The 55895-nt window shown below is 72.1% G+C and carries 51 protein-coding genes, 1 tRNA gene, 3 pseudogenes and 1 riboswitch (2 of these 56 only partly in view); of the genes and pseudogenes, 21 read left to right on the forward strand and 34 right to left on the reverse strand.

The window, feature by feature from the left end; translation table 11 throughout:
* A protein-coding gene (locus tag ACE1OC_RS06940; protein WP_407836240.1) for a copper resistance CopC/CopD family protein crosses the window boundary here: on the reverse strand, window positions 1-1361 show its 5' portion. The gene continues 520 nt to the left of window position 1, outside the view; the window shows 1361 of its 1881 coding nt (coding positions 1-1361); the start codon lies at window positions 1359-1361; its stop codon lies beyond the left edge, outside the window.
* 235 nt (window positions 1362-1596) lie between these two features.
* Here ACE1OC_RS06940 and ACE1OC_RS06945 point away from each other — a divergent pair.
* The 3 genes and pseudogenes from ACE1OC_RS06945 to ACE1OC_RS06955 all read left to right on the forward strand — a co-directional run.
* Window positions 1597-1923 (forward strand): annotated as a pseudogene (locus ACE1OC_RS06945) (NAD(P)/FAD-dependent oxidoreductase); the annotation flags it as partial.
* 244 nt (window positions 1924-2167) lie between these two features.
* Window positions 2168-3382, forward strand: coding sequence for an IS110 family transposase (locus tag ACE1OC_RS06950; RefSeq protein ID WP_407836241.1), 1215 nt, complete (start codon window positions 2168-2170; stop codon window positions 3380-3382).
* 59 nt (window positions 3383-3441) lie between these two features.
* Window positions 3442-3687, forward strand: a pseudogene (locus ACE1OC_RS06955) (NAD(P)/FAD-dependent oxidoreductase); the annotation flags it as partial.
* Between the two features lie 62 nt (window positions 3688-3749).
* Here the strand turns inward: ACE1OC_RS06955 and ACE1OC_RS06960 are convergent.
* From ACE1OC_RS06960 to ACE1OC_RS06970, 3 genes are read right to left on the reverse strand one after another with little or no spacing between them, the layout of a single operon-like run.
* Window positions 3750-5684, reverse strand: coding sequence for a hypothetical protein (locus tag ACE1OC_RS06960; RefSeq protein WP_407836242.1), 1935 nt, complete (start codon window positions 5682-5684; stop codon window positions 3750-3752).
* Between the two features lies 1 nt (window position 5685).
* Window positions 5686-6258: a hypothetical protein gene (locus tag ACE1OC_RS06965; protein WP_407836243.1), complete on the reverse strand. Its 573-nt coding sequence runs from the start codon at window positions 6256-6258 to the stop codon at window positions 5686-5688.
* On the reverse strand, window positions 6255-7610 hold the full coding sequence (locus ACE1OC_RS06970; protein WP_407836244.1) for a dsDNA nuclease domain-containing protein: 1356 nt from the start codon (window positions 7608-7610) through the stop codon (window positions 6255-6257). The genes ACE1OC_RS06965 and ACE1OC_RS06970 overlap by 4 nt, the downstream gene beginning before the upstream one ends.
* Before the next feature lie 974 nt (window positions 7611-8584).
* On the opposite strand from ACE1OC_RS06970, the gene ACE1OC_RS06975 reads away from it, so the two are divergent.
* Complete coding sequence (locus ACE1OC_RS06975; protein ID WP_407836245.1) at window positions 8585-8899, forward strand: helix-turn-helix transcriptional regulator; 315 nt, start codon at window positions 8585-8587, stop codon at window positions 8897-8899.
* 1 nt (window position 8900) lies between these two features.
* Window positions 8901-10136, forward strand: a complete 1236-nt coding sequence (locus ACE1OC_RS06980) for a tyrosine-type recombinase/integrase (RefSeq protein ID WP_407836246.1) — start codon at window positions 8901-8903, stop codon at window positions 10134-10136.
* A 108-nt stretch (window positions 10137-10244) separates the two neighbouring features.
* Here ACE1OC_RS06980 and ACE1OC_RS06985 read toward each other — a convergent pair.
* A tRNA-Pro gene (locus ACE1OC_RS06985) sits at window positions 10245-10318 on the reverse strand.
* A 118-nt stretch (window positions 10319-10436) separates the two neighbouring features.
* Here ACE1OC_RS06985 and ACE1OC_RS06990 point away from each other — a divergent pair.
* On the forward strand, window positions 10437-10964 hold the full coding sequence (locus ACE1OC_RS06990) for a DUF309 domain-containing protein (protein WP_407836247.1): 528 nt from the start codon (window positions 10437-10439) through the stop codon (window positions 10962-10964).
* 75 nt (window positions 10965-11039) lie between these two features.
* Here the strand turns inward: ACE1OC_RS06990 and ACE1OC_RS06995 are convergent, their stop codons facing one another.
* Genes ACE1OC_RS06995 through ACE1OC_RS07010 form a run of 4 tightly spaced genes read right to left on the reverse strand, consistent with a single transcriptional unit; the run spans window position 11040 to window position 14347 of the window.
* On the reverse strand, window positions 11040-11429 hold the full coding sequence (locus ACE1OC_RS06995) for a VOC family protein (protein ID WP_250741971.1): 390 nt from the start codon (window positions 11427-11429) through the stop codon (window positions 11040-11042).
* 4 nt (window positions 11430-11433) lie between these two features.
* Complete coding sequence (locus tag ACE1OC_RS07000) at window positions 11434-12066, reverse strand: LutC/YkgG family protein (RefSeq protein WP_407836248.1); 633 nt, start codon at window positions 12064-12066, stop codon at window positions 11434-11436.
* Window positions 12063-13595: a lactate utilization protein B gene (locus tag ACE1OC_RS07005; protein ID WP_407836249.1), complete on the reverse strand. Its 1533-nt coding sequence runs from the start codon at window positions 13593-13595 to the stop codon at window positions 12063-12065. Before ACE1OC_RS07005 ends, ACE1OC_RS07000 begins: the two co-directional genes overlap by 4 nt.
* On the reverse strand, window positions 13592-14347 hold the full coding sequence (locus ACE1OC_RS07010; protein ID WP_407836250.1) for a (Fe-S)-binding protein: 756 nt from the start codon (window positions 14345-14347) through the stop codon (window positions 13592-13594). The genes ACE1OC_RS07005 and ACE1OC_RS07010 overlap by 4 nt, the downstream gene beginning before the upstream one ends.
* 18 nt (window positions 14348-14365) lie before the next feature.
* Between ACE1OC_RS07010 and cobF the strand changes: the two genes are divergently transcribed.
* Complete coding sequence (cobF, locus tag ACE1OC_RS07015; RefSeq protein ID WP_250741975.1) at window positions 14366-15118, forward strand: precorrin-6A synthase (deacetylating); 753 nt, start codon at window positions 14366-14368, stop codon at window positions 15116-15118.
* Between the two features lie 102 nt (window positions 15119-15220).
* Here cobF and ACE1OC_RS07020 read toward each other — a convergent pair whose 3' ends face one another.
* The gene (locus ACE1OC_RS07020) at window positions 15221-16360 is read right to left on the reverse strand and encodes a PucR family transcriptional regulator (RefSeq protein ID WP_407836251.1); all 1140 of its coding nucleotides are present in this window, start codon (window positions 16358-16360) and stop codon (window positions 15221-15223) included.
* Window positions 16361-16446: 86 nt separating this feature from the next.
* On the opposite strand from ACE1OC_RS07020, the gene ACE1OC_RS07025 reads away from it, so the two are divergent.
* Together ACE1OC_RS07025 and ACE1OC_RS07030 are read left to right on the forward strand one after the other, a co-directional pair.
* Window positions 16447-17520, forward strand: a complete 1074-nt coding sequence (locus ACE1OC_RS07025; protein ID WP_407836252.1) for a ferredoxin reductase — start codon at window positions 16447-16449, stop codon at window positions 17518-17520.
* A 7-nt stretch (window positions 17521-17527) separates the two neighbouring features.
* Window positions 17528-18646, forward strand: coding sequence for a fatty acid desaturase family protein (locus ACE1OC_RS07030; protein ID WP_407836253.1), 1119 nt, complete (start codon window positions 17528-17530; stop codon window positions 18644-18646).
* A gap of 48 nt (window positions 18647-18694) precedes the next feature.
* Here ACE1OC_RS07030 and ACE1OC_RS07035 read toward each other — a convergent pair whose 3' ends face one another.
* Window positions 18695-19612 (reverse strand): alpha/beta hydrolase, encoded by a 918-nt coding sequence (locus ACE1OC_RS07035; RefSeq protein ID WP_407836254.1) that lies wholly within the window; start codon window positions 19610-19612, stop codon window positions 18695-18697.
* An 80-nt stretch (window positions 19613-19692) separates the two neighbouring features.
* Between ACE1OC_RS07035 and ACE1OC_RS07040 the strand changes: the two genes are divergently transcribed.
* Window positions 19693-20139, forward strand: a complete 447-nt coding sequence (locus tag ACE1OC_RS07040; protein WP_407836255.1) for a MarR family winged helix-turn-helix transcriptional regulator — start codon at window positions 19693-19695, stop codon at window positions 20137-20139.
* 54 nt (window positions 20140-20193) lie between these two features.
* Here ACE1OC_RS07040 and ACE1OC_RS07045 read toward each other — a convergent pair whose 3' ends face one another.
* The 3 genes and pseudogenes from ACE1OC_RS07045 to ACE1OC_RS07055 form a co-directional block, all read right to left on the reverse strand.
* Window positions 20194-21423 carry an aminotransferase class V-fold PLP-dependent enzyme gene (locus ACE1OC_RS07045; protein WP_407841493.1) on the reverse strand — a complete coding sequence of 410 codons (1230 nt, stop codon included), beginning with the start codon at window positions 21421-21423 and terminating at the stop codon, window positions 20194-20196.
* 38 nt (window positions 21424-21461) lie between these two features.
* On the reverse strand, window positions 21462-21776 hold the full coding sequence (locus ACE1OC_RS07050) for a LysR substrate-binding domain-containing protein (RefSeq protein ID WP_407841494.1): 315 nt from the start codon (window positions 21774-21776) through the stop codon (window positions 21462-21464).
* Between the two features lie 130 nt (window positions 21777-21906).
* Window positions 21907-22026: pseudogene (locus tag ACE1OC_RS07055) on the reverse strand (LysR family transcriptional regulator); the annotation flags it as partial.
* Between ACE1OC_RS07055 and ACE1OC_RS07060 the strand changes: the two are divergent.
* The gene (locus ACE1OC_RS07060) at window positions 21982-22341 is read left to right on the forward strand and encodes a YybH family protein (RefSeq protein ID WP_407841495.1); all 360 of its coding nucleotides are present in this window, start codon (window positions 21982-21984) and stop codon (window positions 22339-22341) included. The pseudogene ACE1OC_RS07055 and the gene ACE1OC_RS07060 overlap by 45 nt on opposite strands.
* A gap of 13 nt (window positions 22342-22354) precedes the next feature.
* On the opposite strand, the gene ACE1OC_RS07065 is transcribed toward ACE1OC_RS07060, so the two are convergent.
* From ACE1OC_RS07065 to ACE1OC_RS07075, 3 genes are all read right to left on the reverse strand, one after another.
* A complete protein-coding gene (locus ACE1OC_RS07065) occupies window positions 22355-22975 on the reverse strand; it encodes an anaerobic ribonucleoside-triphosphate reductase activating protein (RefSeq protein ID WP_407836256.1) in 621 nt (206 codons plus the stop codon).
* The gene (locus ACE1OC_RS07070; protein ID WP_407836257.1) at window positions 22972-24750 is read right to left on the reverse strand and encodes a ribonucleoside triphosphate reductase; all 1779 of its coding nucleotides are present in this window, start codon (window positions 24748-24750) and stop codon (window positions 22972-22974) included. Before ACE1OC_RS07070 ends, ACE1OC_RS07065 begins: the two co-directional genes overlap by 4 nt.
* A 42-nt stretch (window positions 24751-24792) precedes the next feature.
* A riboswitch (cobalamin riboswitch) is annotated at window positions 24793-24935 on the reverse strand.
* 101 nt (window positions 24936-25036) lie between these two features.
* Complete coding sequence (locus tag ACE1OC_RS07075; protein WP_407836258.1) at window positions 25037-26752, reverse strand: glycoside hydrolase family 71 protein; 1716 nt, start codon at window positions 26750-26752, stop codon at window positions 25037-25039.
* Window positions 26753-27041: 289 nt separating this feature from the next.
* Here ACE1OC_RS07075 and ACE1OC_RS07080 point away from each other — a divergent pair, with 289 nt between their 5' ends.
* Window positions 27042-27494: a hypothetical protein gene (locus tag ACE1OC_RS07080; RefSeq protein ID WP_407836259.1), complete on the forward strand. Its 453-nt coding sequence runs from the start codon at window positions 27042-27044 to the stop codon at window positions 27492-27494.
* 118 nt (window positions 27495-27612) lie between these two features.
* On the opposite strand, the gene ACE1OC_RS07085 is transcribed toward ACE1OC_RS07080, so the two are convergent.
* Both ACE1OC_RS07085 and ACE1OC_RS07090 read right to left on the reverse strand, forming a co-directional pair.
* Window positions 27613-29835, reverse strand: coding sequence for an NADP-dependent isocitrate dehydrogenase (locus tag ACE1OC_RS07085; RefSeq protein ID WP_407836260.1), 2223 nt, complete (start codon window positions 29833-29835; stop codon window positions 27613-27615).
* Window positions 29836-30072: 237 nt separating this feature from the next.
* Window positions 30073-30426: a DUF805 domain-containing protein gene (locus ACE1OC_RS07090; RefSeq protein ID WP_407841496.1), complete on the reverse strand. Its 354-nt coding sequence runs from the start codon at window positions 30424-30426 to the stop codon at window positions 30073-30075.
* A gap of 271 nt (window positions 30427-30697) precedes the next feature.
* Between ACE1OC_RS07090 and ACE1OC_RS07095 the strand changes: the two genes are divergently transcribed.
* Entirely contained in the window at window positions 30698-31720 is a 1023-nt protein-coding gene (locus ACE1OC_RS07095; protein ID WP_407836261.1) for an NAD-dependent epimerase/dehydratase family protein, read from the forward strand.
* A 122-nt stretch (window positions 31721-31842) separates the two neighbouring features.
* On the opposite strand, the gene ACE1OC_RS07100 is transcribed toward ACE1OC_RS07095, so the two are convergent.
* Together ACE1OC_RS07100 and ACE1OC_RS07105 are read right to left on the reverse strand one after the other, a co-directional pair.
* Window positions 31843-33003: a sensor histidine kinase gene (locus tag ACE1OC_RS07100; protein ID WP_407836262.1), complete on the reverse strand. Its 1161-nt coding sequence runs from the start codon at window positions 33001-33003 to the stop codon at window positions 31843-31845.
* Window positions 33000-33740, reverse strand: a complete 741-nt coding sequence (locus tag ACE1OC_RS07105) for a response regulator (protein ID WP_407841497.1) — start codon at window positions 33738-33740, stop codon at window positions 33000-33002. Before ACE1OC_RS07105 ends, ACE1OC_RS07100 begins: the two co-directional genes overlap by 4 nt.
* A 180-nt stretch (window positions 33741-33920) precedes the next feature.
* Between ACE1OC_RS07105 and ACE1OC_RS07110 the strand changes: the two genes are divergently transcribed.
* The 3 genes from ACE1OC_RS07110 to ACE1OC_RS07120 are packed head-to-tail and all read left to right on the forward strand — an operon-like array spanning window position 33921 to window position 35979.
* Window positions 33921-34661, forward strand: a complete 741-nt coding sequence (locus ACE1OC_RS07110) for a glycosyltransferase family 2 protein (RefSeq protein ID WP_407836263.1) — start codon at window positions 33921-33923, stop codon at window positions 34659-34661.
* Window positions 34658-35281 carry a TIGR04282 family arsenosugar biosynthesis glycosyltransferase gene (locus ACE1OC_RS07115; RefSeq protein ID WP_266962100.1) on the forward strand — a complete coding sequence of 208 codons (624 nt, stop codon included), beginning with the start codon at window positions 34658-34660 and terminating at the stop codon, window positions 35279-35281. The genes ACE1OC_RS07110 and ACE1OC_RS07115 overlap by 4 nt, the downstream gene beginning before the upstream one ends.
* Complete coding sequence (locus tag ACE1OC_RS07120) at window positions 35278-35979, forward strand: class I SAM-dependent methyltransferase (protein WP_407836264.1); 702 nt, start codon at window positions 35278-35280, stop codon at window positions 35977-35979. The genes ACE1OC_RS07115 and ACE1OC_RS07120 overlap by 4 nt, the downstream gene beginning before the upstream one ends.
* 102 nt (window positions 35980-36081) lie before the next feature.
* On the opposite strand, the gene ACE1OC_RS07125 is transcribed toward ACE1OC_RS07120, so the two are convergent.
* Window positions 36082-37197 carry a serine hydrolase domain-containing protein gene (locus tag ACE1OC_RS07125; protein WP_407836265.1) on the reverse strand — a complete coding sequence of 372 codons (1116 nt, stop codon included), beginning with the start codon at window positions 37195-37197 and terminating at the stop codon, window positions 36082-36084.
* 86 nt (window positions 37198-37283) lie between these two features.
* Here ACE1OC_RS07125 and ACE1OC_RS07130 point away from each other — a divergent pair, with 86 nt between their 5' ends.
* Window positions 37284-38153: an AraC family transcriptional regulator gene (locus ACE1OC_RS07130; protein WP_407836266.1), complete on the forward strand. Its 870-nt coding sequence runs from the start codon at window positions 37284-37286 to the stop codon at window positions 38151-38153.
* A 51-nt stretch (window positions 38154-38204) separates the two neighbouring features.
* On the opposite strand, the gene ACE1OC_RS07135 is transcribed toward ACE1OC_RS07130, so the two are convergent.
* Window positions 38205-38639 carry a hypothetical protein gene (locus ACE1OC_RS07135; RefSeq protein WP_407836267.1) on the reverse strand — a complete coding sequence of 145 codons (435 nt, stop codon included), beginning with the start codon at window positions 38637-38639 and terminating at the stop codon, window positions 38205-38207.
* On the reverse strand, window positions 38636-39874 hold the full coding sequence (locus ACE1OC_RS07140) for a molybdopterin-dependent oxidoreductase (protein WP_407836268.1): 1239 nt from the start codon (window positions 39872-39874) through the stop codon (window positions 38636-38638). The genes ACE1OC_RS07135 and ACE1OC_RS07140 overlap by 4 nt, the downstream gene beginning before the upstream one ends.
* A 114-nt stretch (window positions 39875-39988) precedes the next feature.
* Here ACE1OC_RS07140 and ACE1OC_RS07145 point away from each other — a divergent pair, with 114 nt between their 5' ends.
* A complete protein-coding gene (locus tag ACE1OC_RS07145; protein ID WP_407836269.1) occupies window positions 39989-41416 on the forward strand; it encodes a glycosyltransferase 87 family protein in 1428 nt (475 codons plus the stop codon).
* On the opposite strand, the gene ACE1OC_RS07150 is transcribed toward ACE1OC_RS07145, so the two are convergent.
* Window positions 41389-42234, reverse strand: coding sequence for a chitosanase (locus ACE1OC_RS07150; protein WP_407836270.1), 846 nt, complete (start codon window positions 42232-42234; stop codon window positions 41389-41391). The genes ACE1OC_RS07145 and ACE1OC_RS07150 overlap by 28 nt on opposite strands.
* 192 nt (window positions 42235-42426) lie before the next feature.
* Here ACE1OC_RS07150 and ACE1OC_RS07155 point away from each other — a divergent pair, with 192 nt between their 5' ends.
* Window positions 42427-43224, forward strand: a complete 798-nt coding sequence (locus ACE1OC_RS07155; protein WP_407836271.1) for a class I SAM-dependent methyltransferase — start codon at window positions 42427-42429, stop codon at window positions 43222-43224.
* A gap of 52 nt (window positions 43225-43276) precedes the next feature.
* On the opposite strand, the gene ACE1OC_RS07160 is transcribed toward ACE1OC_RS07155, so the two are convergent.
* The 4 genes from ACE1OC_RS07160 to ACE1OC_RS07175 all read right to left on the reverse strand — a co-directional run bounded on the left by ACE1OC_RS07160 (window position 43277) and on the right by ACE1OC_RS07175 (window position 46731).
* Window positions 43277-43906 (reverse strand): GNAT family N-acetyltransferase, encoded by a 630-nt coding sequence (locus ACE1OC_RS07160; protein ID WP_407836272.1) that lies wholly within the window; start codon window positions 43904-43906, stop codon window positions 43277-43279.
* Window positions 43907-43995: 89 nt separating this feature from the next.
* Entirely contained in the window at window positions 43996-45084 is a 1089-nt protein-coding gene (gene corA, locus ACE1OC_RS07165; RefSeq protein WP_407836273.1) for a magnesium/cobalt transporter CorA, read from the reverse strand.
* A 259-nt stretch (window positions 45085-45343) separates the two neighbouring features.
* Entirely contained in the window at window positions 45344-45736 is a 393-nt protein-coding gene (locus tag ACE1OC_RS07170) for a TOBE domain-containing protein (protein WP_382972918.1), read from the reverse strand.
* An 83-nt stretch (window positions 45737-45819) separates the two neighbouring features.
* Entirely contained in the window at window positions 45820-46731 is a 912-nt protein-coding gene (locus tag ACE1OC_RS07175; protein WP_407836274.1) for a LysR family transcriptional regulator ArgP, read from the reverse strand.
* A 70-nt stretch (window positions 46732-46801) separates the two neighbouring features.
* On the opposite strand from ACE1OC_RS07175, the gene ACE1OC_RS07180 reads away from it, so the two are divergent.
* A complete protein-coding gene (locus ACE1OC_RS07180) occupies window positions 46802-47437 on the forward strand; it encodes a LysE/ArgO family amino acid transporter (protein WP_407836275.1) in 636 nt (211 codons plus the stop codon).
* Between the two features lie 137 nt (window positions 47438-47574).
* Window positions 47575-48654: an NUDIX domain-containing protein gene (locus tag ACE1OC_RS07185; RefSeq protein ID WP_407836276.1), complete on the forward strand. Its 1080-nt coding sequence runs from the start codon at window positions 47575-47577 to the stop codon at window positions 48652-48654.
* A 36-nt stretch (window positions 48655-48690) separates the two neighbouring features.
* On the opposite strand, the gene ACE1OC_RS07190 is transcribed toward ACE1OC_RS07185, so the two are convergent.
* The 5 genes from ACE1OC_RS07190 to ACE1OC_RS07210 all read right to left on the reverse strand — a co-directional run.
* The gene (locus ACE1OC_RS07190; RefSeq protein WP_274550494.1) at window positions 48691-49083 is read right to left on the reverse strand and encodes a VOC family protein; all 393 of its coding nucleotides are present in this window, start codon (window positions 49081-49083) and stop codon (window positions 48691-48693) included.
* Window positions 49080-49382, reverse strand: a complete 303-nt coding sequence (locus ACE1OC_RS07195) for an ArsR/SmtB family transcription factor (RefSeq protein ID WP_250747923.1) — start codon at window positions 49380-49382, stop codon at window positions 49080-49082. The genes ACE1OC_RS07190 and ACE1OC_RS07195 overlap by 4 nt, the downstream gene beginning before the upstream one ends.
* A gap of 51 nt (window positions 49383-49433) precedes the next feature.
* Window positions 49434-54356: an FxSxx-COOH system tetratricopeptide repeat protein gene (gene fxsT / locus ACE1OC_RS07200; RefSeq protein WP_407836277.1), complete on the reverse strand. Its 4923-nt coding sequence runs from the start codon at window positions 54354-54356 to the stop codon at window positions 49434-49436.
* Window positions 54357-54484: 128 nt separating this feature from the next.
* Window positions 54485-55525 (reverse strand): AAA family ATPase, encoded by a 1041-nt coding sequence (locus ACE1OC_RS07205; protein WP_407836278.1) that lies wholly within the window; start codon window positions 55523-55525, stop codon window positions 54485-54487.
* A gap of 41 nt (window positions 55526-55566) precedes the next feature.
* Window positions 55567-55895 carry the final stretch of a trypsin-like peptidase domain-containing protein gene (locus ACE1OC_RS07210; protein ID WP_407836279.1) on the reverse strand. The gene runs 1606 nt beyond the window's last position, so only the last 329 of its 1935 coding nucleotides appear in the window; the start codon falls outside the window, past its right edge; the stop codon is at window positions 55567-55569.

The following is a 55895-nucleotide window of genomic DNA, read 5'->3' on the forward strand; positions in this document are numbered from 1 at the left end:
GTTTCGTTGCTCGCCCCTTCCCCGGCTGGCACAGCGGACACGCGGTCGAGGTGGCGTCCCACTGAGGAAACGGGTGCGCCGACCGTTTGGGCGACCGGCACCAGATCGGGGGCGGACGCCATCAGCGTCTCCGTGGCCGGCAGTGACGCCTCGTGGACGAGTCGGGCGGTCCAGCGGCGGGAGAAGGAGGCCATCCACAGCACCAGGATCACGGCGGCGACCTTCACGACGAGGATCTTGCCGTACGCCGTAGCGAACAGCGCTTCCCAGGAGCCGACTTGCCGCCAGGACTGGTACATCCCCGTACCGACCAGAACTACGACGGCGCGGAAGGCCAGCGCCGAGAAGCGGCCGATCGCGGACGCCGGGATGTCCCGGCTGCCGGGTCCTCGGTGCCGCAGGAGGAGCATCAGCGTGAGCAGACCGCCCAGCCAGACCCCCATGGCCAACAAGTGCAGCACGGCGACCGGCATGGCCAGTGCCACCTGGGGACCCGCGGAGGCGTGTTCGGCCGCGGCCCACGTGACCGCCAGGGCCACGGCGAACAGCACGCCGGCCACGCGCACGCAGGCCCCCAGCTCCCGCGACGATCCGTCATCGACAGCGGCGCGCTGCGGGGCCAGCCGCTGGAGGTACACCGCGGTGGCCGCCAGGAGCACGAGCCGTGCGATGAGGGCGCCGCCGGACTTCCCCCTGGCGGTCCGGCCCAGCTGAGCCGGATCGAACGCCGAAGTCACCGCGCCGACAGTCTCGTAGGGGCCGCGCAACAGGAACAGGGCCACTGTGGAAGCCGTCAGCGCCACCCACCCCGCTGCCAGCAGGATACGTACCGGACGCGCGGTGCCCGCGGTAGTCCAGCACAGCAGGACGAACGCGGCAGCCCCGACGAGGAGAGCCAGACCGCTGTAGGCGATGTAGCGGAAGACGCCGTACAGGCGGCCGACCGCCGTGTCGTCCGGTGAGCCGGCCGCTACCACGGCGGCGGTCTCGGACGGCTTGCCGATGGAGAAGACGAAGGCGCCGGAGATCGGGTGCCCGTCGGCGGAGACGACGCGCCATGCCACGGTGTAGGTGCCTCGGGGCAGCCTGCCGGACAGCTCCACACGAGCGGTGCTCTCCTTGCCGTCCACATGCAGCGCGGGGCGGGGGTTCACCCGCTCGTTCTCCGGCGACAGCACTCTGAGTGAGTCTTCGACGAAGCTGACCGACTCGGTGAACGTGAGCGTGACGTGCTTGGGATCCGTCCTGAGGACGGTGCCGTCGCCAGGGTCGGAGCTGCTCAGGCTGGCATGTGCGGATGCCGAGCCGGCCCCGTTGAGGAGCAGTGCGAACGTGGCGGCAACCAGCGCCAGGATGATCAATGGCCTCCTGGCAGGAGATGATCCACTGGGCATGAAGGCACGGCCTCCGGAGCGGCAGTCGTCAACGGCGGCACCACCGCCCGGATATCCGTTCGGTGATGGAGAGTTGTGGACGATAGTGCTGCTGACGAAGAGACCGAGCTGTTCTAGCAACTTCGGCTAAAGACAGCGCACAGGGCGCAACTCGGGTCGCTTTCCCTGTATGACTGCGAGGTCACGGGCCGTCCCATCTGGCGACGGGTTCTTCTTCCGCGACCGCGACATCGTCGTGGTTGGCAGCGGCGACACCGCCATGGAAGAGGCCACCTTCCTCACTCGCTTCGCCCGATCGGTCACCGTCCACCGCCGCTCCACCCTGCGCGCCTCCAAGGTCAGGCAGAACCGGGCGTTCACCGACGACAAGATCTCCTTCGCCTTCGACAGCGAGATCACCGAAAGCAAGTAGACGAACGGCATACTCTCCGGCGTCGTCCTACGCGGCACCTTCACCGGCAAACGCCGCGACCTCGACATCACCGGCCTGTTCATCGGCATCGGACACCCCCGTTATCTTTTTCGCGGTCCTGCAATGGGGCCGCTGGCCTCCGGGCCCGGTATGACTGTGTCCCCTCTGTCGAAGGCATGACCTGGGGGGTGGTGTCGCCGGGTCCGTGGGGTGCCGTCACAGACGCTGATGAGAGACCCGGCCACCGCCCGGCCTGGCGCAATGCCGGACAGTTCGCGGGCGGCAGGTCTGCATAACGTGGATGCGCGAGCACGGTGCCGCCGCCGAGGCCGGCAGGATCCAACCACCCTGGAGGGGTGCGATGTTAGACACCGGCGATGTGGCCGTCTTCCTGGGTATGGACGTCGGCAAGAGCGCCCACCACGGCCACGGGCTGACGCCGGCGGGCAAGAAAGTCTTCGACAAGCCGATGCCCAACAGCGAACCGAAACTGCGGGCCGTCTTCGACAAGCTGATCGCGAAGCTCGGCACGGTACTGGTGATCGTGGACCAACCGGCCTCGATCGGCGCTCTGCCGCTGACCGTGGCCCGCGACGCGGGCTGCGAGGTCGCCTACCTTCCCGGACTCGCGATGCGGCGGATCGCCGACCTGTATCCGGGCGAGGCGAAAACCGACGCGAAGGACGCGGCGGTCATCGCGGACGCCGCCCGCACCATGCCGCACGTCCTGCGTTCGCTGGAGCTGACCGACGAGATCACCGCCGAGCTCACGGTGCTGACCGGCTTCGACCAAGACCTCGCCGCCGAAGCCACCCGCACCAGCAACCGAATACGCGGTCTGCTCACGCAGTTCCACCCCAGCCTCGAGCGCGTGCTTGGGCCCCGGCTGGACCACCCGGCCGTCACCTGGCTCCTCGAGCGCCACGGATCTCCGGCCGCTCTGCGCAAAGCGGGCCGCCGCAGGCTCGTCGAACTCATCCGCCCGAAAGCCCCGCGCATGGCCGCCCGGCTGATCGACGAGGTCTTCGACGCCCTGGACGAGCAGACCGTCGTGGTCCCGGGAACCGGCACCCTCGACATCGTGATCCCGTCCCTGGCCGCCTCGCTCGCAGCGGTTCACGACCAGCGCCGGGCGCTCGAAGCCCAGATCAGCACCCTGCTGGAGGCCCACCCTCTTCACCCGGTCCTGACCTCGATGCCGGGAGTCGGAGTCAGGACCGCTGCCGTCCTGCTGGTCACCGTCGGCGACGGCACCAGTTTTCCCAGCGCCGCCCACCTCGCCTCCTACGCCGGTCTCGCCCCCACGACCAGATCCTCGGGGACCTCGATCCACGGCGAACACGCACCACGAGGCGGAAACCGGCAGCTCAAACGCGCCATGTTCCTCTCCGCCTTCGCCTGCATGAACGCTGACCCGGCCTCACGCGCCTACTACGACCGGCAAAGAGCCCGCGGCAAAACCCACACCCAGGCCCTCCTCCGACTCGCCCGCCAACGCATCAGCGTCCTGTTCGCCATGCTCCGCGACGGCACCTTCTACGAGTCCAGAGTCCCCACCATCACCCTCGCCGCATGACCATCCCAAACAGCCTCATACCCGGCACCACGTCCTTGACGAAGGACATAGAGACACCCCCCCGCACTGAACTCTTCACCGGACAGGTCGACCTCGACGACGAGCGCTACATCAAGGGCGCCTCACCCTCGACCCGCACGAACATCCCCGGCGTCTTCGCCACCGGCGACGTCGTCGACCACACCTACCGCCAAGCCATCACCGCAGCCGGTTCGGGCTGCACCGCGGCCCTCAGCGACGAGCCCTGCTTCACCGACCTGAGCGACAGCGGCGCGGACGTCGACATGGCGCAGGCCGACGCCTGACTGACGGGCCCCCATCCCAGGTGGGGGCCAGCGCGGAACCGCACCCAGTCCGAACAGCCTGGTCAAGACTCGTCCTCAGCACGGTGGGCGTGCTCGGGTCCGGGGTGGGCTACGCCTGGGACGAGAGGATTGTCGTAGTCAAGTTCGATCTTGCCGAAAGCTGCGCCTGGGGTGGGCGCCGAGTCATTGTCGGCGATGATCAGCTGGACTTGAGAGGCGTGGGCCTCGGCGAGTGTTTGAAAGCGCTGGTAGGTCCGGTGCCCGCGGGCCTGGTCGTCCAGGTTGCTCCCGGATGCCTTTCGAGGCGAGTCGATGATCAGCAGCGACGGCACTCGGACGTCGGGGTGTGTGATGCCGAACTCCAGCAGTGAGAGGCTGTACGCGACGTTGATGCAGGTCACGATTCCCCCGCCGTCGGCCTGAAGACTCTCGAACGAGACGTTGTCCACTACAGGCAGATAGGACGACGGGTCGATGGTCGCGGACTGGATCCACGGCGCCGGGCGCAGCTGCGAGATCATCATGTTGAAGTCTCGGCCAAGGTCGCTCACGAGGGTTTGCCGCGCGGCGAGTTCGGCTGTGCGGGCCTTCTTTTCAGCGGTTGCGCGGGTTCTCTGCTCCTTGATGGCACGGACATCTCGTGCGATCGCGTGTGCCCGTGTCCAGGAGTCTCGTAGCTGGGTCACGGAGTCGATGGCTGCCCTGAGGGAGGCCGCGCGGGCACTGGCGTCTGCGATGGCGTCGAAGCGGGGTGCCACGAGGTCGCGGGTCTGTGCGTCGAGTTGACGTCGCAGACTGTGGGCGAGGAAGTCCGTTTGCTGGGCTCGTTGTTGTGCGGCTTCCAGGACACCGCTATCGGCTTCGAGTACGGCTCGAGCGTCCTGGAGCTGAAGGTCAAGGTTCCTTCGGGTCTGCGCGATAGCGGCGGGATCGACGTCTTGGTCGTGCAGGTCGTCCTGCAGACAGACCACGCAGTGGTCCTCGGGAACGGGCCGGGTGCTGAGGCGCTGCATGCAACGTGGGCAGACAACGAAGTCGAACGGTGACAGCTTCTCAATGGCGGTGCTGGAGCGGTCGAGTCGGGAGATGTCGAGCTCGACCTGGGCGACGACCGCGGCACGGGCCTCCACGAGCTCTTGTGCCGCAAGGACGTCCTGCTCGGCGTCGCGGGCGCTGTCCAATGCCGCACGCAGGTCTCGGCGAAGGACGGCGTCGGCTGCGGTGCTCTCCTCCAGTTCGTGGCGCAGGGATGCCAGCGCTGCATCGGCTCGTTGCAGCATGTCCCGCAGACTGGTCAGCTCGGCCCGCAGTTGGTCCTCGGTTCGGGGATCAGTCGCGCCGAGGAAGTTCTTGACGTTCTCATACTCGTCCGTCTTCTTGCGGAGCTCCTCCTTGAGTTCGCCCAGCTTCCGGCTGAGTTCCAGCACGGTGCTATCGGTGAGCGAGAACATCAGCTTGAAGAGGGCGGTGCGTTTGGTCCTGAACCAGGTGTCGAGGTGTCCCACGACTTCGCGGTCGATGTTGCGGGCTTCCCGGTACACGTAGGCGAAGAGGTCGGTGAACGTGAGGTCCCGCGTGGTTGCTTTGCCGTCGCGGCTGGCGGGGATCGTCTCGCGGGGGAAGTCGAGGGCCGCCAGAAGGTAGTCCGACAAGAGTGGCAGGTCGCCGTCCGCTTGTACGGCGTAGGTATTGCGAGTGGCCAGGCTCCCTGGATCCAGGACATCGACCTGGCCGGAGCGGGCGTCGTTCACGGTCCTCTTGAGAATCACGTGCTGCTCGCCGATGAAGACCTCGGCACGGGCAGAGATAACGTGGTCGCGGACGGCCGGGGTCAGTACGGCTTTGCCACCCACCACATGCTTGAGCAGCATCAGGAGACTGGACTTGCCGGTGCCGCTGGGACCGCTAACGACGGTGGCCGGCCCGTCGAAGCGGTAGGTCTTCTCGGCGTCGGCGGTGGTGACGGTGAGGGAACGGAAGCGAAGGTGGACTGCCATTTCAGATCTCCATCCGCCAGGGCCTGTCGACCGCGTCCGGCAGACGGTCGTAGATGAGGGTCTTCAACGTCGTACCTGACTTGTTGAAATGCTTCTTGAGGAGAGTGACGCGTTTCGCCACCACGGCCCACTCATCCGTCTCTGCCAGCATTGCCGCGGCGACCGCGCCGGACGCTGTGATGCGAAACTCGGCCCGGTCAGTCCCGCTGTAGGTGATCAGGTCGCGGGCAGCCAGGGATCCCAGGACGGTGTAGTAGCGGTGGTCCCAGGGCCCGTACTTGTAGCGGGTCATGCGGCTCTCAACGGATAGGCGTTCAGCGGAGGTGGGTTGTGCTCCGTCGGGCCACGGAATCCCGTCCTCGGCCAGGAGGCGCTCCAGCATGGCCGGGTAGCGCAGTAGGAAGTCGAGCTTGGCAAGTTTGGTCAGACCGTCCAGACCCTTTTTCGCTCCGGTGAAGCGGTCGATCAGCAGCAGCACGCGGGCCTCGTGATAATGCGCCTCATGCTGCTCCTGTCGACGGGCCCGGTCCCTCAGGCGCGTGGTCGCCACCAGACGATCGCCTGCGCTTGTCACGACGCCTCCTCCTCAGAGGGGTCGAACACGTCGGAGAAGTAGAAGTCGCAGTCGTCACAGAGCTGGTAGGCCAAGCCCCGCAGATGACGCCCGTTGACGGGAAACGGAAGCCCGGCACCAGGTAGGTCTGGTGTCAGGAGCCTCGTCATCAGCTGGTTCATGCGGCGCCCGTAGGCTGAGCCGTCGGAAGTTTCCTCTTCGGCCTGCTCGCGGCAGGCGAAGACGGTGTCCAAGACCTCGTAGCTCACATTGGCCAGCTCCGTGGTGTCCCCCGCCAATCCCGACCGGTTTTGGGACCAGGCGACATACCAGGCTGATCGAAGGCGCTCGGCGTGGGCAGCCTCATCCGCCGGAATTCGCCCGCGGGCCATCTTCTTGCGCAGGTTGCCCCCACCCGGAGCGACGATCGGCAGCTGGCCGCGGGCGAAGGTGGGCACTATGGAACGGCTGGAGACGAACGTGTCGAGGACCGTGGCCTTGGTCAGCCGGCGCCTCGCGATGCGCTGCTGGATCTGCACGCTGTGCAGGACCCTCGTGGGGTCGGCGATATAGACGGCGAGCTGTCCGCGATCGCTCTCGTCGCGGTTCGACTGCTCGATTCGCTCGATCAGCGCGCGATAGGTGGCCTCGACATCCACGTGTTCCCGCTGCAGGGTCGCGATCGCAGGAATGAGGAGACTCTGGAGATTGACGTCAGTGATGTGCCGGCGGGACGGCAGTTCATCGTCGATGTGCAGCGCGGCGAAGAAGACCTTCACCAAGTCGGTGAAACCGTCCGGGATGGCGATGTCGGCGAGCCGCGAGACCTGGGGGACTTCGGGGATGGTGGCGTAGGGCTGCTTCCATCGAACTTTCAAGAGGTACTGGGCGACGGCGCTGGCCATGTCGTCTACCCCAGAAGTGATACGCGGGTCGGGCCCACACATCGCTTTCAGGGTGGTAGCGCCCCCCTTGCCTGTCGTGAGGCCGGCGTTCGTGGCAAGACGAAGCCGGACGTTGCTCAGGCCGTCGCACGCGCGCCATCGGTCGAAGAGGTGCGCTAGCCCTCCGTCCTTGCACAGATCCGCCACGTTCCAGGGGTTCCGTCGCTTGCCGCGGTGCTTCACTGATACGAGTTCGACCGAACCGCCGGCGTACGAGACCACGAAATCCTCGTGCCACTCGCAGACCACCGATTCGACAGACTCCTGTGTCAGCAGCGCCACGCATATTTGGGCGGCGACCTCTGCCTGATACCGGTAGTTGCCCAGGGTGTCCGACCCGCTGTCCTCCTGAGGTGCCACGCGGAAGACCGGGTGCACGAACCCTTCATCGGACTCTGCGTCCTCTGCCGCCTCAGCCTCGACTGCCACTGCGCACGCACCCCCCACCCCCGCCGCTGGAGCTACGCCCCCAGGGCCGACAGCGGAAGATCACCACAATTACCACAGCACCCATGCACTCCGTAACCGGTCGATCACATTCGATGCCGCGGAAGACGTGAGGTCCGCTTCGCCTCGGTCGACGGCGGCGCACAGGACTGGGACTCCCCCTGCCCCTGGAGCAGCCCACAGGCTCGCGACCGCGCGTCGATCCTGCATGGCCGGTGCCAGGGCAGCCCTCCCACCTGACTCGTCCGGTCCCGTTCGCCCCCGATCACTCCCAATGCAGCCGAGACGCGACCCGGGTGGGCGCCGCCGCACCAAGATCCGGACCATTTCCGGACTAGGCCCCGCCAGAGGGCCGCGCCAACTGTCGTTTTTCCACGTCAGCGTGGGTGCAGGTGTACCCCCAGGAGGCGAAGAACCTGCCGGGCGGCAATTCAGCCGGAGCACGAACTGATCCGCGCCACCCATCAGCCTGCGGCCAACACCCAATACTGACGGTTGGTCAATTTGCCCGACTTTGCTGCCGAGCCACGGTGGAATATAGCTGGGAATCCCCGGTTTCGGAAACCGGGGATCGCATGGATTATCGAAGCTCCACCGCACCACTCCCCCCTAGTGGAAAGGTATTTGCCGTCCGATGGCACAGCTTCGATCTCGAAATCCCTAACCCCGCTCTGTTGCCGGAGCGCCACAGTGCCCAAGACCGTTTCCAGCAAGCCAACACCACGCCACAGCCCGAACGGGATGCCTTCCACCTCAGGGCGGAAAGGTCCGGTCGGGCGCAGTGATCACTCAGTGAGCCACAGCCCCTCGAGAGCAACCGGCACCTCGGATGGACCCTAAGCCAGCCGCACCGCCGCGGGAGTTGTTCTCCGTGTGCGAATCCGGTGGCTTTTCGCTGGACTTTTCAAACGTTCCCTCTATGGTCGTCGTCCCACCATTCCTCCGCCCAGGGGAGCGTGACCAACCTGCTTCTTGCACCGACTCGCCCGATCGGCGTTCTGCGCCATCGCAAGGACCTCATGTCATCCCAGGAATCCGCGAAGAGCGGACGAAACGTTTCCCCCGACCTGGTCACCGGAAAGTGGCTAACGACCGATGAACTCGCGGGCCTCTTGAACGTCGATCCCTCCACGCTCCGTCGCTGGCGCACTGCCCGACCTCTGCAAGGGCCGCCGTTCGTCCATGTGTCCGATCGCGTCACGCTGTACAGCGCGATTGACGTCGAACACTGGCTGCGCAGTCGCCGCGTCGATCCCTCACAGGCGGCCTGACATGGCGATAGCGACACCTGCTTCCGCCATCGAGGCCGTGCCGGTTGGCGTCCGCCTCACCGCTGATGTCGAATACCGGCCCAACCGGCCTTCGCCCTACCGAGCTCGGGTGCGCTGGTGGGACCCCGCGACAAAGTCCCGCAAGTCCATCTCCGAGGCCAAGGAGACCGAGGACGAGGCCCAGGAGTGGATCTCGGCCCTGGTCGAGGCCGCCCAGGCCGGCATCAACCCGTCGCTTGCCACCATGCCGTTGGCCGACTACGGCACCGCGAACATGAACCTCGCGCTTCGAGGGCTGGAGCTCAAGACGCTCGACCCCTATATGGCCGGTTGGCGTCTGCGCGTAGTGCCCTCCCTCGGGCATCTACCGGTTCGGATGATCACCAACGGTGCAGTGGACCGCACCGTCTACCGGTGGATCGCTGACGAGTACAGCCGCTCCACCGTGAAGAACACCATCGCCGTCCTCGTTCGCGTCATGGAGCAGGCCGTTCGAGACGGGCTCATCAAGGTCAACCCCGCGCGAGTCAGCGGCTGGCAGCGCCAGTACCAGCAGGTCGAGGACGAACTGAACGACCCGCGTGCGCTCGCCTTGCCCGACTGGGAGACCCTCCAGGCCCTCGCCAAGGCCCTGGTCGCTCGCTCATACGGCCAGTACCAGGGCTGGGGCGACGTGGTCACTTTCGCCGCGTCCACGGCAGCCCGCATCGGTGAGGTCTCCGGAGTCCGCGTCAAGGACATCGACACCGATAACTGGATCTGGACCGTACGACGGCAGACCACCCCCGCCCGAGGCGGGCTCGTCGACAAGGCCACCAAGGGAAAGCGCGCCCGCAAGGTACCCCTCATCGAAGAGGTACGGCCGATGGTGGCCCAACGCCTGCTCGCCGCCGGCAACAGCCCAGACGCCCGGATCTTCTTCGGCCCCCGCGGCGGACGCATCTCCACCGCCGTCCTGCGCGACGCCACCCACTGGGACAACGTCGTCACAGAGCTCGGTTTCGAGCACCTTCGACGACACGACCTGCGCCACACCGGGCTGACCTGGTTCGCCGACGCAGGCGTCCCACTCCATGTCCTGCGCAAGATCGCCGGACACGGCTCGCTGACCACCACTCAGCGCTACCTGCACCCCGACGCCGGCCAGATCACGGCAGCTGGTGCCGCGCTGTCTGCGCACCTCATGGTGCTCCGTGCACCTCGTTCGCTGCCAGTCACGGCCGTTACCGCCGTCTGACCCGAACTGAGCGCCTTGGTCCCCAACTGGTCCCCAAAAACGATCAAGGGGCCGTTTCAGATTGCTCTGAAACGGCCCCTGACCTGCGACTACGAGGCGAACCTCAAGTCGGGACGACAGGATTTGAACCTGCGACCCCTTGACCCCCAGTCAAGTGCGCTACCAAGCTGCGCCACGTCCCGATGTGCTTCTGATCTGGGGTTTCCCCCGTCTCGGCGGCACATGCAGAACATTACCCCACACCGAGGGGTGTCCATGCACCGGTTATCGGCAGGAGGGGGATGAAGGGAGGATGAAGGGGTGAACGCACGGGATCGGGACGATGAGGGGCGGGCGCGGAACGCTCGGCCCCGGGACGGGCTGGGACGGCCGCTGCCCTACGGGGCCCAAGGGGTGGAGCGGCAGCCCGAGGGAGTGGTGCGGTCGCCCGGGGAGACGGTGGAGCAGGCGCAGCGGCTGCTGGACGCCGGGATGCCCTTCCACGCCCACGAGGTGTTCGAGGACGCCTGGAAGTCGGGGCCCGCGGCCGAGGCGCCGCTGTGGCGGGCGCTGGCGCAGCTGGCGGTGGGGCTGACGCACTCGGCGCGCGGGAACGCGGTGGGCGGGGCCCGGCTGCTGCGCCGCGGAGCCGAGGCCCTGGCCGGGCTGGACGGAGCCGGCGATGCGGGCGCTCCCGGGGCCGGGGCCGCGCCCGGGACCCCGTACGGGATGGACCTGGTCGGGCTGGTGCGGTGGGCCCGGGAGCTGGCGGAGCGGGTGGAGGCCGGCGCAGTCGTCGATGCGGCGGCCGAGGCCCCGCGCCTCACGGGCGGACCCGGCCCCGCCTGAGCGCGGGGCGGCGGACCCGGCCCCGGCGGCACGGCGGCCCCTGCGGGTGGTCCCGGTCCGACGCCCCGGCCGGGGCTACGCCGGCTGGAGGAGGTCCCAGCGGTTGCCGTAGAGGTCCTGGAAGACCGCGACCGAGCCGTACGCCTCGTGGCGCGGCTCCTCCAGGAAGCGGACGCCCTCGGCGGTCATCCGGGCGTGGTCGGCGGCGAAGTCGTCGGTGTAGAGGAAGAAGCCGACCCGGCCGCCCGTCTGGTCGCCGACGCGGGAACGCTGGGCGTCGTCCTTGGCGCGGGCCAGCAGGAGGGCGGATTCCGTGGCGCCGGGCGGGCGCACCACGACCCAGCGCGAGCCGTCCGGGCGCGGGGTGTCCTCGGCGAGGTCGAAGCCGAGCGCGCGGGTGTAGAAGTCGATGGCCTCGTCGTAGTCGTGGACCACGAGGGCGGTGAGGGCGAGGTGGGAGGACATGTCCTCATTGTGCGCCGAGGAGGACCACCTCCAGGGTCCGGGGGCCGTGCACGCCCTCCACCCGGTCCAGTTCGATGTCGCTGGTGGCGGAGGGTCCGGAGATCCAGGTCAGGGGCTTGGTGGGGTCCAGCAGAGGCAGTGCCCGCGGGACCGAGTCCACCACCTGGGCGGGGACCCGGACCACGCAGATGTGGTGGTCCGGGACGAGCGTGATCCGGCGCCGCCCCTGCTCGGGGCCGCCGTCGAGGACGATCGTGCCGGTCTCGGCGATCGCCAGGGCGCAGCCCGTCACCACGCTGTCCACCGCGTCCAGTTGGTGCGGGGTGGAGGCCGCGCGGTCGTGGATCCGGGTCGGGTCGGCCGCCGCGAGCCAGTGCGGCGGCAGCCCGGGCGGTACGAGCACCGACGACGCGCCCCGTTCGGCGAGGAGACGGGCCAGCAGCACGGCGATGCCGTCCTCGTCGACCCGGTGGACCTTGGCCCGGTACTCCGCGAGGTTCTCGGCGAGCAGGTCGACGGTCTCGGCCGGAGTGCGGGCACCGTGGACCTGGAGGTAGTCCCGGGGAACGGCGGTGTCCGGGCGCGGCTCCGGCAGGGCCCGCCGGATGCGGGCCAGGATCTGCTCCTTGGCGCTCATGGGCGTGCCCCCTTCTCGCGTGCCGCCTGCTCTCGTGCCGCCTGCTCTCGTGCCGCCTTCTCGCGCTCCGCCTTCTCGCGCTCCGCCCACCAGTCGCGGAACGAGCCCTCCGGGAGCTCCGGCAGCTCCCTGCTGTCCGTCCAGGCCCGCCCCGGGCCCGGCAGCCGGCGCGGGCGCAGCCGCCGGGCCCGGGCCAGCAGCCGCTCCCCCGCGCGCAGCGCGCCCGGGCGGTCGAGGAGGAGTCTGGCGGCCCGCATGGCGGCCCGTTCGGCGGTGTGGCCGTCGGCCGGGCGGATGCGGACACGGATGCCCTCGCGGGTCACCGGGCCGCCCTGGACCACGCGTTCGCGCAGGTGGACCAGGACCTCCGGGATGTCGATGGCGACCGGGCAGACCTCGTAGCAGGCCCCGCACAGGGTGGAGGCGTAGGGCAGGGTGGCGTCGATCTCGCTCCCGGTGCCGCGGAGCTGGGGGCTGAGGATGGCGCCGATCGGGCCGGGGTAGACCGAGCCGTAGGCGTGGCCGCCCGCGCGCTCGTACACCGGGCAGACGTTGAGGCAGGCCGAGCAGCGGATGCAGCGCAGGGCCTGGCGGCCCACCTCGTCGGCGAGGGTGTCGGTGCGGCCGTTGTCGAGGAGGACGAGGTGGAACACGGAGGGGCCGTCGCCGTCCACGGTGCCGGTCCACATGGTCGTGTACGGGTTCATCCGCTCGGCGGTCGACGAGCGGGGCAGCGTCTGGAGGAAGATCTCCAGGTCGCGGAAGGTCGGGATCACCTTCTCGATGCCGACCACCGAGATCAGGGTCTCGGGCAGGGTCAGGCACATCCGGCCGTTCCCCTCGGACTCGAAGACGACCAGGGTGCCGGTCTCGGCGACCATGAAGTTGGCGCCGGACACGGCGACTTTGGCCCGCAGGAACTTCTCGCGCAGGTGCAGCCGGGCGGCTTCGGCGAGCTCGCGCGGGTCGTCGCCCAGCCCCTCGGGGGCCGGACGGCCCCAGCCGCCCATCTCCGCGGCGAAGACGTCGCGGATCTCGCCGCGGTTGCGGTGGATGGCCGGGACCAGGATGTGGGAGGGCCGGTCGTGGCCGAGCTGGACGATGAGCTCGGCGAGGTCGGTCTCGTACGCGGCGATCCCGGCCGCCTCCAACGCCTCGTTCAGGCCGATCTCCTGGGTGGCCATGGACTTGACCTTGACGACTTCCCGTTCCCCGGTGGCCCGGACCAGTTCCGTCACGATGCGGTTGGCCTCGTCGGCGTCGGCCGCCCAGTGGACGGTGCCGCCCGCGGCGGTGACGGCGGCCTCCAGTTGGAGCAGGTACCGGTCGAGGTGCGCCAGCGTGTGGTCCTTGACCGCCTTGCCGGCGGCGCGCAGCCGGTCCCAGTCCTCCAGTTCGGCGACGGCCCGCGCCCGCTTGTCGCGGATCGTGTGCGTGGCGTGGCGGAGGTTGGCCCGCAGCACCTCGTCCCGTACGGCCTCGCGGGCCGCGTCGGGGAAGGCCGGCATGCCCACGAAGGTGCCCGTCATACGAGTGGCTCCTCTTCCGTCGAGGCCAGGATCTCGGCGAGGTGCAGGGCCCGCAGCGGGGCGCCCCTGCGGCGCAGGATGCCGTCCAGGTGGGCGAGGCAGGAGTTGTCGGCCCCGCAGAGCACCTCGGCGCCCGTGGACAGCGCGTGGTCGGTCTTGTCGGTGCCCATCGCGGCCGATACGTCCGGGTTCTTGACGGCGAAGGTCCCGCCGAAGCCGCAGCACTCCTCGGCTCCGGGCAGTTCGCGCAGCTCCAGACCGCGTACGGCGGCCAGCAGCCGCCGGGGCCGGTCTCCGAGCCCGAGGCCCCGCAGGCCGTGGCAGGAGGGGTGGTAGGTGACGGTGTGCGGGAAGTACGCGCCGACGTCCGTGACCCCGAGGACGTCGACCAGGAACTCGGTGAGCTCGTACACGCGCGGTACGAGGTCCTCGGCCAGCGCGGCCAGGGCCGGGCCCCGGCCCTCGGCCTCGGCGGCGCGCCCGATCCGGGGGTAGTGGGAGCGGACCATGGCCGCGCAGGAACCGGACGGGGTGACCACGTACTCGTACCCGGCGAAGGCCTCGGCGGTACGCCGGACCAGCGGTTCGGCCTCGCGCCGGTAGCCGGTGTTGTACTGCGGCTGACCGCAGCAGCTCTGCGCGGCGGGGAAGTCCACGGTGACCCCGAGCCGCTCCAGGAGGCGGACGACGGCGATGCCCGTGCGCGGGTACAGCGCGTCGTTGACGCAGGTGACGAACAGGGCGACGCGCATGACGGGCAGAATAGCCCGGTGAAGAAGTTCTCAGTGATCGGCATAGGCGCGGGCGACCCGGACCACCTGACCCTCCAGGCGGTCAGGGCGATCGGCGCGGCGGACGCATTCCTCATCCTGGAGAAGGGCGAGGAGAAGGCGGATCTGACCGGGCTGCGGCGCGCGATGCTCGACGCGCACGCCCGCCCCGGACACCGGCTGGTGGAGGGCCGCGATCCCGATCGCGACCGGACGCCCTCCGACTACACCCCCACGGTGGACGGCTGGCGCAGTGCGCGGGCCGAGCTCTTCGAGCGGTTCATCGCCGAGGACCTCGCGGAGGGCGAGACGGGCGCGTTCCTGGTGTGGGGCGATCCCTCGCTCTACGACTCCACGCTCGCGATCCTCGACGAGGTGCTGGAGAAGGGCCGGGTCGCCTTCGAGCACGAGGTGGTGCCGGGCATCAGCAGCATCTCCTCGCTGCTGGCCCGCCACCGCACCACCCTCAACCGGGTGGGCCGCCCGGTCCAGATCACCACCGGGCGCCGGCTCGCGGAGGGCTGGCCGGCCGACGTGGACGACGTGGTGGTGATGCTGGACGCCCGGCACGCCTTCACCGCCCACCTCGACCAGGACCTGTACATCTACTGGGGTGCGTACGTCGGTACCCCCGACGAGATCCTGGTCTCGGGAAAGCTGGCGGAGGTCGCCGGCCGGATCGAGGAACTGCGCACCGAGGCCCGCGCCCGCAAGGGCTGGATCATGGACACGTACCTGCTCCGGCGCGACTAGGGACCGCGTCCTCGCCCTGCGCCGATCGCCGGCCTTCGTGACGCATGCAGCGTTGCGCTGCTTGTGGGCCCCGGCGTTGAGGGCCGCCGTATCCAGGGCGCGTCAGCAGGCCCGAGGGCCGACCGCCAGTGTCAGTTCGAGGACCCGCTGTGGCGATGCGAGGTCCGGGAAGAGCTCCCGCAGCTGTGCCATGCGGTAGCGGACCGTCTGGGGATGGACGAACAGGGCCGCCGCCACCTCGTCCCGCCTGCCCTGGTGCAGCAGCCAGGCCCGCAGCGTCTCCTCCAGTCGCCGGGCGGTCGTGACGGGCAAGGTCCGCAGCGGTTCGAGGGCTCGGGCGCGCAGGTCCGCGAACGCGTCCGCATCGGCGCTCAGCACCAGCTCGGGCAGGTGGTCCTCGGTGTCGCGGATGTCGGAGGAGAGGGAGCGGGCGCGTACGGCTCGTGCGTACGAGGCGGACGCGCGAGTCCATGGCCGGGCCGGGCCGACCACGGCGGTGCGGTCGGTCAGCTGCCGCAAGAGGTGTGCTCGGTCGGCATCGGGGACGAGCAGCACACCGGTGGCGTCCGGCAGATCGTCGAGGACGAGGGTGTTCGGGTCGAGCGTGCGGTAGGCGGGCCGGGCCTGGGCGGCGGGCAGCAGGACCGCGGTCAGCGAAACCGGTGGCTGCCACCCGGCCCGTTGAACGGAGGCGAGCAGGACGTCCGTGCTCGCGCCGGCGAGGAGATCTCGGGCCAGGTGTTCCAGGTGGCGCTCGTGGGCCCTGCCCCGGGCGGCCAGCTCGTCGGCGTGGCCCGCGGCGCTCGCGGCGGAGAGCTCGTCGATGTAGGCGAAGGTCAGCTCGGCGAACTTGGCGACCTCGGCGGCGGGCAGACCTGCGGGTACGGCACCCGCTGCCAGGCATCGCCAGGCCACGCGGGCGCCGACGCGGTAGGCGCTGAGCAGGGCGTCCATCGAACGGCCGTCGCGCACCTCGCCGCGGCCCAGTTCGTAGGCCGCGTCACCGGCGTCGCCGCCCGTGGCGTTCCCGGTGGCGAGGTCCAGATAGTGCCCCAGGGCGGTGCGTACGGATCGGCGGATGGTGGCGCCCATGCGGCCCGAAAGGGCGTTGGCGTAGGGATGGACCTCGTCGATGATCGCCTGGACGACCTCGTCGGCGGTGTTCTTCAGCGCGCCCCGAAGTGCGGCGACCGTCGTCTCATCCAGGGCCAGCTCGCTGGCCCTCCTGCTTGCATGACTCACGTTTTGTTCCCTGCGAACAATTCAGCCGACCAGATTTACGTCCTGCGGTTAGGACTTTACGCCTTGGCGCATACCAAGCTGGGGTCATGACGAGTACAGCCCTCCGCAGCAGGGCGTGGAAACTGCTGGAGATGGTCACGACGCCGCTGCTGCCGTCCGACTACCTCGACCTGGTCAGCCCGCTGCGTGCGGGCGCCGACCTGCGTGGGCGCATCGAGGCCGTGCACCCGGAGACGGGTGACGCCGCGACCATCGTGATCAGGCCGGGGCGGGGCTGGCGCGGCCACACGGCCGGTCAGTACGTGCGGATCGGGGTCGACGTCGACGGGGTGCGCCTGTGGCGCGCCTACTCCCTCACCTCGCCGACGAACCGCCGGGACGGCCGCGTCACGATCACCGTGAAGGCGATCCCGGACGGCAAGGTCAGCAACCACCTGGTCCGCCGGGCGAAACCGGGCACGCTGATCCAGCTCGACCAGCCGACCGGTGACTTCGTACTGCCGCAGGCCAAGCCCGCCAAGGTGCTCTACCTGACGGCCGGCAGCGGCATCACGCCCGTGATGGGCATGCTGCGCGACACCGAGTTCGACTACTCCGACGACACGGTCATGGTCCACAGCGCGCCACAGCCGCAAGACGTGATCTTCCGCAGCGAGCTGCACGGCCTGGTCGCGGACGAGAAGCTGCGGCTCACCGAGGTGCACACCGACACGGACGGAATGCTCGACATCGCCCGTCTCGACGAACTCGTGCCCGACTGGGCCGAGCGCGAGACCTGGGCCTGCGGACCCGCGGGCCTGCTCGACGCCGCCGAAGAGCACTGGACCGAGCACGGCGTACGAGAGCGCCTGCACACCGAGCGCTTCCGCCCCGGCATCGTCGTCGCCGGCGAGGGCAGCGAGGGCGGCGAGGTCACGTTCGGCGCCAGCGGCAAGTCCGTCGACGCGGACGGCTCCACGCCGTTGCTGGACGTCGGCGAGGAGGCCGGCGTGCTCATGCCCTCCGGGTGCCGCATGGGCATCTGCTTCGGCTGCGTCACGCCGCTCACGTCGGGCGCCGTCCGCGACCTGCGCACCGGCGATATCACCGAGGCCGAGCCGGGCGTCCTCATCCAGACCTGCGTGTCCGCCGCGGCGGGCCCTTGCACCATCGAACGGTAGGAGCACCTTGACCGCCATCGACCCCACCGCACACCTGACCGCGGAGCAGATCGAGGAGCTCGGCCGCGAGCTGGACGCGATCCGTGACGAGGTGATCGCCGACCGCGGTGAGAAGGACGCCGCCTACATCCGCAAGGTCATCTCGGCGCAGCGCAAGCTCGAGCTGGTCAGCAGGGGCGTACTGCTGTTCTCGATCTTCCCGCCCGCGTGGCTGATCGGCACCGCCGGCCTGTCCGTGGCGAAGATCATGGACAACATGGAGATCGGCCACAACATCCTGCACGGCCAGTGGGACTGGATGCGGGACCCGAAGATCCACTCCACCACCTGGGAGTGGGACCACGTCTCGCCGTCCGACCAGTGGAAGCACTCGCACAACGAGCTGCACCACACGTACACCAACGTGATCGGCAAGGACAACGACCTCGGCTACGGCATCATGCGCGTCGACGAGGACCAGAGGTGGCACCCGTTCCACCTCGGCCAGCCGCTGTGGAACTTCCTCAACGCCTGCTTCTTCGAGTACGGCATCGCGGCGTACGACCTGGAGCTCGGCAAGAACCTCCACAAGCGCCGCCGCAAGAACCCGGAGTTCCGCGCGCGGGCCAAGGCCGTGGGCCGCAAGATCCGCAAGCAGGTGCTCAAGGACTACGTGATCCACCCGCTGCTGTCGGGCCCGTCGTTCCTCCCCACGCTCGCCGCCACGTTCACCGCGAACCTGGTCCGCAACATCTGGACCCACTCGGTGATCATGTGCGGGCACTTCCCCGAGGGCGTGCAGGTCTTCGAGCGCCGGTCGATCAAGGGCGAGACCCGCGGCCAGTGGTACCTGCGGCAGATGATGGGCTCGGCGAACATCAGCGGCAGCAAGGCCATGCACTTCATGACCGGCAACCTGTCGCACCAGATCGAGCACCACCTGTTCCCGGACCTGCCGAGCAACCGGTACGCCGAGGTCGCGGTGAAGGTGCGCGCGCTGTTCGACAAGTACGAGCTGGAGTACGTCACCGGGCCGCTGCCCAAGCAGGTGTTCTCCGCGTGGCACAAGGTCTTCCGGCTCTCGCTGCCGAACAAGAAGCCCAGGGTCAAGACGCCGGACCGCGAGCGGGAGCTCGTCGCGGCCTGATTCCCGGTTCGGCCACCGTCTGCGGCCGACTCGTCGAGGAGGCAGGCGCTAGCGGCGCGAGTCGGCGTCGGCGTCGGCCAGTGCGTCGGTGAGGAAGCGTCCGGCGCGGTCCAGGGCCGCGTCGGCCTCGTCCAGCAGGCCCTCGAAGGCCTGGAAGACGTGGGGGACGTCCTCGGTGACGTCGAGCCGGACATCGACCCCGGCCTCGGCCGCACGGGCGGCGAACCGGGTGGAGTCGTCCAGCAGGACCTCGTTGGAACCGGCCTGGAGCAGCAGCGGGGGCAGTCCGGCCGGGTCGGCGTGGAGGGCCGGGCTCAGCAGCGGCTGGGCGGGGTCCTGTCCGGCCAGGTGGTGGGCGAAGACGGTGGCCAGCTCGGCCCGGGAGAACAACGGGTCGGCGTCGTGCTTCGTGGTCATGCTCTCGCCCGAGAGGGTGGCGTCCAGGCCCGGGGAGAAGGCGACCGCGGCGGCCGGCATCGGCAGTCCGGCCTCGCGGGCGGCGAGCAGGGTGATGATGCCGAGGGCGCCGCCGGCCGACTCCCCGGCCAGGACGATCCGCTCGGCCGGAACGCCCTGGTCCAGCAGCTCGCGGTAGGCGGCGAGGCCGTCCTCGACCGCGGCGGGGAAGGGGTGCTCGGGGGCGAGACGGTAGTCGACCGAAACGGCGCGGGCTCCGGTACGGCGCACCAGTGCGGCGGTGAGGTTCAGGGCCGTGGCGGGTGAGCCGAAGACCCATGCTCCGCCGTGGAAGTAGAGGATCGTCCCGGTGGCGGCGCCACCCTCGGGTTCGACGGTCAGGGCGGGACGCCCTCCGAGGACGGAGGGGATGACGGTCACCCCGGCCGGAGCCGGGCCCGAGGTCATCTGGGCCTCGAAGTCCTTGCGCATCCGCTCCGGCGGGAGGCTGCCGTCGAACGGGGCCTGCCGCATCAGGGCGTCGATCGTCGCGCGCTGCACCTTGCTCATGAGACCCTCCCGGTGACGCGTTGTTCTTCACCAGGAACTATATTCCTAGGAATATCATTCCCGAGAATCTGGAGCAGAGTGTGACCGACCTGGCGCAGGTGTTCATGGACCTCGTCCGCTGCGAGATCAGGCTCTACAACGCGCTGGGCGAACGACTGCGCGCCGAGCACGGTCTGACGATGGGGCAGTTCGAGTTCCTGCGCATCATCGACGGCCGGGACGACTGCCGGGTCAACGACCTGGCCGAGGAGGCCGCGATCACCGTCGGCGCGACCAGCAAGGGCGTGGATCGCCTGGAGGCCGCCGGCTGGGTGGTCCGGCGGCCCAATCCCGAGAACCGCCGCTCGTCCCTGCTGGAGCTGACCCCCGAGGGAGCCGGGCTGCTGGCCGCGGCCACGCCCACCTTCGAGGACGGCCTGCGCTCCCTGCTCGCCGAGCCCCTGACGCCCGGCGCGCTGGAGCAGCTGGCGTCCACCGTCGCCCTGCTGCGCAGGAGCCTGGAGGGCGCACCGGGAGGCACGGCCTAAGCCGTGCCTCCCGGACGCGCGTGCCGCCCGGACGCCCGGGCCCGTCCCGTACGGCTACGGGCGGAGGTAGGCGGGCAGTACCTCGGCGAGCCGCTCGTACTCCTCGGCCCGGTTGTAGATCTGCCCGCTCACCCGGATCCCGCCGCCGCCCGGCCAGGGCCAGATCAGTACCCGGATCCGCTGCTCGGCCGCGATCCGCTCGCGCAGTTCGCGGGAGGCGTCCGGGGTCTCGGCCACCCCGGGCGGCAGCCGCAGCGTGCGCAGGGCGAGGCCCTCGGTGTACGGGAGCGGGGTGATTCCGGGGATCTCCGCGAGCAGGGCCGCACCGTAGGCGGCGAGGGCGCTGTTGTGCGCCCGCACCTTGGCGGCGTCGAGTTCCTCCAGCAGGTCGAGCCCGTCCGGGGCGGCGAGCCAGCCGGTGTAGTCGTAGGTGGCGCGGTTCTCCACGGAACGCGGGAAGCCGTAGTGCGCTTCCCAGGAGGGCACCGGCGGCCGGACCCGCTCGCGATGGCGCGGGGCGACGGCCAGCAGCGCGGTACCGGACGGGGCGTAGGCCCATTTGTGGAGGTTGCCGAACCAGAAGTCGGCGCCCCCGCCCAGCGGGTCGGGAATCATCCCGGGGGCGTGGGCGCCGTCCACGATGGTGGTGACGCCCCGCTCGGCGAGTTCGGCCAGCAGCCGGGGGGAGGCGATGAGCCGGGCGGTGGGCGAGCTGATGTGGTCGAGTACGGCGACCCGGGTCCGCGGGGTGACCCCGGCCAGCACGGCTTCCCGTACGGCGTCCTCGTCGGGCAGGTCGGTGCCCAGGGCCACGGTGGTGAGCGGGGCGCGCCGGGCCGCGGCCGCGACGACCGTGCCGTAGCCGTGGTCGGTGACCAGGATCTCGTCCCCTGCGGCGAACTCCACGGCGTCGAGGGCCACGTTGGCGGCCTCGGTGGCGTTGGACACGAAGGCGATCCCGTCCCGGTCGGCGCCGAGCCGGGCGGCGATCCGGGACCGGGCCTCGACGAGCCGGTCGGGGGCGCCGATGAAGAAGGCGTCCGGGTCGGCGTGCGCCTGCGCCCGGAGGGCGGCCTGCGCCTCCTGGACGGGGACGGGCACCGCGCCGAACGACCCGTGGTTCAGGTGGCCGACGTCGGGGGAGAGCCGGAACAGCTCCCGCCCGCCCGGGAATTCGGCGGGGCGGCGTATCGACCCGCTGCGTGAGGCGGCCCCGGCCTGCCCGGTGGCGTCGTCGGGGTCGACGCGGTCGGTGCGGTCGGTCGGCTCGGCGGGCTGGGTCACGTGGGACCTCCGTGTGTGCGGCGCGGCTGTCGGGACGATCATGCCCCGCCCCCCGTCGGAGCGACAGCCCCTCCTCCGGCCATCACGGGAGCGAAGGCCCGACGGCACCGCAGGAGCAGCTCCCGTACCGCGGGACCGCGGGTGTCGCGCCAGACCAGCGAGAGCAGGGCCGGGATCTCCCCGTCCTCGATGGTCCGGGCGGTGAGCCGGTCGCGGTAGGAATCGGCCATCGAGGCGCTCAGAACGGCGACCCCGAGGCCGCGCGCCGCGAGGTCCGCCACGGCATCGGCGGCGCCGGCCTCCAGGGCGATCGCGGGCCGCAGCCCCTGTCCTGCGCAGGCCTGGTCGAGCACCGGACGCAGCCCGGTGCCCGGGGCACGCAGATGACCGGGTACCCGCCGAGGTCGCGGAGGGTGACCGGTCCGCCACGGCCAGGGGGTGCCCTGCCGGGACCGCGACGACCAGGCGCTCGCTGACGAGGGTGAGGGCCTCCAGTCCGTCGGGGGTGGTGGCGGCGGTTCCCACGAGGGCGAGGTCGACGGAGCCGGCGCGCACGGCCTGCACCAGCCGGTCGGAGTTGTCCTCCAGCAGCGCGAGCTCCACGCCGGGGTGGGCCCGGTGAAAGGCCGCGAGGGCGTCGAAGAGGGGTTCCCGCCCGGGGAGCTGACGGTGGGCCGGGAGGCCATCCGGGTCCTGTGGCAGCAGGTCCTGGAACGGCGGCCCCGGTTCGAGCCCGAGCCGCCGCTGCCCACGCTGGTCAGCGACGGGATCGCGCTGACCTCCACGCCGCCGAGCGACGGCACGGGCGCCCGCGCCCAGGTGGTCCGCCGCCAGAGCGACGGAAGCTGGCTCCGCCTCCTGGACCAGCCCGAGTTCGCCCCCGCGCGGGCCGGGCGGGATCCGCAGGAGAGGGCCTGACGAGGCAATACACCTAGGCCGCCGGGGGGCGCACGGTCTGCCGGTGCGTCGGGGTCCCGCCCAGGTCCGCGAGCCAGTCGTCCAGGTCGGCCATGTCCGGAGCGTCCAGGAGGGCCGGGTCCACCGTGGTGCGGAGCTGGTGGGGAACCCCCGAGGCGAGCAGGAGGCGCAGACTGCGCTCCGCCGAGGCGGCCGCGTGGCCGACGCCGGTGACCCGTTCGTAGCGGCCGGGCGGAGCCTTGACGTCGAAGCCGACCCAGTCCAGCAGGTCCGCGTCCAGCAGCCGGGCCAGGCGCCGGGGGAAGGCTCCCCCGGTGTGGAGGCCGACCTCCAGGCCCAGCGCGCGGGCCTCCCGTACGGCCTGGGGCAGGCCGCGCTGGAGCAGCGGTTCCCCGCCCGAGAAGACGATCCCGTCGAGCAGCCCCGTCCGCCGGGCGAGGTGGCCGAGCACCTCGTTCCAGGAGACGGCGGCGGGGGCCCGGGCGGGCAGCAGGCCGGGGTTGTGGCAGTAGCCGCACCGCCAGGGGCAGCCCTGACAGAAGACGGTGGTGACCAGCCGGCCGGGCCAGTCGCAGGTGGACAGCCGGGACCAGCCGCCGATGCGGATGACGTCGCCGGCCCCTTCGCCGGTCACACCGCCGCCTTGAAGTGGACGCGCTCGGCGTGTTCGCCCTTCTTGCCGGTGTTGAAGGAGGACACCGGGCGGTGGTAGCCCATGACCCGGGTCCAGACCTCGCACGCCGCCCCGCACGTGGGGCAATGGGGCTGCTCCCCCGCCAGGTAGCCGTGGTCCGCGCAGATGGAGAAGGTCGGGGTCACCGTCAGGTACGGGAGCCGGAAGGTCTCCAGCGAGCGGCGGACCAGCGTGCGGCAGGCCTCCGCCGTCGGGATCCGCTCGGGGGTGTACAGGTGCAGGACGGTGCCGCCCGTGTACTTGCCCTGCAGTTCGTCCTGGCGTTCCAGCGCCTCGAAGGGGTCGTCGGTCCAGCCGACGGGCAGCTGCGAGGAGTTGGTGTAGTACGGGTTGGCGTCGGTGCCGGCCTGGAGGATGCCGGGGAAGCGGGCCCGGTCCTCCTTCGCGAAGCGGTACGTCGTGCCCTCGGCGGGTGTGGCCTCCAGGTTGTACAGGTGGCCGGTGCTCTCCTGGAAGTCGACCATCCGGGCCCGGACCCGGTCCAGGAGGCGGACGGCGAGGGCGTGCCCCTCGGGATCGGTGATGTCGTACGCGTCCCCGCTGAAGTTGCGGACCATCTCGTTGACGCCGTTGACCCCGATGGTGGAGAAGTGGTTACGCAGGGTGCCCAAGTACCGCTTGGTGTAGGGGAAGAGACCGCCGTCGATCAGGTTCTGGACGGTGATCCGCTTGAGTTCGAGGCTGTCCTTGGCGAGCTCGCACAGCCGGTCCACCTCGGCCAGCAGCCGCGTCTCGTCGCCCGCGCAAAGATGCCCGAGCCGGGCGCAGTTGAGGGTGACCACGCCGAGCGAGCCGGTCTGCTCGGCGCTGCCGAAGAGGCCGTTGCCGCGCTTGACCAGCTCGGTCAGGTCGAGCTGGAGCCGGCAGCACATGGAGCGGATCATGTGGGGTTCGAGCTCGGAGTTGATGAAGTTCTGGAAGTACGGGAGCCCGTACTTGGCGGTCATCGCGAAGAGCCGCTCGGCGTTCTCGCTCTCCCAGGGGAAGTCGCGGGTGATGTTGTAGGTCGGGATGGGGAAGGTGAACACCCGCCCGGCGGCGTCGCCTTGCGTCATCACCTCGATGTACGCCCGGTTGATCATGTCCATCTCGGCCTGGAGCTCGCCGTAGGTGAAGCCGGTCTCCTCCCCCGCGACCACCGGGATCTGCGCGCGCAGGTCCTCGGGGCAGGTCCAGTCGAAGGTGAGGTTGGTGAAGGGGGTCTGGGTGCCCCAGCGCGAGGGCACCTTGAGGTTGTGCACGAGCTCCTGGATGCACTGCCTGACCTGGTCGTACGTCATCGCGTCGAGGCGGACGTACGGGGCGAGGCAGGTGTCGAAGGAGGAGAAGGCCTGGGCGCCCGCCCATTCGTTCTGCAGGGTGCCGAGGAAGTTCACGATCTGGCCGACGGCCGAGGACAGGTGCTTGGGCGGGGCGGAGTCGATCTGGCCGGGGACCCCGTTGAAGCCCTCGGTGAGCAGGGTGCGCAGGGACCAGCCGGCGCAGTAGCCGGAGAGCATGTCCAGGTCGTGGAGGTGGAGGTCGCCCTCGCGGTGGGCGCGGGCCACGGCGGCGGGATAGACCTGCTCCAGCCAGTAGTTCGCGGTGACCTTGCCCGCGGCGTTGAGAATGAGTCCGCCGAGCGAATAGCCCTGGTTGGCGTTGGCGTTCACCCGCCAGTCCCGGCGGTCCAGGTATTCGGTCACGGTCTCTACGGCATCGACGACAGCAGTCACGGCAGCCCTCCCACGAGGCTCGGCACGGAAGAATGGCGGGCTTTACCGAAAGCCCGTGCCGGCAGGTGTCGGACTCGTCCGCCGTGGCGGACGTAACCGTTGCGGGGCAGTCCCGGATTCCCACCGGGTTCCCTGTTGCCTCGGTCGGGGAGAGGCCCCGCCGAACCGGCAGAGCCAACACTACATATAGATGTGACAGCAGAGCGCCACCACTACATATGGGGTGACGAAGGTCCCGGGGCAAGGGACTTCAGCCCCTACGGACCGGCCCCGGAGCCCTGCGGACTCAGCTCCGGCCGCTGGTGGCGGCGTAGTACTGGAGGTCCTGGACCTCCACCGTCCGGTCCACCCGGTAGCGCAGCTCCACCCGGGCCCCGGCCTTGCCGCCCCGCACCACGGACGCCGCGCCGACGCCCGGACCCAGGGGCAGCAGCTCGGAGTGGACCCCGGCCGGGGCCGCGTGCGCGTCCTCGGCCGCCCCCACGGTCGTACGGATGCTCGCGGGCGCGGTCAGGAAGCTCAGCACCTCCACCGTGTCCCGGGCCGCGGCGCTGCCGCCCCGCAGGGACATCACGAGGGACTGGCCGCCGCTCGGGTCCGCGGCGGCGAACTGGGTGCGCGAGCTCAGGTACAGCGTGTCTCGGACGATTTTCGGCCAGCCGCCCGTCTTGAACCGGGTGAGGTAGTAGGAGGAAAGGTCCAGGTAGGCATGGCCGTTGTGCAGGGAGGGCGCGAACTGGCTGCCCTCGCTGTAGTCGTTCCACGTGGTGAGTTGCACCCAGTCGGCCCCGTCCTCGATGGCGCGGTTCCATGTGGCGCGCAGGGTCGCGGTGTTGCCCGCCTCGTCGTAGATGCCCTGGTTGGGGCGGGCGTCCTGGACCGATACGGGCTGCATCCAGATCTTGCCCGCGGCGTGGGCGCGCCGGACGTCGCGCGTGGAGCTCTCCTGGCCGACGTAGCTGCGACTGCCCCACTCGGAGAATCCGTAGCTGATGGGCTCGAACTCACCGCTGTGCGCGCCGAAGTCGAGGAAGAGCGGGACGAAGGCGGTGCGGATGCCGTGCCGGGACTTCAAGGCGTCCATGACCCCGGTCCACCAGGCGACGCTCTTCTCCTCCGCCTTGAACGGCGAGACGACCAGCCGGCCGTCGGGGAGCCGGTGGGCGGACGGGGCCTTGCCGAGTTCCGCGAGGAGGTCGGCGAGCACGACCGGGTCGTCGGTGCCCAGGGAGGTCATGTCCGGCATCAGCATGACCTTGAAGGCCGGATCCACCGAACGGGCGGCTTCCATCAGGAGGTTGGAGCGTTCCCGGTTCTTCCCGGTCAGGGAGAGCAGGTCGAGGGTGAATCCGTCGATGCCGGCGGCGCGGGCCGTGCGGACCTCCTGCCGGAGGTTGACGAGCTCCCAGTCCCCGGCCTGGGGCGGGACGGGCAGCGGGCGGTCGCGGAGCAGGCCGCCGTAGCGCTCGTGCTTGCCGTTCTCGCCGTCCGGCTTCAGGTAGTTGCGGGTGTAGTAGTCGGCGTCGGCGCCGACGTTGTCCAGGGAGAGCGGGTACGGGGTGAAGTAGTGGGCGAAGACCAGCTTCTTGCCGGCGGCACCGGAGCGCAGGACGGCCGGCTGCGGCATGTCGAAGGGCAGGGCCCCCGTGGGGCGCACTGCGTCGCCCGAGCCGGCCCCCTGGGCCTTCGGGTCCGGGGCCTGCCCGCCGGGACTCTGCGGGGCGCTCGCGACCGGGCCGGTGGCGACGGGGCCGGTGGCGGTCGGCACGGGGCCGATGCCGGGGGTCCCGGGCAGGGTGTCCGCCGGGCCGGGTCCGGAGCGGGCCCGCGCGTCGGCGACGGTGCGCGGCTCCCAGGCGATGCCCGTCGCGGCGCAGACGCCGACGAGGAAGAAGGCGGAAAGGAAGAGGCTCAGCAGCGGTCTTCGGCGACGGAAGCCCGCACGGCGCCGGTGCGACGCGGGTCTCGCGCCCCGCCCTGCCCGATGCCGGTCCGCACTCATCCTGACCCCTCCCCCGTATGTGCCGCGCCATGCCCGTACATCGGGCGGCACAGCAGCAGTACAGCGGATTCCGGGCCCCCGGACAACCGTTCCCCGGGGGGCTGGGCCGCGGGAATGGACAAAGCCGCGTCGGGTGTACATCTCCTGCGATCATCGGGCGCCACGGGCTTTTCGCCGGAATAGGGAATTCCCCTGGCCATCCGATAGAACTGGCGCATAATCATCTGCATGCGGCTTGAAACAACACTCTTGCCGCAGCTGGTCACGCATGCAGGGGGGCATCGTGCCGATGAGGGATTCCAGAGGAGCCGGTACGTTCCCGGTGGCCTCCGCGGAGCTGTCCCGTCTTTTCACCGCCGTGCGGCGGGGCAAAGTGCTGACCGTCACCGGACGGTCCCGCGAGCCCCGGAGCCAATTGGTGCGGGAGATAGGGCAACGGCTCTCGTCCAATTTCTACGACGGCGTGGCCGTGGTGTCCATGGACCGCGTATTCGGGGTCCGCGACCTGACGGCCTCGCTGGGTTGCGTACCGGGCATGCCGTTCCTGCCGTGCGGGACGACGAACGCGGCGTCGTGGCTGGCGGAGCGCGACATGCTGCTCGTCCTCGACGGCTGCGAGCACCTCGCGTCCGAGGCCCTGGAGTGGCTGCGCGAGCTGCTCGCCGCGGCTCCCGGGCTGCGGGTGCTGGCCGCCGGGCCCGACCCGCTGGCCTTCGCTCCGGATCAGGTGCACCGGCTCTGACCGGACGCACGAACGGGTCCGCCCCGGCCGGCGATTGCCGACCGGGGCGGACCCGTGGATGCGGTGGACCTCAGTCCTGAGGGACCTCAGCCCTGGCTGACCTCAGTCCCGAGGGACCTCAGCCGAGGAGCGCGAGCGCCGCGTTCAGCGTCGCGGACGGCCGCATGATCGCCGAGGCCTTGGCGGCGTCGGGCTGGTAGTAGCCGCCGATCTCCGCTGGGGCGCCCTGGACGGCGATGAGCTCGCCGACGATCTTCTCCTCGGACTCGGCCAGCGTCTTGGCCAGCGGGTCGAAGGCGGCGGCCAGCTTCGGGTCCTCGGTCTGGCGCGACAGCTCCTGCGCCCAGTACAGGGCGAGGTAGAAGTGGCTGCCGCGGTTGTCGATGCCGCCCAGCTTGCGGCTCGGCGACTTGTCCTCGTTGAGGAAGGTGCCGGTCGCCCGGTCCAGGGTGTCGGCCAGCACCTGGGCGCGGGCGTTGCCGGTGGTGGTGGCGAGGTGCTCGAAGGAGACGGCCAGCGCGAGGAACTCGCCGAGGGAGTCCCAGCGGAGGTAGTTCTCCTTGACGAGCTGCTGGACGTGCTTCGGGGCGGAGCCGCCGGCGCCGGTCTCGAAGAGGCCGCCGCCGTTCATCAGCGGGACGACCGACAGCATCTTGGCGCTGGTGCCCAGCTCCAGGATCGGGAACAGGTCGGTCAGGTAGTCGCGCAGCACGTTGCCGGTCACCGAGATGGTGTCCTCGCCGCGGCGGATGCGCTCCAGGGAGTACGCGGTGGCCTCGACCGGGGACAGGATCTTGATGGTCAGACCGTCGGTGTCGTGGTCGGCGAGGTACGTCTTCACCTTGGCGATCAGCTGCGCGTCGTGCGCGCGGCCCTCGTCGAGCCAGAAGACGGCCGGGACGCCGGTGGCGCGGGCACGGGTGACGGCGAGCTTGACCCAGTCCTGGATCGGCGCGTCCTTGGTCTGGCAGGCGCGGAAGATGTCGCCGGCGGCGACCTCCTGCTCGATGACCGTGGCGCCCGAGGCGGCGTCGACGACGCGGACGGTGCCGGCGGCGGCCAGCTCGAAGGTCTTGTCGTGGCTGCCGTACTCCTCGGCCTTCTGGGCCATGAGGCCGACGTTCGGCACCGAGCCCATCGTGGACGGGTCGTACGCGCCGTGCGCGCGGCAGTCGTCGATGACGACCTGGTAGACACCGGCGTAGCTGCTGTCCGGGAGGACGGCGAGCGTGTCGGCCTCGGCGCCGTCCGGGCCCCACATGTGGCCGGAGGTGCGGATCATGGCCGGCATCGAGGCGTCGACGATGACGTCGGACGGGACGTGCAGGTTGGTGATGCCCTTGTCGGAGTCCACCATCGCGAGGGCCGGGCCCTCGGCGATCTCGGCGTCGAAGGAGGCCTTGATCGCGTCGGCGTCGGGCAGCGCGCCCAGGCCCTTCAGGATGGTGCCGAGGCCGTCGTTCGGGGACAGGCCGGCGGCCGCCAGGGTCTCGCCGTAGCGGGCGAAGGTCTTCGGGAAGAAGGCGCGGACCACGTGGCCGAAGATGATCGGGTCGGAGACCTTCATCATCGTGGCCTTGAGGTGCACGGAGAACAGGACGCCCTCGGCCTTGGCACGCTCGATCTGGTCGTTGAGGAAGGTGCGCAGCGCGTCGACGTGCAGCACGGACGCGTCCACGACCTCGCCGGCGAGCACCGGTACGGAGTCGCGCAGCACCGTGACGGCGCCGTCGGCGTCGACGTGCTCGATGCGCAGCGTGCCGGCCTCGGCGATCACGGCGGACTTCTCGGTGGAGCGGAAGTCGTTCTCGCCCATGGTGGCGACGTTCGTCTTCGACTCGGTGGTCCAGGCGCCCATGCGGTGCGGGTGCGCCTTGGCGTAGTTCTTGACCGAGGCGGGGGCGCGGCGGTCGGAGTTGCCCTCGCGCAGGACCGGGTTGACGGCGCTGCCCTTGATCTTGTCGTAACGGGCGCGGTTCTCGCGCTCCTCGTCGCTCTTCGGGTCGTCCGGGTAGTCCGGAAGCGCGTAGCCCTGGCCCTGGAGCTCGGCTACCGCGGCCTTGAGCTGCGGGATCGACGCCGAGACGTTGGGCAGCTTGATGATGTTGGCCTCGGGCGTCTTCGCCAGTTCGCCGAGCTCGGCGAGGGCGTCCGCGATCCGCTGGCCCTCTTCCAGGTACTCGGGGAAGCTGGCGATGATCCGACCTGCCAGGGAGATGTCACGGGTCTCGACATTCACACCGGCCGTCGACGCGTACGCCTGGATCACAGGCAGGAAGGAATACGTCGCGAGGGCCGGGGCCTCGTCAGTGTGCGTGTAGATGATGGTCGAGTCAGTCACCGGATGCTCCGCTCCACAGTCTGCGTCTCTCGTCTGCAACATTGCTCGACATCAAGATATCTCGTGATCGGGCCTGTCTGGACAGCCCCCCGGCGCAAGCCCGTGCGAGACGCGCGTCACTCCCGGTGTCCGGGACCCGCCCCCGGGCCGCCCCGGCCGCCCGGAAACGCCGAGAGCGCCGCCACCGGCTGCTTTCAGCCAGTGACGACGCTCGGGCACTACCGGTTACGGGCCTGCTCAGGCGTGGACGGCCTTCGGGCTCGGGCCGTACTGGTTCGGGTTCGGCTGGCCCTCGGTGGCCATCAGGACGATCACCCAGATCCAGCCGACGAGCGGGATGAAGCCGACGAGGATCCACCAGCCGGACTTGCCCTGGTCGTGCAGGCGGCGGATGCTGACGCCCAGGCTCGGGAGGAACGTGGCCAGCGCGTAGAGCGCGTAGAGCAGCGGCGTGGTGCCGGCGAGCGCGTCGATGATGGACACGATGATCAGGGCCGCGATGTCGAAGAGGAGGAACATCCAGTATTCCTGGCGGCGGGCGCGGCCGGAGAAGACGGCGTACTTCTTCAGAACGTCGATGTAGTAGTGCATGAGTCCCCCCAAGAGACGGGTCGTGGGCCGGTCCTGATGGAGCGAGCCGGGGCAGAACTTATGCCCCGCTTACGTCGCGGTCAAGCCAGTTGGCAAGGCACCAAAAGCGTTACTTTTCGCCGCTCGGCTGCTTAAACACCCTGGTACCGGGCGCAACTTGAGACCCCCTGCCCCCATCCGCTCACCGCCCGTGACGAAATGGGGTGACGGAAGTCTTACGGAGGGGCGTGGGAGCCTCCTCCGCGTCCCGGTAGTCCGTAACGTCCCGGTCATGCGCGTACTCGTCACCGGCGGATCCGGGTTCATCGGCTCCCACATCGTTACCACTCTGCGTCTTCGCGGCCACGATCCCCTCGTCCTGGACCTCGTCCCCCCGGCGGACGGCGCCGAGTTCGTGCGGGCGGACGTCCGCGACCCCGAGGCCGTACGCCGGGCCCTGCGCGGGGTGGACTCCGTCTGCCACCAGGCCGCGATGGTCGGCCTCGGCAAGGACTTCGCGGACGCCCCGGCGTACGTCTCCCACAACGACCTCGGCACGGCGGTGCTGCTCGCCGCGATGGCGGAGGGCGGGGTCCGGAGCCTGGTCCTCGCCGGGTCGATGGTGGTCTACGGCGAGGGCCGGTACGAGTGCCCGCGCCACGGCGTCGTGCGCCCGGGCCCGCGCCGCGTGGCGGACCTGGCCGCCGGCCGCTTCGAACCGCACTGCCCCGTCTGCGACTCGGAGCTGACGCCCGGGCTGGTGGCCGAGGACGCCCCGACGGATCCGCGCAACGTGTACGCGACCACGAAGCTGGCCCAGGAACACCTGGCGGCCTCCTGGGCGCGCTGTGTGGACGGCCGGGCGGTGTCGCTGCGCTACCACAACGTGTACGGGCCGGGGATGCCGCGCGACACCCCGTACGCGGGCGTGGCCTCCTTCTTCCGCTCCTCGCTGGCGCGGGGCGAGGCCCCGCAGGTGTACGAGGACGGCGGCCAGCGGCGGGACTTCGTGCACGTGACGGACGTCGCGCAGGCCAACGCCCTGGCCCTGGAGGCCCCGACGCCGCAGGGCGTGTGCACCGCCTACAACACCGGCAGCGGAACCCCGCACACGGTCGGCGACATGGCCACCGAGCTGGCCGCGGCCCACGGCGGCCCCGACCCCGTGGTCACCGGCGCGTTCCGGCTCGGCGACGTCCGCCACATCACGGCCGACTCCCGGCGCCTGCGCACGGAGCTGGGCTGGCGCCCGGGCGTCGACTTCGCGGCAGGCATGACGGACTTCGCGCGGGCCGCCCAACGCCCCTCCACCTGACCGGGCGTCCGCAGGCAAAATCAGCCCCTCCGGCGTTTGAGGAGCGGGGGTCCGGGGACCGGGCCCCCGGCAACGGCGCCGCACCCGCCCACGACGCGGAGCGCCACCGGCCCCGGCCGGCCTCAGGCCGGCAGCGGCAAGGTCACCTCGAACCGGCACCCTCCGGGAACGTTCCGCACCGCCGCCCGCCCCGCGTGCGCCTCCACGATCCCCCGTACGATCGCCAGCCCCAGCCCCGCCCCGGCCGGAGGCGCCGGCACCGAGGCCACGCCCGCCGGCGCCACCCCGGACGGAGGCGTCCGCGCCTGGGAGCCCCGCCAGCCCGTGTCGAAGACCCTCGGCAGGTCCTCCGCCGGAATCCCCCCACAGCCGTCCGTCACGGACACCACCACCGCGTCCCCGGCCGCCCGAACCGACGCCGCGATCGCCACCGTGCCGTCCGCGGGCGTGTGCCGGATCGCGTTGATCAGCAGGTTGGCCAGGACCCGCGTCATCTCCTTGCCGTCCACCTCCACCGGCACCCGGTCCACCGCTCCGCCGTCGAGCCGCACCCCGCGCTCCCGCGCCAGCGGGTGCACCCCGGACAGCGCATCGCCGACCAGGTCGTACACGGACATCCGGCTCGGGCTCAGCGCCAGCGCCCCCGCGTGGATGCGGGACAGTTCGAAGAGGTCCCCGACCATGGAGTTCAGCCGGTCCACCTCGGTGCGGATCTGCCGGTGGTAGCGCGCCGGATCCTCCGCCATGCCGTCCTCCAGCGCCTCGGACATCGCCCGCAGACCCGCCAGCGGGGTCCGCAGATCGTGCGAGATCCAGGCCACCAGCTCCCGCCGCGAGGTCTCGAGCGCACGCTCCCGCTCCCGGGAGACCGCCAGCTTCTCGCTGGTCGCCGCCAACTCCCGTGACAGCGAGGCCAGTTCCGCCGTCGCCAGTCCCGGCGGCGCCGCGAAGCTGCCGCCGTCACCGAAGTCCCGTGCGGCCAGCGACAGTTCCCGGCTGCGGGCCACCACCCACCGCCCCAGCAGCAGGGCCACGGCCAGGGAGACCACCGCCGCCATCGCCACTACCAGGGTGACCACCCCGAGGTCGTGCCGGGAGAGGAACATCGCCTGGGCCACGGCGAGCGTCCCGGCCAGCATCGCGGTCACCGTCACGGCGGCGATCACCGTCAGGGACACCGCGACCGACCGGTGCCGCACCAGCCGCAGCACGAGCGCGCCGAGCGCCCCCGCGCACACGGCCCCGCCGAACGCGAACAGCGCGATGAGCAGGATGTCCTTCATGCCGCGGCCCCCTCGTGCGGCCCTTCCGGTTCGAAGCGGTAGCCGACGCCCCAGACCGTCTGGATCAGCTTCGGCCGCCCCGGGTCCTCCTCGACCTTGGCGCGCAGGCGGCGTACGTGCACCGTCACCGTCGACAGGTCGCCGAAGTCCCAGCCCCACACCTCGCGCATCAGCTCCTCCCGTCCGTGCGCCTGCCCGGGGTGCCGGAGGAAGTGCGCGAGCAGGTCGAACTCCCGGACCGTGAGCGAGAGTTCGCGCCCGTCCTTGGCGGCCCGGTGGGTGGTCGGATCGAGTGTGATCCCGGCGGCCGTGAGCCGGGCCCCTCCCCCGCCGGAGACCGAGGCCGTCGCGGCTCCGGCCGCCGCGGCGCGCCGCAGCACGGAGGAGACCCGCAGGACCAGCTCGCGCGGACTGAACGGTTTCGTGACGTAGTCGTCGGCGCCCCGTTCCAGTCCCGCGATCCGGTCGTCCTCGTCGCCCCGCGCGGTCAGCATGATCACGGGCACCGGGCCCGCCGCGCGGAGCCTGCGGCACACCTCCAGCCCGTCCAGACCCGGCAGCATGAGGTCCAGTACGACCAGGTCCGGCCGGAACGCAGCGGCGCGGGCGAGCGCCGCCGGGCCGTCCGCGACGCTCTCCACCGCGTAGCCGGCGCGCCTCAGGTAGCCGGTGACGACCTCCGCCACCGTCGGGTCGTCGTCGACGACCAGGATCCGCGCGGGCACCGGCTCCGCCATGCCACCGCCACCGCCACTCTTACTGCTGCTGCCGCCGCTCACGCCGTCACCGCTCATACCGTCCAGCCTCCCACTCACGGGCGCGGGCCCGGCCCCCGGAGCGCGTCCACGGGGGCGACGTCCGCGTTTCGTAAGGAGTCCACGGCCCTTTTGCCGGGCCGCGGTTCCTACGGTGACACCGTGAGCGAAACCGTGACGGTAGACGTCGTACTCCCCTGTCTGAACGAGGCCGAGGCCCTGCCCTGGGTCCTCGCACGCATCCCGGACGGCTGGCGGGCCCTGGTCGTGGACAACGGTTCCACCGACGGCTCCGCCGAGCTCGCGCGGGCCCTCGGCGCGACCGTGGTCACCGAGTCCCGGCGCGGTTTCGGCGCCGCCTGCCACGCCGGGCTGCTCGCCGCCGAGGCGGACCTCGTCTGCTTCTGCGACTGCGACGCCTCGCTGGACCCCGGGCTGCTGACCGGTTTCGTGGCGGCCGTCACCGCGGGCGAGGCCGATCTGGTGCTCGGCCGTCGCCGTCCGCAGGGCCGCGGCGCCTGGCCCGCGCACGCCCGGGCCGGGAACCTGGCGCTGGCCCGGCTGCTACGCAGGCGGACCGGACTGCGGCTGCGCGATCTGGGCCCCATGCGGGCCGCGCGCCGGGAGGCCCTGCTCGGGCTGGACCTGTCGGACCGGCGCTCCGGCTACCCGCTGCAGATGGTGGTCCGGGCCGCGGACGCGGGCTGGCGGATCCGGGAGGTGGACGTGCCGTACCTGCCGCGCTCGGGGAAGTCGAAGGTGACGGGCACCTGGCGGGGCACCTGGCAGGCGGTGCGCGACATGAGCCGGGTCCTGGCACAGCCGCCCGATGCCCCCGCCGGCCGGGCCGGTGCGGGCGCCTCCTCCGGCGGTGCGGGCGCACCCTCCGGCGGTGGGCGATGAGCACGACCACCCTGCTGGTGATCGCGAAGGAGCCGGTCCCGGGCCGGGTCAAGACCCGGCTCACCCCGCCGTTCACCCCGGCCGAAGCGGCCGCGCTGGCCGAGGCCGCGCTCGCCGACACCCTCGCCGCCGTGGCCGCGGCCCCCGCTCGGCGCCGGGTCCTGGTCCTGGAGGGCCGGCCCGGCCCCTGGCTGCCGCCCGGCTTCGAGGTGCTCCCGCAGTGCGCCGGGAGCCTGGACCTGCGGCTCGCCGCCGCGTTCGGGGCCTGCAGCGGGCCCGCCCTGCTGATCGGCATGGACACCCCGCAGGTCACGCCGGAGCTGCTGGACGTCGACTGGTCGGCGTACGGGGCCTGGTTCGGGCCCGCCGTCGACGGCGGGTTCTGGGCGCTCGGACTGGCCGTCCCGGACCCCGCGCTGCTGCGCGGCGTACCGATGTCGGTCCCCGAGACGGGCGCGGTCCAGTACGAACGGCTGCGCGCGGCCGGGCTGCGCACCGGCCGGCTGCCCGTCCTGCGGGACGTCGACACCGCCGGGGATGCCCGCCTGGTCGCCGCCGAGGCCCCGGCGGGCGCCTTCGCCGCGCGGCTGGCGGACCTCACCCGGCCGGTCCTGCGATGACCACGCTCACCTCGGGCGTGGCCCGGGCCGGCGGTCCGGCCACCGCCTGGTCGGCCGATCCGTACACGGTGGCCCTGCGCCGCGGCCGGGGGCCGCTCTACCTGCGACGGGGCGACGGGTGGCTGCTCCCGCTGGACGTGGAGCGCTGGTGCGAGGCTCCGGACGGCGCCGACCGGACGGTGCTGGACCACTGCCGGGGCGCCGTCCTCGACATCGGCTGCGGCCCCGGCCGGCTGGTCTCCGCGCTCGCCTCCCGTGGACACCGGGCCCTGGGCATCGACGTCAGCCCGGAGGCGGTGGCCCGGACCGCCCGCTCGGGCGCCGCCGCCCTGCACCGGTCGGTCTTCGACCCCCTTCCCGGCGAAGGCCGTTGGGACACGGCACTGCTCATCGACGGGAACATCGGCATCGGCGGCGACCCCGCCGCGCTGCTGCGCCGGACGGCGGAGGTGCTCGCGGTGACCGGCTCGCTGATCGTGGAGTGCGCGCAGGCGGAGGGCGGGGCCGACGTGGACGAACGCTGCGAGGTCCGGGTGGCCGACGGCCGCGGCGGCCTCGGGGCGCCGTTCGCCTGGGCTCGCGTCGGCCCGGCGGCCCTGGCCCGGCAGGCGGCGGCCGCGGACTGGGTGCCGGCCGGCCGGTGGAAGGCGGCGGGCCGGGCCTTCACCCTGCTGACGCGCGGGGCCGCAGCCCCGTAGACCGCAGCCCCGTAGGCCGCCGGCGGTGCGGTCCGTCGTCGGTGCGGTCCGCCGTCAGTGCGGTCCGCCGTCAGTGCGGTCCGCCGTCAGTGCGGTCCGCCGTCAGTGCAGTCCGCCGTACGCGGCCATGACGATCTCCATGCCGCGGTCGTCCCGCTGCCGCTCCCGGTCGATCATCCGGTTCATGACGTAGGCCACCGTCATCCGTGCGTCGGGATCGCTCACGACGAGCGAACCTCCCCAGCCGCCCCAGCCGAAGGTGTTGCCGAACTTCCCGAAGCCCGCCGTCCAGGACATCGGCGTCCCCAGCACCCGGTCCGCACCGCTGAACACCTCCTGCCAGGCGGGCTCGCACCCCCGGGGAGACAGCAGCCTCACCCCACCGGCCGTTCCCCGGTTCGCCAGGACCGACTGGACCAGGGCGACGGAGCGGGCGTTGCCGTAGCCGTTCACCGCGGGGATCTGCGCACGGCGCCAGGCCGGCGCGTTGACGTCCCGGACCCGGACGGCGACACCGGTGTTCTCCCGGGGTGCGCCGTCCGGTCCGGGCGGCGCGCTGGCCGCGTAATCGTCGGTCAGGGACGGCGGCGGGATCAGCGGTGCGACGCGGTGGTCGTGCTCCGCGGGGAGCCCGATGTGGAAGTCCGCGCCCAACGGCCCGGCCACTTCCTCCGCGAAGAACGCACCGACACCGCGGCCGGTGATGCGGCGGACGATCTCGCCCACGAGGAACCCGAAGGTGAGCGCGTGATAGCCGGCGGCCGTTCCCGGTTCCCATGCGGGCGCCTGCGCGGCCAGCCCCGCCGTCACGGCCTCCCAGTCGTACAGCTCCGCGACCGACCGCAGCCCGGGCAGGTCCGGCAGTCCCGCGGTGTGCGACAGGACGTGCCGTACCAGCACGCCCTCCTTGCCCGCCGCGGCGAACTCGGGCCAGTAGGCGGCGACCGGCGCGGACGGATCGAGCAGGCCCCGGTCGGCCAGGATCAGCGCGCACAGGGCCGTCATGTTCTTGGTCGTCGAGTTCACGCAGGCGAGGGTGGAGCGCTCCCAGCCGACGGAACGGTCCGCATCGGCGTACCCGCCCCAGAGGTCGACCACCGGCTCGCCGTCGAGGTAGACGGCCGCCGAGGCGCCCACGTCCTCCTTGGCGAGCAACCCTGCAAGTGCCTCGTGGACCGCGCCGAACCGCGGCTCGCAATATCCCTTAATGTCGTTCATGGGGGTAAGCCTCGGGCAGCGCCGCGTCGTGCCGCCCGACAATTCCCGCACGGGATGTGTCGGGTGGCAACGGAAGGACGGACAGCGTGCTGGAGCGGCTGAACCAGGCGTTGGAACACCTGGAGTCCCGCCTCGACCAGGACATCGACATGGCCGAGGTGGCCCGGATCGCCGCCGTGTCGGAGTACCACTTCCGCCGGCTGTTCTCCGCGCTCGCCGGGATGCCGCTCCCGGTCTACGTACGGCGCCGGCGGATGACGCTCGCCGGGGCCGAGGTGCTGGCCGGGGAGCTGACGCTGCTCGACGTCGCGGTGCGGTACGGGTACGGCTCGGGCGAGGCGTTCGCCCGGGCGTTCCGGTCGGTGCACGGCATCGGGCCGGGCGAGGCCCGGCGCACGGGCGCGGTGCTCACGGCGCAGCCGCGCATGTCCTTCCGCGTCGTCGTCGAAGGAAGCACGACCATGCGGTACCGGATCGTGGAGAAGGAGCCGTTCCGGGTCCTCGGCAGGAAGGCCCGGGTGCCCCTCGTGCACGACGGGACCAACGCGGCCGCCACGGCCCATGTGGAGAGCCTGGACGAGCGGACGGTCGTACGGATGAAGGAGCTGGCCGGCCTGGAGCCGGAGGGGGTCCTGTCGGCGGTGGTGCACCTGACCGACAGCCGGGGGGAGGGCGCCGAGGTGGACTACTGGGTCGGCGTGGTGACCGACCCCGGGACGAGCGCCGAGGAGCTCGACGCCCTCGACGTACCGGCCGGGACCTGGGCGGTCTTCGACGACCACGGGCCCTACCCGAGCGCCCTCCAGGATCTGTGGCGCGACGTGTTCACCCAGTGGTTCCCCTCGAACCCGTACACGAGCCGGCCGGGTCCGGAGCTCCTGCGGACGCGGCCGGTGGAGATCGGCGCGGCGACCGACTCCCAGCTGTGGATCCCGGTCGAGCGGGGCAGCGCCTGACGCCACGCCGAGCCGCCCGTCACTCCGCCGGCCCGTCACTCGGCCGGCCCGTCACTCGGCCGGCCCGTCGGCCCGCGCGGCGGCGCCGGAGGTCCGGGACCGTGAACGCCGCCACCGGCCGGCGACCGCCGTCACCCCGGCGGCCACCGCCACCGCGACGAGCACCAGGAGCAGGTTCCGCCCGTACGGCAGCGGCAGGGCCGACGGGTTCGGCGGCGTCCCCGGTCGCAGCAGCAGGGGCAGGGTGACCAGGACGAGCGCGCCCGCCGTCAGCAGGGCTCCCCGTACGAGACCCCGCGCGGGCACGGCGGCGACCGCGAGGCCGGCCGCCAGGACGAGGGGCGCGATGATCCCGTCGTGCAGGACGAGCGCCCCGCCCATCCACACCAGCACGTCGAACGGGTCGGGCAGGTCCGCCAGCAGCCGTCCGCCGATCGCGATCAGCAGCAGCCCGGCGCCGCCCAGGAGCAGCCGCACGCCCTTCACAGCACCTCCATCAGGGTGACCCATTTGGTTTGCAGGACTCCGGGCCGGTTCGGCGCGATGACACGTGCCGGGTAGCCGTGGTCGGCGGTCAGGACCTGGCCGTTCAGTTCCAGTGCGAGCAGGGTCAGCGGGTCCTCGGCGTAGTCCCGGCCCATGTCCATCACCCGGTACGCGCCGCCCGTCTCCAGCGAGGTGACCCTCAGCCCGGCCCCGGCCGGGGCACCGGCCCGCGCCATCAGGTCGCGGATCCGTACTCCGCTCCAGCGCGCTTCCACGCTCCAGCCCTCCACGCACGCGATCGGCAGCCGCGCGTGCGCCCGTGGCAGGGCGCGGAGTTGATCGAGCGTCAGGGTGTAGGGGGTGGGGCCCCGCACCTCCAGCCGCCAGGCCCGTACCGCCCGTTCGGTGACGCCGGCCGCCGCGGCCGTGCGATTGACCGGGAGCCCTTGCGGTCCGTGGTCGGGGTGCCGGGGTGCGAGCAGGTCGAGCCGCTTCAGCGGGGTGAAGGACTGTCCGACGGTGACGAGGGTGACGGCTCCGACGGCCGCGCCGACGCCGAGCATCAGGGAGCGCCGGTCCGGGCCGTCCCGGGAGGGCAGTTGGAGCGTTCCGGGGGAACGGCGGCTCCAATGGGCCCTGATCTCGGGTGCTTTGACGGCGATGTGGAGGAGCAGCGAGCCGGTCACCACCCAGGCGAGGGCGAAGTGCGTCTGGATGAAGCCGAACGGCCAGGGGTACCACTCGGCGATGTTGAGGAGTCCGGTGAAGACCTGGAGGACGGCGGAGGCCACGAGCACCGCCACCGACAGGCGTTCCAGCCCGTGCCGGACACCACGCACCGGGGGCCACACGAACAGCCTCGGGTACACCGTCCACAGTTTCGCCAGGAGCAGCACGATCGCCGCGAGCCCGGTGGCGATGTGCAGGCCCTGGCTCAGCCGGTAGCCCCAGACCGGGCGGCTGGGCAGCGAGTCCGCGGCCCAGCCGGGCGGGTGCTGGAGGTAGTGGCTGATCAGGCCGGTCAGGAAGCAGACGGCGAAGGCCGCGCCGAGCCAGCGGCCGAGGGAGGCGGCGGTCCGGGCGTCGTGCAGGCGGCCGCCGAAGGAAGGCGGCCGGAAGGGGAAGCGGGAGGCGGGTTCGGGCGGAGCAGGCGGCAGGGGCGGCGGCGGTGGCGGCGTGGCCGGAGGCGGTGGCGGCGTGGCCGGAGGTGGGGGCGGGGGCGGCGGCGGAGTCATGCCCTCCATGAGAGCGCCGCCGGGCCCCGCGCGGGCGGCCCGACACCTTACGAAACGCGGACGCCGGGCCGGGTCGCCCGCCCGGCGGCGCCCCGCGCTGCCAGGCTGGCCCGTATGGACCACCCCCGCGCCCGGACCCTCCGCACCGTGCTGCTGCTCGCCGCGCTGACGGCCGTTCTCGTGCCCGCCGTGCGCGAGGAGGGCTACTTCGCCGACCCGGCGCGGCTCACGTGGTGGTACGCGGCCGCCTGGACGCTGTTCGGCGCGGCCGCCTGGTCGCTGCGGCGGGTGCCGGAGCGGCACGTGGTCCCCCTCGTGCTGGCGGGTGCGCTGGCCGTCTGCGCGGCGGGGCTCGCCGGGCCGCCGCTGACCAGCACCGATTCCTTCCGCTACGCCTGGGACGGTCGGGTGCAGGCCGCCGGGATCTCCCCGTACGACCACGCCCCCGCCGACCCGGCGCTGCGCGCCCTGCGCGACGACTGGCTGTTCCCGCGCGGCGCGGCCGCCTGCGCCGGGCCCGACCGGGTGGGCATCGAGCCGGGGGTGTGCACCCGCATCAACCGGCCCGCCGTCCACACCGTCTACCCGCCCGTCGCGGAGGGGTACTTCGGGCTGGTCCACGCCCTGTCACCGGCGGGCGTGCGGCACAAGGCCCTGCAGACCGGAGGGGCTCTGCTGGCGCTCGCCGTCACCGGGACGCTGCTGCTGGTCCAGCGCCGCCGGGGCGCGCGACCGCGTACCGCCGCGTACTGGGCCTGGTGTCCGGCGGTGGCGGTGGAGGCGGTGAACAACGCGCACGTCGACGTGCTCGCCGTCCTGCTGTCGGTGGCGGCGCTGGGGGTGATGGTGCGCCGACGCACCCTCGGCGGCGCCCTGTTCGGGCTGGCGATCGCGGCGAAGCTGCTGCCCGCCGTGCTGCTGCCGGGTGCACTGGCCGGCGTACGGCGGTGGCGGGACGCGGCGGCGCTGCTGCTGCCCGCGGCCGCGGTGGTGGGCCTGGCGTACCTGCCGTACGTGCTGGTCTCCCGCGCGTCGGTCTTCGGCTACCTGGGCGGCTACGCCGAGGAGGAGGGGTACGAGGACCCGGGCGCGGGCGGCCGCTACGCGCTGCTGCGCCTCGTGCTCCCGGACTCCTGGTCGGTGCCCGCGGTCGCGGTGGGGATGCTGGCGGTGACGGCGTACGTCTGGCGGCGCGGGGATCCGCGGCAGCCCTGGAGCGCGGCGCTGACGGTGACGGGCACGGCGTTCCTGCTGATGACCCCGGGGTACTCCTGGTACGCGCTGCTGCTGATCGCGCTGGTGGCGCTGGACGGCCGCGCCGAGTGGCTGGGGGTGGCGGTCGCGGGGGCGGCGGCGTACGTCTCGGTGCGCGCGCTGGGCGGGGCGACGATCCCGGTGGCGTACGGGCTGGCGGGCGCGGCCGTGCTCGTGGGGTGGGCGGTGCGGCGGCGGGCGGCGGCCCGGGGAGGGAGGGGAGTTGCCCCCGGGCCGCCGTCTCACGCTCCTCGGAGCGGTCAGCCGATGTGGAAGGGGTCCCCGTAGACCTTCCAGTCCAGGGGGGTGTTGAGGTTGAGGTTGCCCTTCTTGAGCCACACCCGCTGGGCCGTGTCGACGCGGCTGGTGTCGCTGTGCGCCTCCTCCTGCTTCATCGCCCAGACGCGGGCGTCGAGGAAGGCGTTGAGCCAGGTGGTCTCGTTGCCGCCCTGGGCCGGGGGCTTGGCCTTGGTGAGGGCGCGCTTGCGGATGTTGCGGAAGCTGGTGGAGTCGTCGCCGTCGCCGTGCATGACGATGGCGTCGTAGTAGGTGAACTGCCCGAGCACGCCGACCCCGTCGGCCTTGCCCTGCTTCACGGCCGGGTTGAAGTAGACCCGGTCGCGCTCGTGGTCCTGGGCCTTCTTGAAGGCGGAGTCGGAGGCCGCCTTCACCCAGTCCTTGGTGAAGTTGGGGTCAAGGCCGGCGTGCGAATCGCTGCCGTCGACCTTCCGCAGCGCGGGGAGGTACTTGGCGAGGACGTTGCCCGGCTTGATCTGCGTGTAGTACTCGACGAGTTCGAGCATGTCGTGGGTGCCGGAACAGAAGCCGATGATGCCGGCCGTGTAGCCGCGGCCGTCGTCTATGTCCTCGATGTACTTGTACTGCGCCTTCCAGTTCAGCGAGGAGTTCTCGGCGCTGGAGACGATCTGCATGGCGATGTCCTTCTTCACCGGGTCGTCGAGTCCGACGGCGGCGGCCGACACCTGCGCGGAGGCCGGTGCCGCGGTGGGGGCGGCGGCCGTCGCGTGGGCGGTGACGGGCACGGCGAGAAGGGCGGCGCCGAGCAAGGTACTTACGGCCAGTCGCTTGCGGTGGGGGGTGAACACAGTGCCTCCATGAGGGAGTTGATGCGCGGGCGACTTCGTTAGGAAACTTTACTACCAGAAGTCTCGCCACCTCAAGAGCCCGGCACCGACGACCCCCTGCCGGCCACCCTCACCGGGATCGACGCGCTGATCCTCTCTCCCGGCGCCACCCCTGCCGCCCTCCCCCTCGTCGGGCCGGCGCTGGCAGCCGAAGTGCCCGTCCTCGCCCTGGGCGAGGGAGCCCGGCTGCTCACGGAGGCGGCGGGTACGGACGGCACCGGCGGCGGCAGCGCCGATCCGCTGCTGGGCGACGGCTCCGCGCCGCACGGGTTCCGGGTGGGCGCCAGCGCCTGGGGGCTGCCCGTCCCCGACGAGGCCGACTGCGAACTAATGCGCCGCTTCGCAGAGTTGGTCGCCCGGCGGGCCGAAACCACCGCCACCCGGACCTTCTTCACGCCCCGGGCCGCCGCCTGGGAGGAGCGGTTCGCCTACCAGACACCGGCGTACGAGGCCGCCGTCGCCCGGATGCGGCTGCGCCCCGGGCAGCGCGCGCTCGACCTGGGCTGCGGCAGCGGCCGCGCCCTGCCCGCGCTGCGGGGCCTGGTCGGAGCCACCGGCACGGTGATCGGCGTGGACGTCACGCACGCCATGCTCGACGCCGCCGCCCGCGCGGGCCACGGCGGACCGGCGCGGCTGCTGCTCGCCGACTGCGGGCGGCTCCCGCTGCCGGCCGGCGCCGTCCACGGCATCTTCGCCGCCGGGCTCCTGGACCACCTGCCGCATCCGGCCGCCGCCCTGCGCGAGTGGGCCCGCGTCACCGCCCCCGGCGGGGAGCTGCTGCTCTTCCACCCCTCCGGGCGGGCGGAGCGGGCGGCCCGCCACGGGCGCGCCGTCAGCCCCGACGACGCGCTGGCCGAGCCGAACCTCCGACCGGCCCTCGAAGCGGCGGGCTGGCGCGTGGCCACGTACGAGGACACCCCCAGGCACTTCCTGACCCGCGCCACCCGCTGACGGGCGGGGCTTCGGGGCGGCCGGTGGGGCGGGCCTCGGGGCGGCCGTTCGGTCAGGCCTCGAGGCGACCGACGGGGCGGGCCGCCAGGCGGGCCCGCAGGCCCTGCTTCGCTTCCGGCCACTCGGGGCGCGTGAGGGAGTACACCGCCGTATCGCGGATCCAGCCGTCCGGCATGACCATGTGGTGCCGCAGTACGCCCTCGTGCTGCGCGCCGAGCCGGGTGATCGCGGCCCGCGACTTCGCGTTCCGCACGTCCGTCAGCAGCTCGACCCGGTTCATCCCCATGACCTCGAAGGCGTGCGTCAGCATCAGCAGCTTCGCCTCCGCGTTCGCTCCGCTGCCCTGCCGGGACGCGGCCAGGAAGGTCCAGCCGATCTCCAGCCGCCGGTTCGCGGTGTTGATCACCATCAGCCGGGTGGACCCGATGACCCGCCCCGTCTCCGCGTCCACCGTCGCGTACGGGATCTGCGTGCCCGCCGCCCGCGCCGCGACCGCGTCCTCGATGAAGCCCCGGACGTCGTCCGGGTGCGGGACGATCGTCACCGCGAGCTCCCAGAGGCTGCCGTCGCGGACCGCCTCGCACAGCCCGTCGTGGTGCCGCAGCTCGAGCGGCTCCAGCCGCACCCGCTCTCCGGCCAGTACCGCCGTCGCCACCGCACCGTCCACCGCCGCCTGCTGCATGCCCGACCTGCCGTTTCTCGTGTTGCGCGCCGCCACGAGGACCCTACGGGCACAACAGGTCTTACTCGAAGGGGTTTTCTGCCGGCCCGTCAGAGCCAACCGTTGCGCCGGAAGCCCCGGTGGATGACGAAGCACGCGACGGCCATCACTCCGAGCACGAGGGGATATCCGTACGTCCAGTGCAGTTCGGGCATGTGCTCGAAGTTCATGCCGTAGACCCCGCAGACCATCGTCGGAACGGCGACGATGGCCGCCCACGCGGTGATCTTGCGCATGTCCTCGTTCTGGGCGACGGTCACCTGGGCGAGATGGGCCTGCAGTATCGAGTCCAGGAGGGCGTCGTACGCGGCGATCTGGTCGGTGGCGCGGGTCAGATGGTCGGCGACGTCCCGGAAGTACGTGCGCATCTCCGGCGGGATGACCGGGATCGGCTGCGTGCTCAACTGCTGGAGCGGGCGGCTCAGCGGGGCCACCGCCCTGCGCAGTTCCAGCAGTTCGCGCTTGAGCTGGTAGATCCGGCCGGCGTCCCCGCGGCCGCCGTGCTCGCTGAAGACCATGGTCTCGACTGCGTCTATGTCGTTCTGCACCGCGTCCGTGACGGCCACGTACTCGTCGACCACGTGGTCGGCCAGCGCGTGCAGGACGGCGACCGGCCCCTTGGCCACCTGCTCGGGGAGCGCCTCCAGCTCCTCGCGGACCGACCCCAGGGTGCCGCGGCCGCCGTGCCGGATGGTGATGACGAAGTCGGCGCCGGCGAAGGCCATGAGTTCGCCGGTCTCCACCACCTCGCTGGTCGCGGTCAGTTCCTCGTGCTCCACGTACCGCACGGTCTTGAACACGGCGAAGAGGGTGTCGTCGTAGCGCTCGATCTTGGGCCGCTGGTGGGCCTGGACCGCGTCCCCGACGGCGAGCGGGTGCAGACCGAGCAGCTCGGCGAGCCCGGCGAACTCCTCCTGCGAGGGCTCGTGCAGTCCGATCCAGACGAAGCCCTCGCCCGTCTTGCGGACCCGGCGCAGCGCCTCGCCCACATCGGCGTGGCCGTGGCCGTCCTGGCGCACGCCCTCCCGGTAGACGATGCAGTTGACGACGGCGCTGCCGAGCGGGGAGCGGGCCGGGTGGCTGAGGTCGACGGTCCGCCGGTACGTACGGCGCACGGCCCGGCGCAGGTTGCTGAACATGGACAACGGACGTACTCCCCTTCGGCGGATCAGCGGCCAGTGTGCCACCGGCACGCGGACCCCACGAACGCCCGACGCTCGGGCCTTCGCTCCCGGGGCCCGTCCTCGGGCTCCCGTCCCCGGGGCCCCGGCCGCGGACTCCCGTCCTCGGGGCCCAGCCTCGGTGTCCCGGCTGCGGGCCCCCGGCTGCAGAGCCCCGGCCTCGCGGTCCCGACCTCAGACCCCCGGCTTCAGGGCCCGCGCCCGCGGGCCCCCCGCCTCAGGCCCGGTCGATGAAGACGCTCGTGGACTTCACCCGTGCCGTCGCCCTCGCTCCGACCTCCAGGCCGAGTTCCTCCACGGCCTCCCGGGTCAGCAGCGACACGACGCGGTGCGGTCCGGCCTGGATCTCCACCTGCGCGTCGACCGTGCCCAGCTTCACACCCGTCACGATGCCGGGGAAGGCGTTGCGCGCGGAGGTGTACGGGGCCCCCTCGCCGTCGCCGCCCTCCTGCGCGACCTCCACGCAGAACGCGGCGAGGTCCGGCCCGTCGACCATCCGCCGGGTACCGTCCCGACGCGTCGGGAACCTTTCCGCGTCGGCCCACCGTCGGGCCGTGTCTACGCTGACGCCGAGCAGCCGCGCCGCCTGGCCGATGGTGTAGGACTCCATGCCCGCAGCCTAAGCCCTCCCCCGGCCGGTCCTCGCAGGCCAGGGGCCCGGCCCCGGCCCGCGCACGATTCCCGCGGGTCCGTTCAGAAGGACCCGTCCTGGCCGAGCGCCCGCGCGGCGGCCCGCACGACCGCATCCGCCACCATGGACAGCGCGGGCGAGTCCAGCTTCCACTGCTGCCAGTACAGCGGGATCTCCAGGTTCCGCCCGGGCGCGATCACCACCAGTTCCCCCGCCTCCAGCAACGGGTCGGCCTGCACCATCGGCAGCATCGCCCAGCCCAGCCCGGCGGTCGCCGCGTCGCAGAACCCCTCCGACGTCGGCACGTAATGACGCACGGCGGACGCCCTGGCCGCCGCGTCCCCCGTCAGGACCCGCACGAACTCGTCCTGGAGCAGGTCCAGCCGGTCGAACACGACGACCGGCGCCTTCCGCAGGTCCCGCTCCACCGCGTCCCGCAGATGCCGCGCCGCGAACTCCGGGCTCGCCACCGGCAGGTACCGCACGAGCCCCAGCCTGCGCACCGTGCACCCCGCCACGGGCACCGGCTGCGAGGTGACCGCGGCCATCACGCGCCCGTCCCGCAGCAGTTCGGTCGCGTGCGCCTCGTCCTCCCGGTGCAGTTCGAAGCAGACCGGCGGGTCCTGCGGCACACCCGTCAGCGCGGGCAGGAACCACGTGGCCAGCGAGTCCGCGTTGACCGCGATCGGCAGCCGCACCGGTCCCAGGCCCTCGGCCATGCCCAGCTCGGCCCGCGCGTCGCGCTCCAGCCGGACGAGCTGGCGCGCGAAGCGGACGAGGACCTCCCCCGATTCGGTCGCCTGCACGGGCTTGGTCCGCATCAGCAGCACCCGCCCGGTCCGCTGTTCCAACGCCTTGACGCGTTGACTGACGGCGGAGGGGGTCACGTGCAGGGCGGCGGCCGCCGCGTCGAAGGTGCCCTCGTCGATCACCGCGAGCAGGGTCCGCACCTGGTCCACAGGCAGCTCATCCATCACAGCGGCTAATGGTAGGTAAGAATCTTTAGCTGTACTCCTCGCCGCGCCGCTGCCTACGGTCGAAGACATGACACACGGCATCATCCCGGCGGGCCTCGCGGGCTTCGGCACCGGCCTTTCGCTCATCGTCGCCATCGGCGCCCAGAACGCCTTCGTACTGCGCCAGGGCGTACGCCGCCAATCGGTCCTCGCCGTGGTCGCCATCTGCGCCCTCTCGGACGCGGCCCTGATCGCCCTCGGCGTGGCCGGCGTCGGCGCGTTCGTCACCGCCTGGCCGCCCGCCCTCACCCTCGTCGGACTCGTCGGCGGCGCCTTCCTGATCGGCTACGGAGCCCTGGCCGCCCGCCGGGTGCTGCGTCCCGGCCCGGGCGCCGCCCTCACCGCGGACGTCTCCGGCAGGGCCGGCGGCTCGGCCGCCACCCGCCGCGCCGTGCTGACCTGCCTGGCCATGACCTGGCTCAACCCGCACGTGTACCTCGACACCGTGCTGCTGCTCGGATCCGTTGCCGCCGGCCGCGGCGACCTGCGCTGGGCCTTCGGCGCCGGGGCCGTCCTGGCGAGCCTCGTCTGGTTCGGCGCGCTCGGCTACGGCGCCCGGCTGCTCAGCGGCCCGCTCGGCAAGCCCGCGGCATGGCGCGCCCTGGACGGGGTCGTCGCGGCGACCATGGTCACGATGGGCGGCCTGCTCCTCGCCCGGGCCTGAACAGTCCGTGCATCCGGTCTGCCACCGCCCTCCGAGGTCCACCCCATGGACAGGCCCCGAGTGGGTACGGATCACCGTGTCCGCAGCCCCGTACCCGCCACCTCGTACGGCCTTTCCCCGCACCACCAGGAGCCCCCGTGCCGGACCAGCCCCCGCCCGCGACCCCGCCGCCCTCCGCGTCCCCGTACACCGACTCGGTGCGCGCCTACTGCGCCGCCCAGCCCTCGCCCCTCGTCGCCGCCACCGGGATCGTGCTGGAACCGCGCGGGCGGGTCCTCGTCCTCACCACCTCGTACAAGGCGGAGCCGGAGCTCCCGGGCGGGGGCGTGGAGGACACCGAGACCCCGGAAGAGGGGCTGGCCCGCGAGCTCAAGGAGGAGCTGGACCTGAGCGCGCCGGTCGGGCGGCTGCTCGCCGTGGACTCCCGCCCCTCGGGGCCCCTCGGCCGCTCCCTCGTCGTCCACGTCCACCTCGTCGGACCGCTCACGCCCGAGGAGACCTCCGCCATCTCCTTCCCGGACGGGGAGGTCACCGAGGCCCGCTGGCTCACCCCTGAGGAGGCCTACGGGGCCCTGGACACCCGGAAGGGATCCCGCCTGCGCGCCGCCCTGGCCGCCCTGCACTCCGGCTCCCTCGCGCACCTGATCGACGGGGTGCCGCAGCCCGGCTCCCCGGCCGGCTTCGACCCCGCGCGCCGGGCGGAGCTGGAACACGCGGGCGCCTACGACACGGCCGGCCACCGCGCCGCCCGCCCCAAGGCCCTCACCGCGGCGAGCGTGCTGTTCACCGACTCCGCGGGCGGGGTCCTGCTCGTGCGGCCCGCCTACGGCGATCCGGACCACTGGAACCTGCCCGGCGGCGGCATCGACAGCGACCTCGGCGAGATCCCGCGCGCCGCGGCCCGCCGGGAGGTCCTCGAAGAGCTCGGCCTCGACCTGGCGCCGGGCCCGCTGCTCGCCGTCAACTGGTCCCACCGCTCCGGCTATCCGGCCCGCGTCCGCTTCCTCTACGACGGCGGCACCCTCGACGCCCCCGCCCTGGCCCGGATCCGCCTGCCCCGGACGGAACTCCTCGAATGGCGCACGGTCCCCCCGGCAGAACTCCGCCGGTTCACCAAACCGGCCCTCCGCCGCCAAATCGAGTCCTGCCTCAGGGCCCGCACCACACCGGGCGGCCCCCTGGAACTGCACCACGGCCGGCTGGTGGACGGGACCTAGAACTCGGCGCCAGGAGTCCTTCCACCGAGTGGCCGGTTACTTCGGCTCCGTGGCGAGCTGGATCAGGTTGCCGCAGGTGTCGTCGAAGACGGCGGTGGTGACGGGGCCCATCTCCAGCGGTTCCTGCGTGAAGCGGACGCCGAGGCCGCGCAGGCGCTCGTACTCCGCCGTGACGTCGTCGACGGCGAACTGGGCGAGTGGGATGCCGTCCTCGACGAGGGCGTCCCGGTAGGTCTTGGCCGCCGGGTGGGCGGCGGGCTCCAGGAGCAGTTCGGTGCCGCCGGGCTCGGCGGGCGAGACCACGGTCAGCCACCGGTGCTCCCCGCCCAGCGGGACGTCGTGCTTCTTCACGAAGCCGAGGATCTCGGTGTAGAAGTGCAGGGCCTTGGCCTGGTCGTCGACGAAGACGCTGGTCAGGTGGATCTTCATGGGGTGCTCTCTTCCGGTCCGGGCGGGTCGGGCATGCGCCACCGCTCGGCGATCTGCCGCAGCGGGGCCGTGTTCAGGTCGTGGAACTTGTACCGGCCCTCCCGCCTGGTCTCGACGAGTCCGGCGGCCTCCAGCACGGCGAGGTGCTGGGAGACGCCCTGGCGCGAGATGCCCAGCCGGTGCTTCATCGTCAGCCGCGAGCAGATCTCGAACAGCGTCTGCCCGGACTTCTCCGCGAGCTCGTCGAGGATGGTGCGGCGGGTCGGGTCGGCCAAAGCTCTGAAGAGTTCGTCGGCCACACCCACAGGATAGGCAAGTACCCACTTGCCTATCAACTGGAGAAGCCGCCGTCAGCCCGGAATGGGCGCGAAGTCCCAGTACGGACGGCTCCGCTGTCTCGCCGCGACGGTCTGGACGTGCTGGACGCCCAAGGTGCTCGCAAGGCCCCTGATCCCCGCGTCCTCGTACTTGTCCGCCTCCTCGCGCGCGCGTACGCCGCGGAGGTCCGCGGCGAGGGCGATCTGCGCGGCGAACGTCATGGGGTGCGTCGGACCGAACGCCTGTTCCGCGCCCCGCACGGTCTCCCGGCTCAGGGAGAGCGCCTCCTCCACGTGCCCCCTGACCTGGCGGTGCCCGGCGACGTTCAGGGCGCAGCCCAGCGTCCACGGGTGCCGCGTGCCGAGCGCGCCCCGCATTCCGGCCAGCCCCTGCTCCGCCAGCGACAGCGCTTCCTCGCGCTCGCCCTGTGCCCGCAGGACCAGGGCGAGGTTGCCCATCGCGCCGATGGCGTACGGATGGGCCCGGCCCAGGTGCCTCTCGTACGCGTGGAGCACGTCCTCGGACAGCCCGCGCGCCTCGTCGATGTCCCCGTGCTCACGGAGGTACGCGGCGTGGTCGCAGGCCACGGCCAACGCCCCCGGGGAGTCGGCTCCGAAGAGGCGCGCAGCCCGCTCCCACACGGTCCGCAGCAGCTGGCCCGCGCCGGGGAGGTCTCCGTCACCGGTCAGGCACATCGCGAGGTTGTGCTCGGCGCTCAGGGCCAGCGGGTGGGAGGGGCCCAGCATCTGCCTGACGAGTCTGACGCCCTGTTCCTGCCGGGCGCGCGCCTCCCGGTAGTGCCCCAGCAACCGCAGGTCCACGGCGTGGGCGAGGACGGAGGAGAGGGCGGAGGGGTGCCGGGCCCCCAGCATGCGCTCGCGGCGGTGCAGGGTCTCCTGGTCGAGGTCGTGGGCCTCTTGGTAGCGGCCCAGCAGCCGGTAGGCGGTGGCCAGATCGTGCCGGGCCTGCAAGGTGGTGGAGTCGTCCCGGCCGAACAGCTCCCGCGTGGCGTGCACCACCGGCTCGATCCACTCACGGGCCTCCTCGTACCGGCCGAGGGCGAGCAGGAGCAGACCTTGGGCGCGCTCCTCCCGCAGGTCCTGTCGGCTGCGGCCGTGTCCCGGCCCGGCGCCGGCGAGGAGCTGGCGGGACGCCTCCTCGGCCTGGCCCAGCCGGCCGAGGAGGCGCAGCGCCGTGATGTGCAGGGAGGCGAGCTCGCGCAGGGAGGGGTGGTCCGCGCGGAGTACGGCCCGCCAGGAGCGGTCGATGTCCTCGCACAGGCGCAGGCAGGTGGGGTACTCGCCGGCGAGTACCAGGTAGCGCACGCAGTCCAGGAGGAAGGTCCAGGTTCTCGGGTCGCTGCTCGTGAGGGCACCGGAGGGTCCCAGGTGCGGGACGAGTTCGGCGTACCGGGGCCAGAGCCGCGAGTCGGCGGGCCGGCCGGGGGCGGCCTCGACGAGCACCTGCTGAACGGCGCGGGCCAGCGGTTCGGCCTCGTCCTCGGAGAGGTTCTCGCGGACGACACGGTGCACCGTGCGCTGGATCTGTGCGGTGCCCGTCCCGCCGCTGCCTTCTCCCACGGGCCCGTCCGAGTGCTCCAGGTGTACGACGGAGAACTGGACCAGCTTGTTGAGGGCCTCGTTCCACCGGACGGGGTCGCCGAGCATCCCGGCTACCCGTTCCGGTACCTCCCTTGCGGGGAAATCACGCAGCAGCCACAGCGGGACCGGGCCGGGGGCGAAGAAGACGAACAGCCGCAGCAGGGTGAGGGCGTCGGGGAAGTTGACCCGGATGTTGTTGAGGAGGATGGCCAGCGCGGTCTGGAAGGGCAGCGGGTAGTCCTCCGAGAGGGTGAGGGGCTCGCGGGAGTCCCCGCCCTCCAGCAGGGCGACGTACTCCCGCACGCCGAGCGGGGAGTCGGCGAGCCAGCCGGCGGCCTGGTCGAGCGCGAGCGGGTAGTCCCCCAGGGCCTCGGCGAGCCGGTCGGCCTCGGCAGCGGTGAGGCGCACCGCCCGGCGGCGGACGAAGGCAACGGACTCGGAGCGGTCGTAGAGCGGGACTTCCACGATGCTGGTGTGCCGGGAGGCCCACTCGCGGTTGCGCGAGGTGATGATGACGTCGCCGGGGCCGGAGGGCAGCAGGTCGGTGAGGTCGTCCGGGTCGTCGCAGCCGTCGAAGACGATCAGCCACCGGTCGTGGGGAGTTCCTCGCCTCAGCGCTTCGAGCACGGCCCGGATCTGCTCGCCGTGGCTGCCCGCGCCGCGCGGCAGGCCAAGGGCGGGGGCCAGTTCGACGAGACGCTCGCGCGCGGTGGCCCGGTCCTCGGCGGGGACCCACCACACCGCGTCGTACTCGGCGGCGAAGCGGTGGGCGTACTCGACGGCGATCTGGGTCTTGCCGATGCCGGAGAGCCCGAGGAGGGTGACGGCGGAGCCACTGCGCGGGGCTTCGGACAGGGTCGTGTGAAGGCGGGCCATGAGGTCGTCGCGACCGGTGAAGCGGGTGTTGCGGCGCGGGACCCGGCCCCAGATCTCGGGCGGGTCGTTCGGGAAGCGGGGGCCGCGCCGGCCGGTTTCGGCGCTGATCCGTTCGGTGGGCATCCGCAGGCGGCGCAGCACCCGGTACTCCGCCTCGTACGCGTCCACACCCCACAGGGTCACGGGCTCCAGCGGCGTCGCGGGCAGCCTCGCCTCGGTCAGGGCGACCGCGGCGAACCGGTCCAGCTCCGACGGGTCGAGGGAGCTCCACGCGGTGTTCCACTCCCGGTCGGTCCGGTCGCCCGTGGCGAAGAAGTGTTCGCTGAGCACCATCAGCACCGAGCCCCGGCGCGGCAACAGCCGGCGCAGCTCCTCCTCCAACCGCTGCCCGGGGGCCGGGTCCCAGCGGCTCAGTACGGCGCCCAGTCCATGGGCCTCCAGCCGGTGGGCGAGCCAGACCGCCCACGGCCTGTTGAATCCGCTGTAGACCAGGACGACGTTCCCGGCGCGACCGCTCTCCTCTGGGTGCGTCGGCGCCTCGGCGCGTGCCCGCGCCTGCTCCCGCGCCGCTGCCCACGCCCGCTGCTCGGCCCGCTCGCGCTCCTCGGCCCGTACCCGCTCCTCGGCGATCCGCACCTCCTCCTCGGCCCGAGCCCGCTCGTCGGCCCGCAGGCGCTCCTCGGCCCGGGCCCGCTCATCGGCTCGTACCTCCTCCTCGGCGCGCGACCGCTCATCGGCCCGCAGGCGTTCCTCGGCGCGTACCCGCTGTTCGATCCGTACGCGCTCCTCGGCCCGGGTCCGCTGCTCGGCCCGCACCCGTGCATCGGCCTCCGCCCGTTCCTCGGCGCGCGCCTCCTCCACCGCCCGCGTCTGCTCCTCGGCCCGGGCCCGCTCTTCCGCTTCCCTCTCCTGCACAGCTGCCCGGCTCGCCGCGGTCCGTGCGTAGCGCCGGGCCACCAGCGCGGAGACGTCGGCGAAGGCCTGCGGGGTGAGCAGCTCGCCGTTCCCGTCGGGCCGCTCCTCGCCGGTGAGGTAGGCACGGGCGAGGGCCGGGAAGTTGTGGGCGCGCCGCCCGAAGTGGCGTTCCACGTACTCCCCGCAGTACTTGAGCACGAGGAGGGCTTCGCCCAGGGGCAGCGCCCGCAGCAGCGCCTCGCGCACGCCGGGCACGAACTCGTACCACCCCTCGGGCTCGGCCCGCCGCAGGAGCCCGCTGAGCAGGACCTCCGCGAGGACGGACGGTCCCGTACCGGGGGCCGTGCTGCGCTGCACCAGCTGCATCACGGGGAGGCTGAGGGGGACGGCCGAGAGTGCCACGGCCAGTTGCAGGGCGGGGCGCGAGGCGGTCCGGCGGAACGACCCGATCAGCTCGGCGGGGGGCGGCGTACGGTCCGTGCCGACGGGGAGGGCCGGCGCGTGGTCGGGGCCCACCCAGCCCGCCGCCGCGGGCAGCGCGAGGCCGGTCGACGTCGACAGGAGGCGCGCCCACGCTCCCAGCCCGGCGCCGGTCGGCGCGAGCACGGGCACGGGGACCGGCCCTGCCGCGGCACCGCCTTCGAGCGGGATGAACGCGAGCCGGCTCGCCAGCCCTTCGGGGCGCCTCAGTGTTCCCGGCAGCGCCGGCAGATGGGTGCGCCGCCACATGCGCTGGGGCAGCGGCTGGACCAGGGCGACGGGCGCCACCGCGCTCCAGCGGTGGAGCAGCCGCTGCATCCGTCCCGCGCGCCACAGCGGTCCCGCACAGTCGCTGAGCACCAGCGTCAGCTGCCGGCCGGAGGGGTCCCTCAGCTGCTCCGCTCCCCAGAACGGGCGGCTCCCGTCCCGGGCGGGACCGATCAGCAGCCGTCCGTCCGCGGCCTCGCGCACGTGGTGGACCAGGATCTCGCGGAACGCTCCGGTCCCGGCGAGGATCTCGCTCAGTTCCCCCAGGGTCCGCTGCCACACCGGGGTCGAGGTCGACACGTCCATGACGAGGCGGATCCGGGCCTCGCGCCGGGTGGAGGAACGGCTGACGGGCAGCAACAGGCCCGTCAGCGCCGCCCGTTCCGCGGTGGCCTGTTCGTCGAGCTGGTCCTCCACCGGGCGCACGGGTGCCCGGTACCGCTGGAGCGGGCGCAGGGCGCGCACCAGCGCCAGGGGCTGCGGCAGGGCGGTGGCCATGGGGACCCGGACCCGTTCGAGGCCATCGGCGGCGCCTGCGCCCCGGCCGCGGTGGCGGGGGTGGTCCGCGTACAGCCGGGTCCGCTCCGGTGGTCCGGCCGTACCGCCGGTGACTCCGGGGCCCCTCCCGGCGGCGCCGCCCGGGTCGGGCGCGTCCCCGGCGGCGTCCCGCGCGTCCCCGTCCGGTGCACCGGCGACGGGCTGCTCGGCCGGTGCCCGGAGCGAGGGCGCGGCCGGATCCACGTGCCGGGCCAGCCAGAGCGCCTCGGCGAGCTCGCGGGCCGTCGGTTCCGCGCCCGCGGACAGCAGTCTGCGCACCAGCTCCGGGAGCGGATCGGGCCGGGACTCGCGAGGCTCGGGGGACTCGGGGGACTCGGGGGACTCGGGGGACCCGGGGGACTCGGGGGACCCGGGGGACTCGGGGGACCCGGGGGACGCGGGGGCCATCAGCTCGGCCCGGGTTCACCGTGGTCGAGGGGGCGCATCAGCAGCTCGGCCAGCCGCTGCCGGTCGGACTCGTTGCCGCGCACCGTCTCCTGCGTCAGGTAGATGGCGTTGAGGAGCTGGTCCGCCGTGCGCAGGGCGCCGGGCCTGCTCTGGAGGAACTGCCGGATCAGGGCGTCGTTGGCCTCGGCGTCGTCTTCGCCGAAGTGGGCGCGGACCATGGACCGGAGGCGGCCGGTGCCCCATTCGTCGTCCTTGGGCGACGACAGTTCCAGACGGAGGCAGCGGCGCAGCAGCGGGACGGGGAAGTCCCGTTCGCCGTTGCTGGTCATCACGACCACGGGGAAGGCCCGGCAGCGGATCTTGCCCTTCGTGACCTCGGCCCGGGTGTCGTCGTCGGTGTCGACCTCCACGGTCTCCTGGACCGCCTGGAGGCGCTGGAGTTCGGGGATGGTGAACTCCCCTTCCTCCAGCGCGTTCAGCAGGTCGTTGGGCAGGTCGATGTCGCTCTTGTCGAGTTCGTCGACGAGGAGCACGCGGGGTTTCTCGTACGGCAGCAGCGCGGTGCCGAGCGGGCCGAGGCGGAGGTAGCGGCCGATGTCCCGCGTGTGGTCCTCGCCTCCCTCGCGGGCCAGCTGCATGTCCTGGAGCCGGGCGATGGCGTCGTACGAGTACAGCCCCTCGCGCAGCGTCGTACGGCTGACGACCGGCCAGTGCAGGACGCGGCCCAGCCCCAGTTCGTGGGCGAGGGCGTGCGCGAGCGTCGACTTCCCCGAGCCCGGCTCCCCCGTCACGAGCAGGGGGCGCCGCAGGTACAGGGCGGCGTTGATCATCTCCAGTTCGGCCGGGCGCCAGGCGAGGCCCGCGGATCCCATGGCCGCGTCGGAGCCCAGCCGCCGGGTCGACTCCGCGCCCAGGTCCGGGGGCCCGGAGACCACCGGGGAACCGTCGAAGTCGCGCCAGGGGGGCGGTTCCGGCAGGCGGTCTACACCGTCGTGCGGTTCGCCGGTGCCCCGGAAGACGAACCAGTCGGGGGTGGTCATGACGTACTCCTCGGGTAGCGATCGCGGCGGGGCCGGCGGGGTCAGGGCGAGTTCAGCAGGCCTGCCGGCTCGGGGAGCGGACGGTCCGGGTCGTCGTAGAGCAGGGCCAGCGGCTCGGCCCAGTCCGCATCGGCGTCGGCCCTGCTGATGCGCTCGCGCAGCATCCGCAGTTCCTCGGGCAGCGCGCCGGCCCGACGGGCCCGGCGCAGCAGCCGTGCCACCCGGTCCTCCAGGTCCCCGCAGGGCGTGCCGCAGCCCGACTGGTGCGGGTCGCCCCGATGCCACAGGGCGACGGCGTATCCCGCTCTGATCACCTCGCGCAGCGGCTCGGCCCCGTCCCCCGCCGTTCTGCACACCAGCGGTACGGCGC

This window comes from Streptomyces stoeckheimensis (assembly GCF_045822005.1).
Taxonomy (GTDB): domain Bacteria; phylum Actinomycetota; class Actinomycetes; order Streptomycetales; family Streptomycetaceae; genus Streptomyces; species Streptomyces stoeckheimensis.

Coding starts and splice junctions, on each gene's coding strand:
- ACE1OC_RS07145 (WP_407836269.1), top strand. CDS start 39,989: ATGGACCACCCCCGCGCCCGGACCCTCCGCACCGTGCTGCTGCTCGCC.
- ACE1OC_RS07120 (WP_407836264.1), top strand. CDS start 35,278: ATGACCACGCTCACCTCGGGCGTGGCCCGGGCCGGCGGTCCGGCCACC.
- ACE1OC_RS07035 (WP_407836254.1), bottom strand. CDS start 19,612: ATGAGCAAGGTGCAGCGCGCGACGATCGACGCCCTGATGCGGCAGGCC.
- ACE1OC_RS07160 (WP_407836272.1), bottom strand. CDS start 43,906: ATGCAGCAGGCGGCGGTGGACGGTGCGGTGGCGACGGCGGTACTGGCC.
- ACE1OC_RS07075 (WP_407836258.1), bottom strand. CDS start 26,752: ATGAGTGCGGACCGGCATCGGGCAGGGCGGGGCGCGAGACCCGCGTCG.
- ACE1OC_RS07025 (WP_407836252.1), top strand. CDS start 16,447: ATGACGAGTACAGCCCTCCGCAGCAGGGCGTGGAAACTGCTGGAGATG.
- corA (WP_407836273.1), bottom strand. CDS start 45,084: ATGTTCAGCAACCTGCGCCGGGCCGTGCGCCGTACGTACCGGCGGACC.
- ACE1OC_RS07140 (WP_407836268.1), bottom strand. CDS start 39,874: ATGACTCCGCCGCCGCCCCCGCCCCCACCTCCGGCCACGCCGCCACCG.
- ACE1OC_RS07190 (WP_274550494.1), bottom strand. CDS start 49,083: ATGAAGATCCACCTGACCAGCGTCTTCGTCGACGACCAGGCCAAGGCC.
- ACE1OC_RS07090 (WP_407841496.1), bottom strand. CDS start 30,426: ATGCACTACTACATCGACGTTCTGAAGAAGTACGCCGTCTTCTCCGGC.
- ACE1OC_RS07170 (WP_382972918.1), bottom strand. CDS start 45,736: ATGGAGTCCTACACCATCGGCCAGGCGGCGCGGCTGCTCGGCGTCAGC.
- ACE1OC_RS07180 (WP_407836275.1), top strand. CDS start 46,802: ATGACACACGGCATCATCCCGGCGGGCCTCGCGGGCTTCGGCACCGGC.
- ACE1OC_RS07100 (WP_407836262.1), bottom strand. CDS start 33,003: ATGAAGGACATCCTGCTCATCGCGCTGTTCGCGTTCGGCGGGGCCGTG.
- ACE1OC_RS07175 (WP_407836274.1), bottom strand. CDS start 46,731: ATGGATGAGCTGCCTGTGGACCAGGTGCGGACCCTGCTCGCGGTGATC.
- ACE1OC_RS07115 (WP_266962100.1), top strand. CDS start 34,658: ATGAGCACGACCACCCTGCTGGTGATCGCGAAGGAGCCGGTCCCGGGC.
- ACE1OC_RS07080 (WP_407836259.1), top strand. CDS start 27,042: ATGAGGGATTCCAGAGGAGCCGGTACGTTCCCGGTGGCCTCCGCGGAG.
- ACE1OC_RS07205 (WP_407836278.1), bottom strand. CDS start 55,525: ATGACCACCCCCGACTGGTTCGTCTTCCGGGGCACCGGCGAACCGCAC.
- ACE1OC_RS06960 (WP_407836242.1), bottom strand. CDS start 5,684: ATGGCAGTCCACCTTCGCTTCCGTTCCCTCACCGTCACCACCGCCGAC.
- ACE1OC_RS06950 (WP_407836241.1), top strand. CDS start 2,168: ATGTTAGACACCGGCGATGTGGCCGTCTTCCTGGGTATGGACGTCGGC.
- ACE1OC_RS07000 (WP_407836248.1), bottom strand. CDS start 12,066: ATGAGCGCCAAGGAGCAGATCCTGGCCCGCATCCGGCGGGCCCTGCCG.
- ACE1OC_RS07005 (WP_407836249.1), bottom strand. CDS start 13,595: ATGACGGGCACCTTCGTGGGCATGCCGGCCTTCCCCGACGCGGCCCGC.
- ACE1OC_RS07010 (WP_407836250.1), bottom strand. CDS start 14,347: ATGCGCGTCGCCCTGTTCGTCACCTGCGTCAACGACGCGCTGTACCCG.
- ACE1OC_RS06995 (WP_250741971.1), bottom strand. CDS start 11,429: ATGTCCTCCCACCTCGCCCTCACCGCCCTCGTGGTCCACGACTACGAC.
- ACE1OC_RS07105 (WP_407841497.1), bottom strand. CDS start 33,740: ATGGCGGAGCCGGTGCCCGCGCGGATCCTGGTCGTCGACGACGACCCG.
- ACE1OC_RS06980 (WP_407836246.1), top strand. CDS start 8,901: ATGGCGATAGCGACACCTGCTTCCGCCATCGAGGCCGTGCCGGTTGGC.
- ACE1OC_RS07095 (WP_407836261.1), top strand. CDS start 30,698: ATGCGCGTACTCGTCACCGGCGGATCCGGGTTCATCGGCTCCCACATC.
- ACE1OC_RS07125 (WP_407836265.1), bottom strand. CDS start 37,197: ATGAACGACATTAAGGGATATTGCGAGCCGCGGTTCGGCGCGGTCCAC.